Origin of the sequence: Ruminococcus sp. J1101004sp1_RTP21198st1_B9_RTP21198_201120, assembly GCF_040924245.1 — a bacterium.
Classification (GTDB): domain Bacteria; phylum Bacillota; class Clostridia; order Lachnospirales; family Lachnospiraceae; genus Blautia_A; species Blautia_A faecis.
On the sequence record NZ_JBCOMI010000008.1, the window covers coordinates 1 to 57,671 of the forward strand.

Sequence of the window (57,671 nt, forward strand, 5' to 3'; positions counted from 1 at the left end):
CAGTGTCGGAAGCAAAGAAGGAGCAGTAGCTGCAAGAATGGAAATCCGAATGCTTCTGGAGGACTATGAATCCAGAAGCATACGTCTTCAGGAAGTTATGACTCTGATTGAAGGGTTGGTAAAACAGATTCCGATGGCTGAGAAGCTGTTGGAGATCAAAGGTGTGGGAATCAGGACAGTGTCAGGGTTCCTTGCAGAAGTAGGTGATATTAGCCGCTTTAACAATCCGAAGGAACTGCAGAAGCTTGCAGGATTGGCATTGGTTGAAAATAGTTCGGGAAAGCACAAGGGCGAGACAACAATAAGCAGACGAGGTCGAAAGAGACTCAGATATCTGCTCTTTGAGGTTGCAATGTCGCTTGTAGCGAAGAACCCGGAGTTCAGGGAACTCCATAATTATTATACAACCAGGAGGCTGAATCCCTTGAAGAAAATGCAGTCACTTATGGCGATTGCAGCCAAGCTGATACGAGTCTTTTATGTCATGCTGACTAAAGGTGTGAATTATGATCCGAAAAAGATGGTAAATGACATCAAGAGACCAGCAGTTTATCTACAGACTGCGTAAGAAAGACAAGTAACTATAGTGGAGGTTGTCACGTGGGCAGCCACTGAATCAAGCAGAATGTAACAGATAACGTCCACTGCTCACAGTGCTGGTACAGGAAGCAAGTCAGTAATCAACAATACAAAGAATGAGCCAGTAGTCGGCAGGAATTTTTACCATAGGGCATGACCCTGTAATGGAGCATAGCTGACACCCTGGTTATGGGCAGGCAGGACGAAGGAAGTTAGGACCTCTGGAGACAGAGATGATCCTGGTGGATATAGGAGGTTAGCTGCCATAGAGGGAAGGGTATACACAAGGCCAGTAAAGCGAAAATCAATGACGTTTTATTTCGTATACCATTCAACCGCTATTTCAGTACCTGATACATCGAAATGCTCATAGCTGTGGCTTATTCACTGAGATATGAAAGGTTGAAAAACCTTGAATTTTCAATAAAAAACACTTGATTATATGAGGAGGTACTTATGCAGTCAGCAAATCAGTTACAGGACATGCTCCGTTCCATCAACCGGAAGAGCTATCCTGCTTATAAATCCCTGAAAGGGGCATATCAGTTTAAGAAATATGTTTTGTCAATTGATCATGTACAGGGCGATCCATTTGCGTCACCGTCCCATGTCAGTGTGAAAATTCCCCACAGAGAAGCTGGATTTCCAGCGGAATATTATAAAGATAAACTGACCAGAATTACTCTGGCAGACTATCTTACCAGACAGTTTGAACAGCAGGTGAATCGCTATACTTTTCGGGCAAAAGGCTCTGGAAAAAGTGGACTTATTTCTGTGACCAGATGCGGTCAGGAGGTGCTGGAGCGAACGGCCTGTGAGATTACAGATCAGGGGATTACCGTCCGGTTTTTTGTAGGATTTCCGGCAAATGGACGTACCATAAATGCGGGAGAGCTGGAAAAAATTTTCTTTGAATTTCTGCCGGTTTGTGTGGAAAAAGCATTTGTATACAGAAATTTAAGTGGAAAAGATTTGGAAAATACTATTTTCCTGGCAGAAGATCAGGCGTATATCAGGGAAGAATTAAAGAAGCGTTCCCTGGTTGCTTTTGTAAATGACGGCGCGATTCTGCCAAGAGAGAGTGGTATTTCATCTAAGCCGATGAAAGGGAGCGTGACATTTTCTTCGCCGGAAAGTCTTCGGGTGACTATGGCGCTTCCCCATAAGGGAAAAATAACCGGAATGGGAATTCCTAAGGGAATCACGTTGATCGTTGGTGGTGGTTATCACGGCAAATCTACCCTTCTGAATGCATTGGAACTGGGCGTGTATAACCACATTCAGGGAGATGGAAGAGAATATGTGATCACGGATTCCACAGCCCAGAAGCTGCGCTCTGAGGATGGTCGATTTGTGAAAGATGTGGATATTTCCCTATTTATAAATGACCTTCCCAATAAAAAAGATACCACCTGTTTTTCCACGGAAGATGCCAGCGGAAGTACTTCCCAGGCAGCAGGAATCGTGGAGGGAATAGAGGCTGGAAGCAAGGTATTTCTGTTGGATGAAGATACATCTGCTACTAATTTTATGGTGCGCGACGCCTTTATGCAGCATGTGATCAGCCGGGAAAAAGAGCCGATCACCCCATTCCTGGAACGCGCCCGGGATCTGTATGAAAAAGAGGGGATTTCCACAATTCTGGTTGCCGGAAGCTCCGGGGCTTTTTTCCATATTGCAGATACCGTGATCCAGATGGACAATTATATACCGGTAGATATCACAGAAAAAGTCCGGGAACTTTGCAGGAATTATCCTTTAAATGAGAATATGGCAGCTGGATTTAAAGCACCACAAAGCCATCGCATCATGTCAAAAAATATGCCGTTAAACGGTTCCAAGAAGGCTTATTACGGTCATTCTAAGGCGCAGGATAAGCCGGAAAGGCTGAAAGTAAAGGTACATGGCAGAGATGGTTTTTCCATTGGAAAACAGGAAGTGGATCTGCGATATGTGGAACAGCTGATCGACAGTGAGCAGACAGGAGCTTTAGGAGCGTTGCTGAAATATGCAGTGGAAAAACTGATTGATGGGAAAAGAACACTGCCGGAAATTGTGGAGCTGCTTTGCAGTAAATTGGAAAAAGAAGGGCTGTCTTTTCTGTCAGAAGGATATACTTCCTGCGGCTATGCAGTGCCAAGACGACAGGAAGTATATGCTTGTTTTAACCGATACAGGAGACCTTGAACCGGATTTGGCCATATCAAAAAAGGCAGTGCAAAGTGTTGGACTGCGCGACAAAAGATTTGTGCAAGAAAACCTATTTGCCGGTAGCTTTTTACCTGGTTATACGCTATAATGAATTTTGGATGAGGAAAACACAGGGATTATTTTCCCTGTGTAAAATGAAAACAGGAGAAAGGTGGATATAGATTATGGAACGTCCAAACGCATGGCTCACATATTCAGATGCTGATATGAAGGATCTGGAAACTGTGGCAAAGAAATATCGTCATTTCTTAAATGTAGGAAAGACAGAACGTGAATGTATCACACAGATTGTGAAAGAGGCTGAGGAAGCAGGCTATGTTTCCTTTGAAGAAAAGGTGAAAAATGGCGAAGATCTGAAAGCAGGAGATAAAGTTTACCAGGTCGGAATGCAGAAAATCATTGCCCTGTATCATATTGGAGAGGATGATCTGGCACAGGGTATGAATATCCTTTGTGCTCATATTGATTCTCCGAGACTGGATATTAAGCAGAATCCGTTATATGAGGATACGGATCTGGCTTATCTTGATACCCATTACTACGGTGGAGTAAAGAAATATCAGTGGGTTGCTCTTCCAATGGCAATGCATGGTGTAATTGTGAAGAAGGATGGCACTGTTGTAAATGTAACCGTCGGCGAGGATGAGGACGATCCGGTTCTTTACATCACAGACCTTTTAATCCATCTTGCAGGACAGCAGATGGCGAAGAAGGCTTCTGAGGCTGTTGAGGGTGAGAAGCTGGATATCCTGATTGGAAGCCAGCCACTGAAGGATCTTCCGGATGACAAGAAGAAAGAGGCTGTTAAGGAGAATGTACTTCGTATTTTGAACGAGAAATACGGTGTGGAAGAGGAAGATTTCCTTTCCGCAGAGCTTGAAATCGTTCCAGCTGGCAAGGCTCGTGACTGTGGTCTTGACCGCAGCATGATCGCTGGTTATGGACAGGATGACAGAGTGTGCGCATATACTTCCCTTCTGGCCCTTCTTGAGATGGAAGCACCGAAGCGTACAAGCTGCTGTCTCCTTGTAGATAAGGAAGAGATCGGAAGCGTGGGAGCAACTGGTATGCAGTCCCATTTCTTTGAGAACAGTGTAGCAGAGGTCCTGGATGCAATGGGACAGTATTCAGATCTCAGACTGAGAAAGGCTCTGAAGAATTCCAGCATGCTTTCCTCAGATGTAAGTGCCGGCTATGATCCTGCATTTGCAGAAGCTTTTGAGAAAAAGAACTCTGCGTATCTTGGAAGAGGTATCGTTCTCAACAAGTTTACAGGTGCCCGTGGAAAATCCGGCTCCAATGATGCCAATGCAGAGTATGTGGCAAGAGTCCGCAGAATTTTTGACGACCATAAGGTTTGCTTCCAGACAGCTGAGCTTGGTAAGGTTGATGTAGGCGGCGGCGGAACCATCGCTTTTATCGCAGCTCTTTATGGTATGGAAGTAATTGACAGCGGTGTTTCTGTTCTCAGTATGCATGCACCGTGGGAGGTTACCAGCAAGGCGGATGTTTACGAGGCGAAGAAGGCTTATAAGGCGTTCCTTCTGGATGCGTAAGTAAGAGCTAAAGAAAATTGGAAACGAGACAAAACACGCTCTGCGAGTTTTGATTCGTTATCGCAGCAGTCGCTAAGGTTTCATGCAAGCATGGACTTTGGCTTGTTGATTGTGTAAATTATAAAAATTATCGGGCAGACTTTATATGTCTGTCCGTAATTTTTATAGAAAAAATGTTAGATCCTTTTGAAATGTGTTTTTGAAAATTCTATTAAATGAGGAGAGTTGGATTATGTTGAAAAAACAGGCACCGGGAGAGACCATCCTGAAGGTGGGAGGAATGCTCCTGCTTTTTCTTGGCGTTCTGCTGGCATTTGGAAGTGGAAACAATCTTTCCCTGGTTATGAAGGGTAGCAGTGACAGCGCAGTTGTAGAATATCTGAATCAGAACGGTATGACTTACAGCCAGCTGGTGGCAAGCAATGTGATGGTTCTGGCAGCAGGAGTGATCTACCTGGCAGCTGGCGTGGTTGGTGTGAAACAGGCTGGTAAGGTGGAGAATGCAGGCCTTTGTGTGGGAATGGGAGGCCTTCTTATTGCAGAGGTTGTGGCAGAAGTGATCGTCACCCTGAATTTCGGAGATTTTGATCCGGCATCTGTGATCCGTATGCTGATGTTCCCGGCTATTTATATGATTGGCGCTGTGCTGAACTGGCAGGCGAAGAAGACCAGGAGATAGGAAGGCACAGTACAGAATGGATAATTGTGGGAGTGTTGCCAAATTGTGACGCACATCTTGCAGAAAGCCTTTTTCAAACACGCTTTAGAATTGCTTTTTAAATAGTGCCAATCGTGCAAAAAATACCTACAAAAAAATATTTAAAAAAAATTCCAAAAAGGTGTTGACAAAACCACAGGTATCGTGTAGAATATCCATTGTTGTGAGGGACAAATACTTCACAAGTAATAAATGTGTGTTTAGCTCAGCTGGATAGAGCGTTTGGCTACGGACCAAAAGGCCGGGGGTTCGAATCCTCTAACACACGTATTTAAGAAGAACCGGAAACCTAGAGAAATCAAGGGTTTCCGGTTTTTTATATCTTTTTGAAAGAGCCATTTTGTGGTGATAAGTCATTTTTGACAAAATTTGAAGGATGATATAATAGAATTGGGCGCTATATCCAAAGGTGATATAGCGCCCTAAAATGTGACTTAATTTGAATGTATTAATAGGATATCCAAGGTATTGTTAAAATTAAGATTTTGAAATAATTTTTCTTCCTTGGAACTGCAAAAAACAGATGGATTTACAATATTGTTTTCCTTACAGAAATCCATTGCTGCTATGCATAGCATTTGCGCAATTCCTTTTTTACGAAATACCGGCTCCACATAGAGGTCGGACAAGATTCCTGCTTCAGAACAGATGGAAGAAGAGAAATATCTTGTTATACTGCACATCCCAACAGCCCGGTAGCCACGTTTGGCAAGGAAAAATGTGGTTTCACCGTTTTGTATTGCGGCAGTAAGCTTGCTGTACATTTCTTCCGTTAAAGCAGGAACTCCGACTTCAGCTCGAAAACCATTTTCCAGTTTTTGAAGCTGCCAGTCTTCAGAATCAGTGAGGATTTCCACTGAGATTGGGGCTCTCTCCTTTGGGGGAAAGAGCATTAGGGGATCACCCCACTGGTCAGAACCATTTTGGACAAACCCAATGCTTTGCCAGAAATGTTTTCGGCGAACGTTGTCGCTATAGTTCAGCTCTGCATAAAATGCCCCATTTTTTTCAGCCCATTTCAGAAGTGCTCTGGCACATTCTTTTCCCATACCATTTCCACGGAATTCAGGGTAAACGCAAAAGTCCATAATAAAACATTTTCCATCTTCGCTTGTGTAAATCACAGGCATTGCAAAACCTACATTTTGTTCATTCTGATAAAAAAGCAGGTAGTAGCAACGATCTTGTGGCCTTTTGTGAATTATCTCCATATGTTGTCGATATTCGACCCCGAGGAAATGATTTTGCTCTCCGTCTACAGAATCAGGAAAAATATCACGTTTGTAGTAATTGTAAAGTTGCTCCCAGAAAGCAGCGATTTCGATTTCTGTGATTGCTTCACGGACAGTAATTCGATTTTCCATTTTATTTCCTCCAGAATTTATTCGGAGGGTTAGGCTTAGGAAGTGTGAACCCTCCACACACGATTCATTTTCATAAAAAAGTCCCCCTTTCGTAAGCGTATTTTGTATTCATACACTGATTGCAGTGTTGATACCAATTATTTCTTTATAAAAGAAGTATAGGCGATAGCTTGTATTTTGGCAATCAGGAATTTATATTAATGATTCTATAAAAGAACAATCCTAACAAAAATTGCTTTTCCAACCAACTGGGATGATGATATAATAAAACTGACAAAAGGAACTATTTTGGAATTTTAAATAATATTATAACTATGGTACAGTAATTCCATCAAAGGAGTGACGCTGAATGATTGATATATATACAGAAAAAAAAGAGTCAAAAGATTGGATCATTCAAAATGATTTATATTTTAATTTGAATACCGGAAATGAAGAAATGACCCAAAATGAGAAAGAACTTATTCAGCAAGTGGATGATGCCAAACTAACTTCAGATAAGCACATCGAAACAAAGTATGGATTGGGTACCATTCGTAATTTATCTTCTGGATGTAAGACGTTGCTCAATATTGTAAAACATCCAGATAAAGTGGTCTGTGTAGAAGAATGCGGGCCGAATGTCCTTAAAATCATTTTTGCAATGGACAACATAAAAATTTATATGTCCAGACCATCACTGGCTGATATTCCGGATAGTGCAAAGTTCAGATTCAATGATTCGGATGTAGTAACTGGCAGTAAAGGGTATAATGCTTGGTGGAGCAGGGAGTATGAAAGGAGAGAAACTGATGATTTATAAAAATATTACGTTTAAAGCGGCTCCTTTTTCCTATGATTTAGTATTTGATGACAGAATTACTCTTGTTGGTGGAGATAGTGGAACCGGCAAAACAGTTCTCTATGAAATGCTGGAAGATTTAAGGTTTACTGATGAGTATAAAAGAATTAAATTATTTAATTATAAATCGGATAATCTTTTGGAGACGCTTAAACAGTGCCGTGGTAATTTTATTGTAATTGACAATGCAGATATTTTGCTTAATGATGAAATCCGAAGATTTATCAATTTTGAATTTTCAAATCAATATATGCTGTTTTCAAGAAATTGTGATGGTCTTAATGTATCAGATAAGAGTTTCAAGATTTTGAAGGTTGAGGGAAATCGGATAACGCTGGAAGAGGAACTGTGATATGAAATACTTATGGACTGAGGATACCGGCGCAGGACTTCATTTCTGGAAATTGGTTAATCAACTTTTCTTTGAAAATGCTCTTGTAGTTGAAAGCAAGGAAAGTAATCAGGGCATTCTGAATGCAGTATCAGATTTAAGACCAGAAGAGGAAGATAAGTATTATATTGCATTTGATTATGTAGTTGATAATCAGGATATCCGTAATAAATATCGTTTGTTGAAATCCATAGCAGAAAAATCAAATGGAAGAATAATAATTCTGGATATGATCTGTTTTGAATATTTGATTCTCGCATTTGATTATCTGGTTCCATGGACTGGTTCTGGAAAGAAGGATAAAATCAGGATTCGTGAAGCTGTTTTGTCGGCAATTGAGGATCATAGAATCAATTTGAGCAAGATTGATGATGAAAAGACGCTGCAGTATCTGGCTGGCTTTAAGAGATATTCTACAGAGCGGGTAATGAAATCACTGGTAGGTGAGTTTACGCAAAATGAGAAGTGGTCTGTTAAAGGGGCACTCATGGGGGAATGCTGGTATAAAAATTGCTGTATATCAGAACATCCGAATAATCTTCGTTGCGGTAAACCTGAGACTGAGGATGGTAATGAGAAAATGAGAATGTTGATTTGTTCAGAAGAAATTCAAAAATTATTGAACGAATTAATTAGGTGAAATGGAAAGGGGGAGAAGCGAATGTTCACAGCATTTAATTCAGAAAGCCTATGGATTGGTACAGACTTGAAAAGATTTAATGAGATCCGAGATGTTTTGGATAGAGAAAACATTAAGTATAAGTACAAAGTAAAAGACCAGCTGGGAGAATGGACAGGCAGCGGAACGCTCAGGGGACGTGTGGGAAGTGCAGGAAATCCAGCGGAGCAGGCCAAGCAGTATGAAATCCTTGTGGATAAGAAAAATCTGGAGCAGGCACGTTTTGTGCTTCAGAAATAATATTATACTTTTTATAAGACACCAAAACCTTAGAGAATGTTCAAAAAGGATTTGGTGTCTTTTTTATGCAGCAAAAATAGAAATAAATTTTACATAATTTTCAGGGTATGCAACGGACGCAAAAATTTTACGTGATATATAGTGAAAAAGGAATGAAGTAACTACAAAAGAGAAAACTGGAAAATATTGTTTACAGCTTATAGCTGAAAAAATTATGGAGATGAGGTAGGATGAATATGATGAAACGAAAACTGTTATTGATTGGAGTATCAGTAAGCATGCTGATTGGTGCAGTTTCAGTAGCTGCCAGTTCTGGAGTTGAATTGCATGAATTTTTCAATGCAAAGGGAGAACGGGTAATGTATCCATATCCATTAGGTACATTTAAGGAAAATCACGATTTGAGTATTGAGGGACCGCAGGATCAAGTATCAATAGGGCAGATTATTGAAACTGAAGACGGTAAAGAACGAGTAATTGCCGTAGATGGACAAGGCAGCTATGTGACAGAGGTATTGGATCAGGAAGGAAAATAAAAAATTCTCTTTTTGCGACCAATTGTAATAAAATACGTGATATAAAGTGAAAAAGAAAGGAGGGCACAGGATGGATGATTCACAGATCATTAACTTGTATTTTGCCAGAGATGAAAATGCAATTATAGAGACAAAAAACAAATATCAGAATATGTGTTATAGGATTGCACAGAATATTTTGTATAACAGGGAAGACTCCGAGGAGTGTGTAAATGATACATGGCTTTTTACATGGAATAACATTCCGCCCAGGAGACCATCTGTTTTTTCTTCCTTTGTTTCTAAAATAACAAGAAATACAGCGATAGACCGCTATCGCAAAAGAAATGCGCAGAAACGAGTGGATTCCCATATGGAGGATATTGCAGGAGAGGTGGAAAAGATTGGAAATGCAATTTCTTCTGACATTGAGGACTACCTGAAAAAGAAGGAACTTGTAAAGTTGTTTGACTTCTTTTTAGGGAAGCTTTCCGAACGTGACCGGGATATCTTTATAAGGCGTTATTGGTATATGGATCCTATAAAAAAGATAGCGGACCGACATGCCTGTGGGGAAAGCAAGATCAAGTCAATTTTGGCTCGCAGTAGGAAAAAACTTTATGGTTTGTTAAAGGAGGCTGGCTATGAAGGAGAGTAAAGGGTGGGAATTTTTAACTGCGTTTGAGGAGATCGATGAGAAATACATCTATCAGGCGGCTAAACCATGGAAAGAAAATAAAATCGTAATAGTCCAGCATTACATAAGGGGGGTGGCCGCCTGCATCCTATTAGTGGCAGTCATTGGCGTTGGTCTTATTCATCAGAAAAAGGTGGAAGCAGCCTGGTATAAAATGACCTCCCTTATTGGGCGGATTTTAGGAATTGAGAAGGGCACAGATGAATATGTGAAAGCAATCCAAAAGACAATTGAAAAAAATGGGATTGCGGTTTCTTTGGAGGAGGTTGCTGCGGATGAAAAAAGTCTCTGGGTTGCATATTCTCTGACAGACGAAAATGACGAAAATGATATTTCCATGAACAGTGTCCAGGCAGCCGTTGATGGGGAGGCATTAGCGTTAGAAAGGCAATATGCGCTTAATAACAGCACAGGATCAGAAAAAACAGCTTCTAAATACTTTGTAGCGAAGTTTAATCGAAGTAAAGCTGATCGTTCCCAGAAATTTGAAATTGAAATAGGAACGTTTCAAAATGAAAATGGGCAGGTTGAAGAGAAGGATGCGTATGAATTTTCATTTACAGCAGATCCAGAAGTTTTGGAAGCGGATACAAAGGAGATTGACATTCAAACCTCCATACCAATTGAGAAAAATCAGACGTTTTTGCTTTCAGAAATGAAATATAATATCTTCGGGTGTACTATTTCAGGATCATTTTCTGATATGGCAGAAGATGATGAATTCTGGATTCGAGGGAAAGACGACTTAGGAAATGAATATGTTTTTGATCTCACTTCCTATGAAAAACCGAATTTGATCTTTGAATTAGAAAATCTTGAAATTCCAAATCATGCAAAACAATTAACTTTGCAGCTTTATCATTTTTCAGGAACTGCAGGAGAAATCGTTTCCTACGAACAGAAGGAATCGGAAGATGCATATATAGAAGAAATCGGAACCGTATATGGCGAAAACCAGGCACCGGAAGATCTGGCGGTTCCGGTAGGTGAGAGTATTACGGTTGATTTACAAAAGTAAATTGGGCACATTTTTGCGGACGAATCACAAGAAACCTCTGTATTGACCGCCTGCGGAAAAAGCGGAAGCATTGAGAAATCAGTGGTTCCGTTTTTTCCGCAGGGGCGATTTTATACCAAAAATCATTTTGTAATTTACATGCCACTTTGCGGTAGATTTCACTTGAATTCGGGTATTGTAGGCTGGTATGAGAAAATTGTAAATACATGGACAGTTTTGGTTTATGTTATAATATCTCAAACTTTGATTCTAAAGTTCACTTCAAGGTACATTCTGTGCCATTTGCATACTCAAGGGGAAGAGGAAGCGTAAAGGGAAAAGAAAAATATAATGCCGTGGCAGAAGTACGCGGCGGTTAAACACGGAGGAAGATATGTGCGGTATCTGTGGATTTACCGGTCACAGGAATGACCAGAAGGCTGTGATCGAGAGAATGATGAAATCCATTGAACATAGAGGGCCAGACAGTGAAGGCTCTTTTTGTGGTGGCGAGATTACCCTTGGGTTTAGAAGGCTCAGTATTATTGACCTGGAGGATGGACAGCAGCCAATGGAAAGTGCAGATGGGAATCTGCAGATTGTTTTTAACGGAGAGATTTATGATTATAAAGAACTGCGGGCCGAATTAGAGGCAGCTGGCATTTCTTTTCGCACCCATTCAGATACGGAAGTGCTGGTGAATACCATTCAGAAGTACGGGGAAAAGGCCTTGGACAAGCTGCGGGGAATGTTCGGATTTGCTGTGTGGAATGAGAAGGAGCAGACTTTGATGCTGGCAAGGGACTTCTTTGGAATCAAGCCGGTGTATTATGCGCAGATCGACGGGCATTTCGTATTTGCATCTGAGATCAAGAGCATTCTGGCGTTTCCAGGGTATAAGAGAGAAGTGAACAGACTGGCGTTGGAGCAGTATCTGTCCTTTCAATATTCAGCACTGGAAGAGACCTTTTTTAAAGGAATTTATAAGCTGATGCCGGGGCATGTGCTTATTTATAGAGATGGAAAATATGAAATAAAATCGTATTTTAAAGCCAGACTTACACTCGGTCAATGGGAAGAAAGTCAAGAGAATTCAAATGTTGGGACTCGCAGGGATGAAAATGTCAATGAGTTAAAAGAAAACAATCCAGACATGCAGCCGCTTCAGGCCAGGCTTGAAACCATCCTGGACGATTCCGTAAAGCACCACATGTTAAGCGATGTGGAGGTTGGCGCATTTCTGTCCGGCGGTGTGGATTCTGGCTATTTGGCAGCAGCTTCCGGAGCAGACCAGGCCTTTACTGTAGGCTTTGACGAAGGCAATCGCTACAATGAGGTGGAAAAAGCTGCCCAGGTTGCGAAAGCAGCAGGCCTTAGGCACCATGTAAAAATCATTTCCAAAGAAGAATTCTGGAATTCCCTTCCAGACGTCATGTACCATATGGATGAACCTTCAGGAGATGCATCCGCAGTTGCCCTTTATTTTCTGGCACAGGAAGCTGCGAAGCATGTGAAAGTAGTGCTTTCCGGCGAGGGCGCGGATGAGCTTTTCGGTGGATATAACATTTACCGGGAGCCGGAAGCTCTGAAAATGGTTGGCTGGATCCCATTTGGAATCAGAAGGGCTGTGGGCCGGCTGGCAGCGAAACTGCCAGATGTGAAAGACAGGGACTTCCTGATACGCGCAGGAAAGAAAGTAGAAGAACGATTTATCGGAAATGCATATATTTATGGTGAAAAAGAGAAAAATCAGATTTTAAAAGGAGGCGTGACAGGGCAGACAACCCAGGAATTCCTGAAGCCGTTTTATAAAGAAATTGAAAATGACCGTTTCCTTGAAAAGACAGACAGAACTAAGCACACACATAAAGTGTGCCGTATAGAAAAGAAAAGTGGAAGGGATGGATTGGGGAAATCTCACCTTCAGGATATGGAGAAAATGCAGTCCGTAGACCTCAATTACTGGCTTCCCGGCGATATCCTCCAGAAAGCGGACAAGATGAGTATGGCTCATTCCCTGGAAGTGCGGGTGCCGTTTCTGGACAAGGATGTATGGACGCTTGCAGCTGGGCTGCCTAAGGAAGCTAAGATTGCTGATGGTACAACGAAGGATATTTTCCGAAAGGCGGTCTCGAAGTATATCCCTCAGGATACTGACGGAAGGAAGAAGCTGGGATTTCCAATCCCCATCCGTGTGTGGCTGCGCCAGGACGACTGGTATCAGATGGTGAAAGAATTGTTCACATCAAAAGAAGCTGAAGAATTTTTCCATACAGAAAAATTGCTCCAGCTTCTGAGAGAACATAAAGAAGGGAAAAAGGACAACAGCCGCAAGATCTGGACAGTTCTTGCTTTCCTGATCTGGCATCATACATTTTTTTACAAGGAAAGTTCTGAACGTCAGCTGCAAAGTAACTGACTTTCCTATATGGTGATGTCGCCAGAGGTCCCCTGTCCGTTTAGAAATCCTTCCGCTCTGCTTTTCTGGACTTTTTCACAGAATACATTTTCTCATCTGCCAGATTGATATAATCATTCAAGGGCAGATCCGGATCATCGGCAATTACCCATCCGATGCTTGCCTCAATGGGGAAGCCCATACGGCTATTGGCAGAAAACACTTCCAGAGAATCCAGAAGGGTATGAGCCAGCTCCTGTATTTTCTGTTTATTATAATCAGGAATCACGCATACGAATTCATCTCCTCCATAGCGTATGGAAACGGACTCTGCCGGACAGTGCTGCCGCAGGACGGAAGCAATGCTGCTGATAGCAAGATTTCCCATATCATGCCCAAAGGTGTCATTGATATATTTCAGGTGATCTGCATCCACAAACATGATTCCAACTGGCTGATTTTCCTGCATGCACTGATGGAAAAGAGGCATGGCAAGCTTCTCGTAAGCCATCCGGTTGTAGAGCCCGGTGAGAGAATCATGGATGTAAAGCTGAGAAAGCTGTTTATTCATTTTACGCAGGGTAAGTCTTGCATACAGGGCTTCCATGGAAGTCTGGAGTGCATTTAAGGTTTCGAACAGGAACTGATGCTCCAGAAGATAATCACAATTGGTGATGATCAGAAATCCAATCTCCCGTTCACGAAAATGCAGAGGACAGAACTGGTAAATATTTTGTCCTTTGGTAGCTTCTGTCTGTGGAAGTGAAAGAATTTCTTTCAGATTAAGCTGAAGCCGGTTCGTACCATCCAGGGGCGGGTAAACCAGTGCCATCTCCTCCGGGTATCCTTCTGTCTGATAAGTATCCTCCGGAAGCTCAGGCAGTGCATCTATATTTTCGCTCATAAAGATATCCGGGTTCAAAAACAGATAAATATTTCCGCAACCATGCTTTGTCAGCCAGTTCTGCATACGTCCTGCAAGCTCTGTGTATCCTGTACAGTCCAGGAGAACACGGTTCAGATCCATCATCCAGTTTTGCATATCGCTCTGGCGTGCTTCTGCAACGATGCGATTGATTACATACTCTCCACGGTCAGGTGGATTCTGGGAAACACAGCCGCAGCTTTCCTGAAAAACGTAGGTGAAAGGTGCGTATATATAAGTTTCCTCTGCATTTCCATTCCAGATTTTTTCCAGCATTAAAAGGGTATTTTCCATGATATCGGCTTTGGAGAAGCCTACTGTGGTAATTCTGGGCTCATAATAGGAAGCCTTGTCTTCGTTGTCAAAACCGGTTACCAGAAAATCCCCGGGAATAGAATATCCTGCTTCTTTGGCGGCCAGACAGACGCCTACAGCTGTATTGTCGTTGACACATACAAAGGCATCTGGAAGCAGGTTTTTCTTTTTAAATGTAGAAAATGCCTGGATTCCGGTTTCAATTTCATAATTATGATGGATCACGCGCTGCTCATCGAAAGGAATTCCATGGCGAAGAAGGGCATCCCTGTAAGCTTTGAAGCGGAGCTGATTTTCCCTGTTAAATTCTGGTCCGCCGATGAAGTTTAAGGTACGGCATCCGTGCTCTGTGATCAGGTGCTCAACAATCCGGGTAATGGCTTCGTAATTGTCAATTCCGGAATGGTACAGCCCTGGAATCTGCTCAAGAAGGGAAATTGCTGGGATGTCGCTGAGCTTCGTACGTTCAATTATCTCTGCAATCAGGTCTGGCTGGGACACGGTGGCAAGATCCAGAAGGATGCCGTCAAATTCTGAAAAATCCGGAAGCCGTGCAATGTTATATTCTCCTGCATTATGCTTCTCATCCATACTGAAATTCCCAAAGCTCTGAAAAATATATAAATCCATATCTGACTGGTGGGCAGCCATGTAATTTCGATATCCCTGAATCCAGGTATAGGTTACATAACGTCCCCAGCCATCTGTAATAAGTGCTATTTTTTTCATGCAAAAATCTCCCGAATAACAGATTTCACAATGTTGTGAAAAACTATAAACATTGTGAATATTATATCGAATTTTTTATGGAAACGCCACATTTTCTGTGAAAAAATATATGAAAAAATTTAGAAGAAAAATTTGGTAAAGGTGATTTTTTACAAAATAATTTTCGAAAAAGCGAAAACACAGATGCTGAGAATTATTCTCAATTACCCTCCTTTTCATAACCAGATAAAAGAGGTATGATAAACACAAGTTAGCACGAACTAACAAAAACAGAATAATGAACGCTTGTAATTGGTTTTTATGAAAAATGTTCATGAACGATAATGGTTTACAGGGAGGAAAAGAGATGTTTCTTGAAATTAAAGGCTTGAAGAAAGGCTTCGGCTCTGGAGACAGCTGGACGGAGGTACTGCGTGGAATTGATTTTTCTGTGGAAAAAGGGGAGTTCTGCGTGCTTCTTGGACCGTCTGGTTCTGGAAAATCCACACTTTTGAATATTATCGGTGGAATTGATGAGCCAGATGAGGGCTATATTTCCATAGATGGGGAAAAAACAGGAGATATGAAGGAGAAAGCGCTGACTCTTTACCGCCGGAAGCATCTGGGATATGTTTTCCAGATGTATAATCTGATCCCCAATTTAAATGTAAAGGAAAATATCGAGGTGGGCGCATATCTCAGCGATAAGGCCCTAGATATTGACGAGTTGCTTCACACACTGGGACTTTATGAGCACAGACATAAGCTTCCCAACCAGCTCTCCGGTGGACAGCAGCAGAGAACTGCCATTGGTCGTGCTATTGTAAAAAATCCGGACATCCTTCTTTGCGACGAGCCTACAGGTGCACTGGATTACAACACATCTAAGGAAATTCTGCGTCTGATCGAGCAGGTCAACCAGAAGTACGGAAATACCATCATCATGGTTACCCACAACGATGCCATTAAGAATATGGCAGACCGCGTAGTAAAGCTTCGTGATGGCCAGATCCGAAAAAACTATCTCAATGAGTCCAAAGTCGCAGCCGACGATCTGGACTGGTAAGGCGGTGCGCTATGAAGAATCCATTGTGGAAACGTCTTCCAAGAGAATTGAAAAGTGATTTCGGAAAATATATTGTGATCTTTCTGTTTATGACACTGACCATAGGCTTTGTCTCGGGCTTTCTTGTGGCTGATGACAGTATGCTGGCTGCTTATGGCGAAGGTTTCGAAAAATATAACATTGAGCATGGCAACTTTACCCTTTCTTCGAAAGCCAGCGAAAGCGATTTAAAGAAAATTGAAAAAAATGGAAAAGTACGAATCTGCGAAAATTTTTATCGGGATGAGGCCACAGATGCGGATCTGGACGGAAACGAAGAGGAAACCATGCGTATCTATCAGGAGCGTACCGATATGAATCTTGTGTGCCTGATGTCAGGGGGAATGCCAGCTGCAAAGAACGAGATTGCCATTGACCGGATGTATGCAGATAATAACAAGCTGAAGGTTGGTGACAAGCTGAAAATCGCAGGAGAAGAACTGACAGTTACCGGACTGGTGGCATTACCTGACTACAGTTGTTTATTTTCCGATAACAGCGATATGATGTTTGATGCTGTAAAATTTGGCGTGGGTATTATGACCGAGAAAGGTGCGGATGCTTTTGGAACAACCCATCTGGAGTACCGCTATTCCTGGCAGTATGAGACTGCACCAAAGGATGATATTGAAGCGAAAAACATGTCAGAGGATTTTCTGGAGGTTCTGGTCAAATATGGAAATGTGACAGGTTTTATCCCGGCCTATTCCAATCAGGCCATCACTTTTACCGGTGAAGATATGGGCGGTGATAAGGCTATGATGGAGGTGCTGCTGTATATTCTGATCGTCATCATTGCTTTTGTGTTTGCAGTTACAACAAATAATACCATTACAAAAGAAGCTTCTGTGATCGGGACTCTGCGTGCTTCCGGATATTCCAGAAGAGAACTTCTGTTCCACTATATTTCCATGCCGGTGATCGTAACTGTGGTTGCTTCTGTTCTTGGAAACGTGCTGGGCTACACCTCCTTTAAAGATCTCTGCGCAGGTATGTATTATGGTAGCTACAGCCTGCCGACCTATGAAACACGCTGGAATGCAGATGCATTTATATTGACCACAGTGGTTCCGGTAGTGATCATGCTGGGAATCAATTTGATTCTGATTTCAGGGAAACTGCGTCTTTCTCCTTTGAAATTCCTGCGTCATGATCTGTCTGCTTCCAAACGGAAAAAAGCTGTGCGTCTTCCGGACTTTAAGTTTTTCAACCGCTTCCGGCTGCGTATTATCCTGCAGAATAAGTCAAGTTATCTGACTTTGTTTATTGGAATCTTTTTTGCAAATGTACTGTTGCTTTTTGGAATGATGATGAAGCCGCTTCTGGATCATTATCAGGAAGAAATTTTGAAGAACATGATCGCGCCGTACCAGTATGTGCTGAATGTACCGGAGGAACCAGATGAAGATGAGGAATATACGATTATGGGAATGCTGCAGAAATTTCTTACTCCATCTTTGAAAACAAATGAGAAGTCAGCAGAAAAATTCTGCCTGAATTCCATGAAAAATGTATTGCCGGATCAGGAGGGAGAGACCATAACGGTCTATGGAATCGCGGACGACAGTACGTATGTAAGCGCGGAGCTTCCAACTGATGGAGTTCTGATTTCTGACGGTTATGCAGAAAAGTATAAGATAAAGACCGGGGATACCGTTGTGCTGAAGGAAGCTTACGGAAGCGAGACCTATGAATTTTTGGTGCAGGGAATCTACAATTATCCGGCATCTTTGACGGTATTTATGCCGATTTCCTCCTACAGGAAAACCTTTGGGGAAAAGGAAGATTACTTTAACGGTTATTTTTCCCGGGAAAAGATCACAGATCTGGATGAGGATCTGATTGCAACAACAATTACGGAGGACGATCTGACAAAGGTCAGCCGTCAGCTGGATGTGTCTATGGGAGAAATGTTCCAGCTGATCAATGTATTTGCAGTTGTGCTGTTTGCCCTCCTGATCTATCTGCTTACCAAGCTGATCATTGAAAAGAATGCCAATGCCATTTCTATGGTAAAGATTCTGGGGTATGAAAACCGGGAGATCAACAGCCTATATCTTACATCCACTACGTGGGTGGTGATCTTGTCCATTTTACTCAGCCTGCTGCTGTCTACCTGGACGATATATGGAATTTACGGATATCTGATGTCATCCTTCTCAGGCTGGCTGACCTTATATCTGAAACCAGCGGTTTATCCGGAGATGTTTGCGATGGGGATGGGGGCGTATGTGTTGGTGGCACTGCTTCAGTTCAGAAGGATCAAGAAGATTCCCATGGATGTGGCACTGAAAAATGTGGAGTAAGAGAATTATAAGAAAATAGAATATTGGAGGATATTAGGGCAGACTTCTATTTCTTCGGGAGTTTGCCCTGATTTATGCTGAGCATTTTATTTTAGGCAATACGTTTTGAGGGTTCGGGTTAATAGTAGCAGCCAGGTTGGAGTAGTGTTCTGGTTACTGTTTACTGGTAACATTCCGCGAGGTGTTTTTTGTGAACGTAGTTCACAGAAAACCCGAGAAGTGCGGCGCGAAATCATGCGAATGCATGATTTCTGTGCATCGCGAAGCGCGTTGCTGTGAACGGAGTGAGCAGTAACGTGTTCTGTTTATTGAGAGATTTATTCATATTTTCATGTTGTGATTTGGTAAAATTTCGTATATACTTTCCTTTGTAGCCCAAAGTGGATATTTTGTATCCGGGCGGGACGAGCTGGATATAATAGCAGTAGAAAGTGCCCGCATAGAATTTTTTAAGAAGAGGAGATACGAACATGGATTACGCAAAAGAATCCTTAAAGATGCACTATGAGTTAAAAGGTAAAATTGAAGTTGTTTCAAGAGCAAAGGTTGATTCCAAGGATGCTTTAAGCCTTGCTTACACCCCTGGTGTTGCACAGCCTTGCCTTGAGATTCAGAAAGATATTAATAAAAGTTATGAATTGACCAGGCGTTGGAATACGGTTGCTGTAGTAACTGACGGTACCGCTGTTCTTGGACTTGGAGATATCGGTCCGGAGGCTGGTATGCCGGTTATGGAGGGCAAATGCGTTCTGTTCAAAGAGTTTGGTGATGTAGATGCTATTCCGCTTTGTGTTCGAAGCAAGGATGTAGATGAGATTGTGCAGACCGTTCGCCTTCTGGCTGGAAGCTTCGGCGGTGTAAACCTGGAGGATATTTCCGCACCGAGATGCTTTGAGATTGAGAAGAAGCTGAAAGAGTGCTGTGATATTCCGATTTTCCATGACGACCAGCATGGTACTGCAGTTATTACACTTGCAGGTGTGATCAATGCGCTGAAGGTTGTTGGCAAGAAAATCGAAGACATTAAGATCGTTACTTCCGGAGCAGGAGCTGCCGGAATCGCGATTATCAAACTTCTTATTTCTATGGGACTTAAGAACGTTATTATGACAGATCGTAAAGGTGCAATTTACGAAGGTCGTGAGGGTCTGAACCCAATCAAGGAAGAGATGGCGAAGATCACAAACGCCAATCATGAGAAGGGCTCCTTGAGTGAAGTGATCAAAGGCGCTGACGTATTTATCGGTGTTTCCGCACCTGGAACCCTTACTCCGGATATGGTTCGCACTATGGCGAAAGATCCGATCATCTTTGCCTGCGCAAACCCGACTCCTGAGATTTTTCCAGATGAGGCCAAGGCAGCAGGAGCAGCGGTAGTATCCACAGGTCGTTCCGACTACCCGAATCAGGTGAACAATGTTCTCTGCTTCCCGGGAATCTTCCGTGGTGCCCTTGATGTCCGTGCATCTGACATCAACGATGAAATGAAGATTGCCGCAGCTTACGCCATTGCAGGCCTGGTAAGCGACGAAGAACTCTGCGCTGATTATATTCTGCCAGCAGCATTTGATTCAAGAGTGAAAGATGCGGTTGCGAAGGCTACTGCTGAAGCTGCCATTAAGAGCGGAGTGGCTAGGATCTAAAATTCTTTATATATCCGTTTGTTTTCTTCTGCGGAGAATAACTTTAAACGATGCCCGATGCGAATTGCCTTTGAATCCGTTCCATGCCCGATCAAAGGTGTTTTCGCAATGGGCGTCTTTTTTTCTGTGAATTCAAGAAGCAGTTTTGCCATATCTGGCTGACAGTTATCCGCCTCCATTTTCGTAAACGTCCCCAACAAAATCCCATTTACTTTCTTAAATACTCCCATCTGGCTCAACTGGCTTAAATAAGTCACCATCTGCGGCAGTTTTCCTCCAAAGGACTCCAGAAGCAGGATTTTCTCTCGCATATCCGGCCAGTAGGGCGTGCCAGCCAGCTTCAAAAGGCACCGTATATTTCCTCCTACTACAATTCCATCCATATGAGTTCCCTGCACAAATTCATAAGGGAAATCATAAAGAGAAGAGGATCCCGCCAAGGTAGTATTAAGAAAGTCCGTTATCTGGGACTGGCTGTGATCGTAGGTGAGATTTCGTATCTGGTACAGGACAGAAGATTTCCCTGTTCGGGCATAAATGGCATTTATAATTGTTGTCAGATCACTATATCCCCAAAAATGCTTTTTTCCGTAAGCAATGGTCTGAAAATCCAGATAGGATAAAAGCTCGTTGGCCATATCCCCGCCAGATACGTCAAAAATATCTGTGACAGAATCATCCTCATAAAATTTCATAAGAGCCCCGGCACGTTCCCTGGCAGTTCCAGCCTGTCCGTTTTCATCTCCATAAAGGTAAGGGCTAAGATCTACTTCTAGTCCGGATTTTTCCAGAATCTGCACCAACATTTTTATTGTTTCGGCCTGTTCTGGCCTAAGTCCGTTGGAACAACAGACAATCCCGATTTTGCTTCCCTGTTTCATAAAAAGTAATCCTTTCTTTTCAATAAAGTGCATGTGATTTTTTTATACATGTAACTTTTTCACAGATTTTACTATCTAAAACAATGTATGAAGCATAAAAATACGCTCATTCAACACTTTTTATCTTCTTTTACATTATAAACAATAATTCCCCATAAATCCACCATTCATACTGGAGCGTGTTTGAAAAAGCATTCCCGCAGTTAATGTTCACTGGTAACGTTCCGCAATCTGTACGCCCCACTTTGCGGTATATTTTGTAGAAGTTTTTTTTAACACACTCTGGAATCCCGAAACATTTTCAAAAAGCACTGGTCAAAATTTACGAAATTGCAGTGAAAAAAAATGAGAAAAAAGTGCAAATAAATTATTGACAGCTTATATAAATTAGAATATACTAATCAACGTAAGCAAAACATAATAATGAATAGATGTTTCTAAAACACAAAAAAGGAAGGATGATATGATGCCGTTATCAATGGTAAACGAAGGAGAGCCGCAGGTGATTAAAAAAGTCGGCGGTAAAGAAGAAACCCGTAAATTCCTTGAAAATCTTGGGTTTGTACAGGGAGCCACAGTAACCGTTGTAAGCGAGATCAGCGGTAACATGATCGTGAATGTGAAAGATTCCAGAGTTGCCATTGGCAAGGATATGGCGAATCGGATCATGGTCTGAAATCCAGAAAAAAGGAGCAAGTATTATGAAAACATTACGGCAAGTTGGCGTAGGTCAGACTGTCACAGTGAAGAGACTGCACGGTGAAGGACCAGTAAAGAGACGTATTATGGATATGGGAATCACCAAAGGGGTACAGATCTATGTACGTAAAGTTGCACCGCTTGGAGATCCTATTGAGGTAACCGTGAGAGATTATGAACTGTCTCTGAGAAAAGTCGATGCAGAAATGATAGAGGTAGAATAAATACTGTACAGGATATAGTACTTTGCTGTGTGTACATAAGGGAAAAGTTACTGCTCACATATTTTTGAGAAACATTTTATAAATGTTGTCATATGAACAGTGGCAAAATCAGCACAGCATGAAATTGCATGTTCTGGAAGTGAACAGGCAATTTTTTTTACCTGATTGGTTAGCGAAACCTAATAAAAGGTTGAAACACTAACAAATGAAAGCTGATTAAAACAATCGGCAGCACAGGGCAACTAAAATCAGCAGAAGCTGTATATAATAAGCCCGGAAAAAGAAAATCTGGAAAGAAAGAGGAGGCATGAAAATGTCGATTAAGATTGCACTTGCAGGTAACCCTAACTGCGGCAAGACCACATTATTCAATGCACTGACCGGCTCTAACCAGTTCGTTGGTAACTGGCCCGGTGTAACAGTAGAGAAAAAAGAAGGTAAACTGAAAGGTCATAAGGATGTAACCATCATGGACCTTCCTGGTATTTATTCCCTTTCCCCATACACACTTGAGGAAGTGGTTGCCAGAAATTACCTGATCAATGAAATGCCAGATGCGATCATCAACATTGTAGATGGTACAAACCTTGAACGTAACCTGTATCTGTCCACACAGATCATGGAGCTTGGTATTCCGGTAGTTATGGCTATCAACATGATGGACCTGGTTCAGAAATCCGGAAACAAGATCCACATTGACAAATTAAGCAAAAAGCTTGGCTGCGAAGTAGTTGAGATTTCCGCTCTGAAAGGAACCGGAATTATGAAAGCTGCTGAGAAAGCAATCAGCGCAGCACAGAGCAAAAAGAAAACCGTTCCGGTTCACGAATTTGCACAGGATGTTGAGGATGCGATCAAATCTGTTGAGAATAAGCTGACAGGAACTGTTGCAGAGGCTCAGAAACGTTTCTTTGCAATCAAACTCATTGAGAAAGATGACAAGATCGTAGAGCAGATGAAGAGCGTTCCGGATGTGTCTTACGAAGTAAAGGCTCTGGAAGATAAATTCGATGATGATACAGAGAGTATTATCACAAACGAGCGTTATGTATACATCTCTTCCATTATTGGACAGTGCTATACAAAATCCTCTAAAGGAAAGAAGCTTACAACCTCCGATAAGATCGACAGAATCGTAACCAACAGATGGCTGGCGCTTCCGATCTTCGCAGTTGTAATGTGGGTTGTTTATTATGTGTCTGTAACCACTGTTGGAACTATTGTAACAGATTGGACAAATGATGTACTCTTCGGTGAGATTATTCCTCCGGCAGTTGAGTCTGCTCTGGAAGCTGTAAATTGCGCTGCATGGCTGCAGGGACTGATCCTTGACGGTATTGTTGCCGGTGTTGGCGCTGTACTTGGTTTCGTACCGCAGATGCTGGTTCTGTTCCTGTTCCTTGCATTCCTTGAGTCCTGCGGTTACATGGCTCGTGTTGCATTCATCATGGACAGAATCTTCCGTAAATTCGGTCTTTCCGGAAAATCCTTCATCCCAATGTTGATCGGTTCCGGATGTGGTGTTCCTGGAGTTATGGCTTCCCGTACAATCGAGAACGACCGTGACCGTAAAATGACAATTATGACCACAACATTTGTTCCTTGTGGTGCGAAGCTCCCGATCATTGCAATGATTGCAGGTGCATTCTTTAACAACAGCGGATGGGTTGCGACAAGCTGTTACTTTGTTGGTATCGCAGCAATCATCTGCTCCGGTATCATCCTTAAGAAAACAAAAATGTTCGCTGGCGAGCCGGCACCATTCGTTATGGAGCTTCCGGCATATCACTGGCCGACAGTCGGCAATATTCTGAGAAGCATGTGGGAGAGAGGCTGGTCTTTCATCAAGAAAGCTGGTACCATCATTCTTCTTTCCACAATCGTTCTCTGGTTCCTCATGGGATTCGGCTGGGAAGGCGGTTCCTTCGGAATGGTAGAAGAACTGAACAACAGTATTCTTGCCAAGATTGGTTCTGCTATCGCCTGGATTTTTGCTCCTCTTGGATGGACAAAAGCAGGAGAGGGCTGGAAGATGGCAGTTGCAGCCGTAACAGGTCTTATTGCAAAAGAGAACGTTGTTGCTACATTTGGTATGCTCTTCGGATTTGCAGAGGTTGCAGAGGATGGAGCTGAGATCTGGGGAAATCTTGCACAGGTTATGACTCCAATTGCAGCTTACGGATTCCTGGTATTCAATCTTCTTTGCGCTCCGTGCTTCGCGGCTATGGGTGCAATCAAGAGAGAGATGAACAACGCAAAATGGTTCTGGTTTGCAATCGGTTATCAGTGTGGTCTTGCTTATGTAGTTTCCCTTTGCATTTATCAGATTGGTACACTGCTTACAGGCGGCGGATTTGGAATCGGAACTGTTGTAGCATTTGTTCTGGTTGCAGCATTCCTGTACCTGCTGTTCAGACCATATAAAGAGAGCAACAGCTTAAAAGTTAATACAAAGAGTATTGCTTAAGCAAAGTTCTTAAATAATTCAGCCTGTATCCCTTAAAGAGATACAGGCTGGAATTTTTATATAAGGGGAAATCACAATAGTATTTCGTTTTGGAAAAGAGATGTTCTGCAGCAGTGAAGGCGCGAACCGTTATGATTTCTCTTTATATAGAAATTCCAGCTCCTGACATAAAATCACACAGAAATCAAAAAGGATGGCGATGAAAATGATGAAAAATGCAGTTGAAGAAAAAGCATATGAAAATCAGGAAGCATATCAGCGCACACAAATGCAGAAAGATATGATTTTTGAACGATTACGCGAACAGGGCTGCAGGATCACCAGACAGCGCCAGCTGATCCTGGATATTATTCTGGAGGAGGAGTGTTCCTGCTGCAAGGAAATTTATTACAAGGTGCAGGAGAAAGATCGAAATATTGGACCGGCCACAATTTACCGCATGGTAAATATGCTGGAAAAAATCGGCGCCATCAGCCGCAAGAACATGTACCGGATTTTCAGCTGTGAAGCATGCTGCCAGGAAAATGGCTGCACTGTAAGACTCAGCGATGATACTGTCTGTAAGCTGCCTTCTGAAGTCTGGAAACAGGTTGTAAGAGCTGGATTGAAAAATATGGGCTATATCGGAGATCAGGATATTGAAAGTATTGAGATGACCATGTCAAAGTGCAGGGCTTGAAATCTGGCAGTGACAGAATGAAGGCATATAAAAATAGCAGTTATCTGGGGAAGAAAACTAGATTTTTTTTCAAACACGCTCTAAAACAGGGAGATAATGAGAATATTTCTCGATAAGCAAAATAGCACTGGGAATTTCAGAAAAACTGATATATAATACCAAAATATTGAAAAACAACTAACAACAATAACGTTTCACTATAAGGAGGAATTTAATCATGGCAAGTTTTAAATGGGACAAGACAGGACTTTTTGCAGCAGGTGTTTTATTCGGAACTGCAGGTATCAAGTTTCTTTCCAGTAAAGATGCGAAAAAAGTTTACACAGAGTGCACAGCAGCTGTTTTAAGAGCAAAGGACTGTGTAATGAAGACGGTTACAACTGTTCAGGAAAATGCAGGTGATATCTATGCAGATGCACAGCAGATCAATGAGGACAGAAAAGCAGCTGAGGAGCCGTTTGAGGATGAGGTAGCTGAGAGCGAGACTGAGTTTAAAGAAACTGAAGAAGCTGAGACAGAGGAAACTGCTGAGTAAGATGGCAGTGAAATACATTGCAAACATATTGGGGACTGCCGTTTTTGCGACAGTCCTCTTAATTGTTGCTGTTCGTTCGAAAAGTTCTGCCGGATATTTTGGGTGAACAAATTTTACTGAAAACGCGAAGAGTGTAGCGCGAAGTGATTGTGGTGAACGTAATGAACAGCAACTTTTGCTTTGAAGAAAAAGTAGGTGAACAAGTTGAAATTTACAGTTAAACATGAGAAAAAAGGACGTATCAGAGTCCATCTTTTTCAGAAATATATGAATTTTACCCAGGCAGATACCCTTCAGTATTATCTGGAAAATCTGGATGGAGTAAAGAAGGCTCAGGTCTTTAACCGTACCAGTGATGCTCTTATTTACTACACCGGAGAGCGGAATGAACTGTTGAAGGCAATTCAGGCGTTTGGTTACAGCCGTGTCAGCGTACCGGCCCAGGTGCTGGAGAATTCCGGAAGAGAATTAAATGAGACTTATAAGGAGAAGCTGGTAAATAAAGTTATTTTCCATTACGGACGTAAGCTGCTTTTGCCATATCCATTGTCTGCAATCTATACCACTGCAATGTCTGTGAAATACATCTGGCTGGGGGTTAAGACACTCTGGAAGCGTAAGATCGAGGTTCCGGTTCTGGATGCAACTGCAATCGGTGTTTCCATTTTCCGCGGCGACTTCTCCACAGCCGGTTCTGTTATGTTCCTGCTTGGAATTGGAGAATTGCTTGAGGAGTGGACCCACAAGAAATCTGTGGATGATCTGGCACGTACCATGTCTCTGAACACTGGTAAGGTATGGCTTCGCAGTGAAGGTACGGAAGTGCTGGTGGACGCAGACAAGATCCAGGCCGGAGATATGGTTGTAGTACATATGGGAAATGTGGTCCCATTTGACGGTTTGATCGCAGAGGGCGAGGCTATGGTAAACCAGGCTTCCCTGACTGGTGAATCTGTTCCTGTAAGAAAAGTGGAAGGAAATTCCGTATACGCAGGTACAGTTGTGGAAGAGGGCGAGGCTATCATTACTGTAAAAGCAGTTGGTGGTTCCAGCCGTTATGAGAAAATCGCAGCCATGATCGAGGATACTGAGAAACTGAAATCCGGTCTTGAGAGCAAGGCCGAGCACCTGGCGGACAGACTGGTCCCATACACACTTGGCGGTACTGCACTTACTTATCTGCTTACCAGAAATGTAACCAAGGCTGTTTCCGTATTGATGGTTGATTTCTCCTGTGCCCTGAAGCTGGCAATGCCGGTTTCCGTACTTTCCGCTATCCGGGAGGCAGGAGAATACAAAATCACTGTGAAGGGCGGTAAATTCCTGGAGGCAGTTGCGGATGCCGATACGATCGTATTTGACAAGACTGGCACTCTTACCAAGGCAGAACCTACAGTGGCTGAGATTGTTCCATTTAACGGACAGAGTGAAGATGAGCTGCTACGAATTGCAGCTTGCTTGGAAGAGCATTTTCCTCATTCCATGGCGAAAGCTGTTGTAGATGCAGCGAAGAAGAGAAAACTGGATCACGAGGAAATGCATTCTAAGGTAGAATACATTGTTGCTCATGGTATTTCAACAACCATTGAGGGCAAAAAAGCAATCATTGGAAGCTCCCATTTTGTATTTGAGGATGAGAAATGCACCATTCCGGAAGGGATGGAGGAGCGTTTTAAAAATCTTCCAAATGAGTATTCCCATCTGTATCTTGCAATTGAAGGCAGTCTTGCAGCTGTTATCTGTATTGAGGATCCTCTCCGTGAGGAAGCTCCTGCAGTTGTAAAAGCACTGAAGAAAGCCGGATTCAGCAAGGTAGTTATGATGACCGGAGACAGTGAACGTACAGCCAGGGCTGTTGCAGCCAGGGTTGGCGTTGACGAATATTATTCTGAGGTTCTTCCGGAAGATAAAGCAAGCTTTGTGGAAAAAGAGAAAGCAAAAGGACGTAAGGTTGTCATGCTTGGTGATGGAATTAACGATTCTCCGGCCCTTTCTGCAGCTGACGCAGGTATTGCGGTAAGTGAAGGCGCCGAGATTGCAAGAGAGATCGCAGACATCACTATCGGTGCGGATAATCTGGAAGGTATCGTAATTCTGAAGCATATCAGTGACGCGCTGATGAAGCGTATTCACAATAATTACAGAACGATCGTAGGATTTAACACTGGCCTGATCCTGCTTGGTGTTGCCGGAATCCTGCAGCCGACTACATCTGCGCTGCTTCATAATACTTCTACACTATTGATCGGTATGAATAGCATGAAGAATCTGGTGAGTACTGAGGAAATTTAAATGGATGTGGTCTGCATCCCGGGTATTGTAAAAAAATCGGGTGCAGATTGCGGGAATGATTTTTCAAACACGCTCTGCGGTGAACGTGTAACTTTTGAATATATCAGAGAGTTAATGAGACTGTTTTTCATTAGCTCTCTTTTTTTGTTTTGTACTTGACAGAAATAAAGGATTAGTGTAAACTAACATCATAAAAGTTAGCACAAGCTAACTAAAGCGTAGAACTATAAAAATATATAATCAGCACCTTTTACATAAAATAAAATGTAAAGGACTGTAGCAACTAAAACATATTTCAGAAGTGCAGGCGTTACTGTGAAGGTTGTAAACAGTAAACGGAAAGCTTCTAATTTTTTTAACAAAGGGTTAGAAAAGACTAACGAAAAAGAAGAAAACATTGCCTGGAAGTTGGGTGTTTTCTCATTTTCAGAAGCTTCATAAAACCCGGAAAGGACAATTCACATGAGTATTGTAATCATCGGCGGAAATGAGAGAATGGTATATCAGTATACCGATATCTGCAAAGACTATGGATATAAGGCGAAAGTTTTTCCAAAGGAGAACGGTGCAATCCGCAAGAAAATCGGATGTCCGGATCTGATGGTTCTTTTCACCAATACAGTGTCCCATAAAATGGTTATCAGTGCATCACAGGAAGCAAAGAAAAATAACATTCCGGTAGCGCGCATCCATACCAGCAGCGCAAGCGCTTTAAAGTGTGCGCTGGATGAGCATGCGGTGATGGCATAAAAAGGTGAGGAGTTTATCATGATCGAGAAATGTCTCATTGAGCACTGTGCTCCTACCCTTGCTTCACTGAAAGCAGCCAATCTTTTCAATGCCTGCTGTGAAGAGGAAGAAAATATAGACCTTCAGATTTCCATGTGGAATCAGCTGATGAATCCCAAAGGTGTGAAACTGCTGGCACTTCGCAGCCGTGGTAACCGTTCTCTGGTTTATGTATACCGGGAAAAACAGCTGGTACGGAATCTGAATCGTCCCGGAGTTGCCCGGTTTCTGAAAAAATATGGATATGAAAATACAGAACCGGGACAGTGCCTGGCATTATTGAAGAAGCGCTTTGAGGCATCAGAGGATTTTCCACATGAGATTGGAATTTTTCTTGATTATCCACTTGGGGACGTAATTGGTTTTATCCAGAATGGCGGACAGAATTATAAATGTTCCGGATGCTGGAAAGTATATTGTAATGAATGTGAAGCATTGAAAATGTTTCAGAAGTACCATAAATGCCGTGAGGTTTATCGGAATTTATGGGCAAAAGGCAGGAGTGTTCTGCAGCTGACAGTGGCTGCTTAACATACAATGAAAGTCCCCTATGGGTGATAGCTAAAAAGCGATAAGGATCGCGGAAAAGCTGACTTTCGTTATTAAAGCGCCGGATGTGGAGGAAACAAACATAAATAATCTCGCAGGCTGGCAATAAAATTATAAAAGAAAGAGGTTAAGAGAAGTTATGAGTAAAGTAGCAGTTGTATATTGGAGCGGAACTGGCAATACAGAGGAAATGGCAAATAAAGTAGCAGAGGGTGCAAAAGCTGCTGGTGCTGAAGTAGAAGTGATCAGCGCTGACGATTTTGACGGAACAGATATCAGCGGTTTCGACGGTGTAGCTTTCGGATGCCCTGCAATGGGAGATGAGGAGCTTGAGGATTCCGTATTCCAGCCGGTATTCGAAGCATGTGAGCCAAAGCTTGCAGGCAAAAAAGTAGCGCTCTTCGGCTCCTACGGATGGGGAGATGGCGACTGGATGCGCAGCTGGGAAGAAAAATGCCAGAACGACGGCGTTGCACTTGCTGTTGATAGTGTAATCTGCAACGAAGAGCCAGATGATGAGGCTCAGGCAGCCTGCATTGAGCTTGGAAAAGCTATCTGCTGATTGGAACTGTTTTTGAAAAAAACAGAATATAGATTATTATAACAATAATAACATTTACAGCCGCTATTAGTGCAAATAACGTACTAATGGCGGCTGTTTTGATGAAACTTAAATAAATTGACCGAAATCCCATCTGGGAGTATAATTGTGTCAGAAAAGTGAAACAGTAAAAATCCCCATAAAAGCCAAAGTTCACCCCTCTGTTCAAGGCCTTCCAGATAAGGTAAAATGAAGATTGCAAAGTGGGAGATCATCACAAAACGGATTTGTTGCCTATTTGTGACATCACTATATATGAGAGTCAGCTGTAGAGCGGGACTTTCACAGGATATTACAGTATAAAAGGAGAAAACAGAAATGGCAGTTACAGAGAATAAATATCAGCTTGGAACAGCTGAAAACCAGAAATTTCTGCAGGATGTTAGAGATGGCTTATTAAGCTTCGGACATCAGTTTCCGTCACCAGGAGGAAGCTCCTATTATCTTGGAGATGACGGCACTCCCTGGAAAGACCGTAACCGTGAAACCTGGATCACAAGCCGTATGACACATGTGTACAGCATTGGTTCCATGCTTGGACATGAAGGCAGCGAGGCATTGGCTGATGCAGCGTTGAAGGGGCTTAGAGGCGAGCTTCACGATGATCAAAATGGTGGTTGGTATGCAGGTCTTACAAAGGACAATGAAATTGTTCCAACCAAGCAGTGCTATGCCCATGCATTTGTAATTCTGGCAGCTTCTTCCGGCGTGTTGGCCTGCAGAGAAGGGGCAGCAGAGCTTTTGAAAGATGCCTTGGCACTTTATGATCTGAGATTCTGGAATGAGGAAGAAGGACTTTCCTGTGATACCTGGAACACAGAATTTACAGAGCTGGATTCCTATCGAGGCTTGAATGCAAATATGCATACCGTTGAGGCGTTTCTTGCCGCAGCTGATGTGACCGGGGATGAGAAATATCGTGTACGTGCAGGCAGGATCATCGACCATGTTCTGGTATGGGCAAAGGACAATAACTGGCGTATACCGGAGCATTTTTCCAGTGACTGGGTACCGGATCTGGAATGCAACAAAGACCGCCCGGACGACCAGTTTAAGCCATACGGCGCAACTCCGGGACACGGAATTGAGTGGGCAAGACTGATCACACAGTGGGCGCTTTCTACATATAAAGAGGACAAGGCTGGCGCAGCACCTTATATTGAAGCTGCAGAGAATCTGTATAACCGCGCAGTTGCTGACGCATGGAATGCAGACGGTGCACCGGGAATCTGTTACACAACAGACTGGAACGGCAAACCTGTAGTCCATGACAGAATGCACTGGACTCTTGCAGAAGCAATCAACACCTCTTCCGTTCTGTTCCATGTAACAGATAATGAGAAATACGCAGCAGATTATGCAGAGTTTATGAAATATCTGGATGAGAAAGTTCTGGATCACGTAAACGGTTCCTGGTTCCATCAGCTGGACAGAGAGAACAATCTTCTGGAGACCGTATGGCCTGGAAAGTCTGATATTTATCATGCACTGCAGGCTACATTGATTCCATATTATGCTCCCGGTCTGTCCATTGCAGTGGCAGTGAAGAAGCAGGCAAGATAAAACAAAAATATTTTGTAACTGAGAAGGTTCTGACCAGGTACAGTGATAAAATTAATGGGGAGGCTTTGCCTCCCCATTTTGGACTTATTAGGTAAGTCAGTGAAGTCTGGAACGTAAGCGGACATTTCAAACACTCACGGTAAACTTCATTCATCCCACCCATCATACAACCGGATGTTCACCTGGATATTTCTGACCACATCCTCATCTTCTAATTCCATATCATCTGGATCTGTGATCGGAGGCAGCTCTGGAACTTCTTCGGAGAGCTCTACAGAAATCCAGTCGAATGCAGCAGCGTTAGCGCTTTCGATAGCTTCGTCTAAAGTGTCTCCTTCTCCGAAGCAGCCTTCCAGGTCTGGGAAAGTTCCCTTATAACGACCATCTTCGGTTTTCTTAAAAACAGCAGGATATATAAATTTCATGATAAACCTCCCGAAAATAAAAATAACATATTGAAAATTAATTTCAATTATAAGCGTTTGAGCTGGTAAATACAAGATAAGAAAAAACTTGTATTTAAGAAAATACGAAACGAGAAAAGACGTGGCAGCGGAGCCAAAAAGAATCTAAGAAACAGGATTGTCAAATATAGGGGAAAATGATATTCTTACAGCAAGAGACTTTAGAGCGTGTTTGAAAAATCATTCCCGCAATCTGCACGCCCCACTTTGCGGTATATTTCACCCGAATTCGGTTGCCGTAGCCCGCTACGGCGCCCTCATCCGAGCGAAATCTCCCACAAATTGTGACGCACATCTTGCAGAAAGCCTTTTTCAAACACGCTCTAGCCGGTTCGGAACTGAAAGAAAATGGCGCGGCTTTATAGAAATATACCTGCCGGAGGTGAAATCTTGGAATTTCAGCATGAATTGATCATACCAAACGAAGGTCTTCCTTTCAAAATCTTTTTATTTGAAGGCAGACACGGCAATTACGAAAGAGAAAAACACTGGCATACCTCAATTGAGATTTTTGCAGTGCTAAAAGGCAGACTGACTTTTTTTCTTAATGAAGAAGAGTACCCCCTGGAGGCTGGCGGGCTGATCATCATCAATTCCAATGAGATCCACTCCATTCACGCCCCCAGGAAAAATGAGACTGTGGTTTTGCAGATTCCACTAAAGCAGTTCGAAAAATATTTTACTGCCCAGCGGTTTATCCGATTTACAAGTGCAGCCCGTGTAGCAAAGGATCAGAAGTCCAAGGCTCCGGATAACCGGAAGCTGGCATTTTTTATTGAGGAGCTTTATAAGGTGTACCGTGCCCGTGAAGAAGGATGGGAGTACCGGACTATGGCACTGTACTACAATATTTTGTACCTGATGGTAAGGGATTATCGTGAGACCGAGGCTGCACAGGAGGAAATTCAGGACAGCCGACGACTGGATGCTTTGTCAAAAATTACCACTTATATGCGTGAGCATTATACAGAAGAACTGAAACTTTCTGAGATGGCAAATTTATTTGGCTATTCAGACGCTTATTTGTCGCGAATGTTCAAAAAGTATGCAAAAATCAATTTTAAGACTTATCTACAGGAAATTCGCATGTCTTATGCATGTCGGGAACTGATGAATACAGAGAAAACAGTGAGCCAGATTGCCCTGGACAACGGTTTTGCCAGCAGCAGAGCCTTTTCCAGAGAGTTTCAGAAGAAATATAACAGACTTCCAAGCGAAGTAAGACAAAAATTTAATACAACTCCAAAAGAATAAAATGTCAAAAAAGTGCTATAGATAAGACAAGAAAACCGTCGTAAAGCATATCAGAATATGGTATGCTTTTTTCATGCAGAAAGAACCAGGGCAGACTGAGATCAGCAGCTGGTTCGGGAATCTTGAGTATGAGCATGTTGGACTGCTGTGAGAGTGGCAGATAGCAGCCATGTCCGCATTCTGATATGCGCAAAAGGAGGTTAATCGTGAAGATTCAGAAAGTAACAGATCCGGCATTCCGTAAATATGGACAGGTGCTGGAGGGATACGACTTTACAGGTCTTATCAAGGAGATGAAACACACTCCGGTTCCAGAGGACGTAATCTATGTTCCATCTGTTGAGGAGCTGGAGGCACTGGATATTATGAAGGACCTGCAGAATAAGGGATACGGCGGGCTGCCGGTCCAGATCGGATACTGCAACGGCCATAACAAGAAGCTGAATGCAGTGGAGTATCATCGTAATTCCGAGATCAATGTAGCGGTTACAGATCTTGTCCTTCTTATCGGACATCAGCAGGACATTGAGCCGGATCATACCTATGATACATCTAAGATCGAGGCATTCCTTGTACCGGCAGGAACCGGAATCGAGGTATACGCTACCACACTTCACTACGCACCATGTCATGTGAATGAGGGCGGTTTCCAGTGTGTTGTTGTACTTCCGAAAGGAACTAACACAGACCTTACTTTCCAGACTGAGAAGATGGGAGAGGACAGCTTGATGACAGCCAAGAACAAATGGCTGATCGCACATGAGGATGCGAAGATCGCTGGCGCATTTAATGGTCTGAAGGGTGAGAATATCACAATTGACTGATAAAATAATTCATAGTTGCTCATTTTTTTCAGAAGATAAACCGACACGTTGTTGGTGGGTAACTACTAAAGTCTGTTTGAAAAATGAATATTGAGACCTGAGGAGCTTACATAGCTACCACAATTGAAAGTTTCTTAAAAAATTAAAATATGGAGGAATACCTATTATGAACAATATACCAGTAGTAAAACTTGGATTAATCGCAGTAAGCCGTGACTGTTTCCCGATTCAGCTTTCTGAGAAGAGACGCGCAGCTATCATGGACGCTTACAAGGGTGAGCTTTATGAATGTCCAGTAACTGTTGAGAATGAGAAAGACATGGAGAAGGCTCTCGAGGATGTAAACAAAGCTGAGTGTAATGCACTTGTTGTTTTCCTTGGAAACTTCGGACCAGAGACTCCAGAGACCCTGATCGCTGAGAGATTTGACGGACCTTGCATGTATGTAGCTGCTGCTGAGGGCGATGGCGATATGATCAATGGTCGTGGCGATGCTTACTGCGGTATGCTGAACTGCTCCTACAACTTAAAGATGCGTCATCTTGAAGCTTATATTCCGGAATATCCGGTTGGAACTGCAACTGACATTGCTACCATGATCGCTGACTTCGTACCAGTTGCACGTGCCGTTATCGGTGTTCGTAACCTGAAGATCATTACCTTTGGACCGCGTCCACAGGACTTCTTCGCATGTAACGCACCGATCAAAGGACTCTATGAGCTGGGCGTTGAGATTGAAGAGAACTCTGAGCTTGACCTTCTTGTTTCCTTTAAAGAGCATGAGAATGATCCTCGTATCCCGGATGTCTGTGCTGATATGGCAAAAGAGATGGGCGAAGGCAAATATTATGAAGATCTTAATGCTAAGATGGCACAGTTTGAGCTTACTCTTCTTGACTGGGCTGAGGCTCACAAGGGAGCAAGAAAATACGTTGCATTTGCTGATAAATGCTGGCCTGCATTCCCGTCACAGTTTGGATTTGAGCCATGCTATGTAAACAGCCGTCTTGCTGCAAGAGGAATCCCGGTATCCTGTGAGGTTGATATCTACGGAGCTCTTAGCGAGTACATCGGACTTTGCATTTCCAATGACGCTGTTACACTGCTTGACATCAACAACTCCGTTCCTCAGTACATCTATGATGAGGATATCAAGGGCAAATATGATTATAAGCTTACCGATACATTCATGGGCTTCCATTGCGGAAATACTCCGGCCTGCAAGATGTGCGATTCCAGAGCTGTTAAATATCAGCTGATCCAGCACAGACTTCTTGAGCCGGAAGGATCTGAGCCAGATTTCACAAGAGGAACTCTGGAGGGAGATATCGCTGCTTCTGATATTACATTCTATCGTCTGCAGTGCAACTCTGAGGGAGAGCTTGTTTCTTATGTTGCAGAAGGTGAAGTTCTTGACGTACCTACAAGATCCTTTGGTGGTATTGGTATCTTCGCAATCAAAGAGATGGGAAGATTCTACCGTCACGTACTGATCGAGGGCAACTACCCGCATCACGGTGCAGTTATGTTCGGACATTATGGAAAGGCATTCTACGAAGTAGTGAAATTCCTTGGACTTGATGTTAAGAAGATCGGTTACAACCAGCCAGCTGGTGTAAGATATCCTACAGAGAATCCATGGGGCTAATGCTTAAATAAACAGTAAGTAATTGCTGTGTACAAAGTTGAGAGCAATGTAGAATGATTGCTTCTTGCTTAAAAAGCAGGAAGGGACGATTTGAATAGAATTATAGGCGTATATAGAAACGGCCGTACCACTTTATGCGGTACGGCTGTTTTTAGAATAGGCGGGCAGAGCATTCTAAGAGGGTTCTGGCCGGAAAGCCTAGAAGGAACGCCTAAGGCATGAACTTAAGGAGGATAAAAATGTATTTTATCGGTGTTGATCTTGGTACTTCCGCAGTAAAACTTCTTCTTATGGAAGAATCCGGAAAAATCTGTAATATCGTATCAAAAGAATATCCATTATTTTTCCCGCATCCGGGCTGGTCTGAGCAAAATCCGGAAGACTGGTATACCCAGAGTATGGCTGGTATGAAAGAACTGACAGAGGGCATTGACCGCTCCCAGGTTGCCGGAATCAGCTTCGGCGGACAGATGCATGGACTGGTAACTTTAGATGATCAGGATCAGGTAATTCGTCCTGCAATTTTGTGGAATGACGGACGTACTTCTGAAGAGACAGATTATCTGAATAATGTGATCGGAAAGGACAAGCTTTCCCAGTATACTGCAAATATCGCATTTGCCGGCTTTACTGCTCCGAAGATCCTGTGGATGAAGAAAAATGAGCCAGAGAAATTTGCAAAAGTTGTGAAGATCATGCTTCCAAAGGATTACCTGGCTTATCGTTTAAGCGGCTCCTTCTGCACAGATGTATCTGACGCTTCAGGTATGCTTCTTCTGGATGTAAAGAATCGCTGCTGGTCTAAAGAAATGATGGAAATCTGCGGTGTGAAAGAGGAGCAGCTTCCGAAGGTTTATGAGAGCTGGGAGGTTGTTGGAACACTGAAGCCAGAGGTTGCTAAAGAGCTTGGCTTCTCTGAGAATGTAAAGGTTATCGCTGGTGCTGGAGACAATGCGGCAGCAGCTGTTGGTACTGGAACAGTTGGTGATGGACAGTGCAATATTTCCCTTGGTACTTCTGGAACTGTATTTATTTCCAGCAAGAATTTTGGTGTAGATGAGCACAATGCCCTTCATTCTTTCTGCCATGCAGATGGAAGCTATCATCTGATGGGATGTATGCTCAGCGCTGCTTCCTGTAATAAATGGTGGGCCGAGGAGATTCTTGGAACGAAGGACTTCGCAGCAGAGCAGGCGCCTATCCAGAAGCTTGGTGAGAATCACGTATTCTTCCTGCCATACCTGATGGGCGAGCGTTCCCCACACAACGATCCAGATGCAAGAGGCGTATTCTTCGGCATGTCCATGGACACCTCAAGAGCAGATATGACTCAGGCTGTATTGGAGGGAGTTGCTTTCGCACTTCGTGATTCTCTGGAGGTTGCAAAGAGTCTTGGAATTAAAATTGAGCGTACCAAGATCTGTGGCGGTGGTGCAAAGAGCCCGCTGTGGAAGCAGATTATTGCAAATGTTATGAATATTAAGGTTGACGTTCTGGAAGTGGAAGAGGGACCATCCCTTGGCGGTGCTATGCTGGCAGCAGTAGGATGCGGTGTTTATCCGGACGTTGAGACTGCTGGCAAGAAGCTTGCAAAAGTAGTGGATACTGTAGAGCCTACTCCAGAACTGGCTGCGAAATATGAGGAGAGATACCAGAAGTTCAAAGAACTGTATCCGGCTATGAAGCCGTTGTTTAAGAATCTGTAAGAGATATAGCAAGGCGGACATAATTTGGTTTAAAACGGATTAATAGAATGGTGATTGTGTTGAATGTGAAATAATTAACACAATCACCATTTTTGTATAGTCATGATTCTATAAAACAAATTTCTCCAGAACTTCTGCAACACCATCCTCATTGTTAGTGCGTGCAGTGATATAATCCGCAGACTCTTTCACGCCATCTGGTGCATTTTCCATGGCAACGCCAAGGGCAGCATAGCGGATCATGGAGAGGTCATTGAAACCGTCGCCGATAGCGATAGTTTCAGCGGGGGTGAAATTGTAGAGCTTACCAATGCAATCAATAGCTGCAGCCTTTGACACCTTACTGTTGAAGAACTCCAGATAGAAGGGCTTGGAGGTGCAAAAAGTTACGTTATGAAAATGAGCTGTTTTCCGTAGCTCTTTTTCTATTTGCTGAATTTGGGAAACATCGTCATACCAGAGAATTTTCGTAATCCCCTGCGCCAAAAGCTCGTCGATAGATGGCATGAGAAGGGGCGTTACCTTGGTAGCCTGGCTGTATTCCTGAATCCGGTCATTCAGCTTGTTCCCATATAATTTATTGTCCGACCAGATGCACATGGTAGTATCATAGTTCAGTCCTGCTTCCAGAATCAGACGCGCATCGTCAGCTTTCAGCTCCTGTCTATACAGAACGCGTCCGTCAGCAGAATCCAGGATCATAGCCCCATTATAAGTGATCACAGGTCCCTGAATGCCCAGCTGTTTCTGATAGCGCTCCACTCCCTGAATGGGGCGCCCGGTGCAAATGGAGAAAATCAGTCCCTGCGCGGCTGCCTGCCGGATTATTTCGATGGTGTATGGTGTAATTTCGTTTTTGTCATTTAATAAAGTACCGTCCATGTCGGCGGCTGCAAATTTATAGATCATAGTGCCTCCTGGAATATATGGTAAATTAGTTTTGTGAGCTGAAATGTCCCTCGCAGGCAGAGTATCCTGCTGGTTATATTTTCTTATTATAAAACGAAGATAGTGCAGGAATCAATCACTTTGAATGGTTACATGTGAAGATTCACATGGATTTCGGGAAAAGATGCCTTGATTTCGGCATTTAAGAGAATTGTTTTTTTGTTTGCAAAATGGTAAAATAATTGGGTGCTGTAAAAGCGGAGACAGGCAGGCTGAGATTGTGAAACAGTCATGCCTTTGGGACTTTTACAAAAATGAAAAATAGAAAAGTGATGAGGTGTAAAGCTATGCAGGAAATGAAGCCAGTTAAAGAAGGCAAAGTACGCGAGATTTACGACAACGGAGACAGCCTGATCATGGTTGCGACAGACCGTATCAGCTGTTTTGATGTGATCCTGAACAACGAAGTGACGAAGAAAGGCACTGTTCTTACACAGATGTCCAAGTTCTGGTTTGATATGACCCAGGATATCCTGCCGAACCACATGATTTCTGTTGATGTAAAAGATATGCCGGAGTTTTTCCAGCAGGATAAGTTTGACGGAAACAGCATGATGTGCCGCAAGCTGGATATGATCCCGGTTGAGTGCATCGTTCGTGGATATATCACTGGAAGCGGCTGGGCAAGCTACCAGAAGAATGGTACAGTTTGCGGAATTACTCTTCCGGAAGGTCTGAAAGAGTCTGACAAGCTGCCTGAGCCTATTTACACACCTTCTACCAAGGCTGAGATCGGCGACCACGATGAGAATATTTCTTTTGAGCAGAGCGTTACCCATCTTGAGAAATACTATCCGGGACATGGCCAGGAATATGCAGAGAAGATTCGTGATTACACCATCGCATTATATAAAAAATGTGCTGAGTATGCTTTAAGCAAAGGTATTATTATTGCAGATACCAAATTTGAGTTTGGACTGGATGAAAATGGTAATATTGTTATTGGTGATGAGATGCTTACACCGGACAGCTCCAGATTCTGGCCGGCAGATGGATATGAGCCAGGTCATGGCCAGCCATCCTTTGACAAGCAGTTTGCCCGTGACTGGCTGAAAGCAAACCCGGACAACGACTGGACTCTTCCACAGGAAATTGTGGACAAGACAATCGACAAATATCTCCAGGCATATGAGATGCTTACAGGGGAGAAACTGAAATAAGCAATATACATAATACTGCCAGGGCGTCTGTCCCTGGCAGGCTGATAAAGTCTTTTATTTTCTTTTCAAAGGGTACACTTGGTTTATATGTAAAAGCGCCCGGGAGTTTGGGTCTCCCGGGCGTTGATTTTTTCAAACACGTTTTAAGGTCTGGGTTTACACCAGAACCTGGCTGACACTGTAAAAATCAGAACAGTCCTGTGATTTTACCGGTTTCATCTACATCAATTTTCTCAGCAGCCGGAACCTTCGGAAGACCTGGCATGGTCATGATCTCTCCTGTGAGGGCTACGATGAAGCCTGCACCTGCAGAAATCTTCAGGTTACGAACTGTTACTTCGAAGTCTGTAGGAGCACCAAGCTTGGTCTGATCATCTGTTAAGCTGTACTGTGTTTTTGCCACACAGATCGGGCAGTTTCCGAATCCCAGATCCTCCAGCTGTTTTGCCTGTTTCTGGGCATTAGCTGTAAGAACAACTCTCTTACCGCCATAGACTTTCTGAACAATCTGGTTCAGCTTATCTTCGATAGAGCCTTCAAGTTCATAGGAATATGTGAAGTCATTTGGCTCTTCAACAAGACGGATTACTTCCTCAGCTAATTTAATACCGCCTTCGCCGCCTTTTGCCCATACTTCAGAAAGTGCAACATTAACGCCAAGCTCTTTACATTTTGCTTCTACCAGGTCAAGCTCTGCCTTGGTATCTGTTGGGAATGCATTGATTGCAACAACACATGGAAGCTTGTAAACATTTTTGATGTTGCTTACGTGTTTCAAAAGGTTTGGAAGACCTTTTTCAAGAGCCTCAAGGTTCTCATTGTTAAGATCAGCCTTCGGAACGCCGCCATTGTATTTCAGTGCACGGACAGTAGCAACGATAACAACTGCATTTGGTTTCAGACCAGCCATACGGCATTTGATATCAAGGAATTTCTCTGCACCAAGGTCAGCACCGAATCCAGCCTCTGTGATGGTGTAATCAGCAAGCTTCAGAGCCATCTTGGTAGCGGTTACGGAGTTACATCCGTGAGCAATGTTTGCGAATGGTCCGCCGTGAACGATTGCAGGTACATGCTCCAGTGTCTGAACAAGGTTTGGTTTCAGAGCATCTTTCAGAAGGGCAGTCATAGCGCCCTCTGCATGAAGGTCACCAGCTGTTACCGGTTTCTGCTCTGATGGTTTGCCATATGTATAACCGATGATGATTCTGGAAAGTCTTTCTTTCAGGTCTTTGATATCACTTGCAAGACAGAGAACAGCCATAATCTCGGAAGCTACCGTAATGTCATAGCCGTCTTCACGAGGCATACCGTTTGTTCTTCCGCCAAGTCCGTCTACTACATTACGAAGCTGACGGTCGTTCATATCCACACATCTTCTCCATGTGATCTTACGTGGGTCGATGTTCAGAGCATTGCCCTGGAAAATATGGTTATCGATCATTGCTGCAAGAAGGTTGTTTGCTGCGCCGATTGCGTGGAAGTCACCTGTGAAGTGAAGGTTGATATCTTCCATCGGAACTACCTGCGCATATCCGCCGCCTGCTGCACCGCCTTTTACACCGAATACCGGTCCAAGGGATGGCTCACGAAGAGCTACCATAACGTTCTTGCCAAGCTTCTGCATTGCGTCTGCCAGACCTACTGTAGTAGTGGTTTTTCCTTCTCCGGCAGGAGTCGGGTTGATAGCGGTAACCAGAATCAGTTTGCCATCATTCTTATCTGTTTCTTTCAGAAGATTGTAGTCGATTTTTGCTTTGTATTTACCATACTGCTCAAGATATTTGTCCTCAATACCTGCTTTAGCTGCAATCTCAGTGATTGGTTTCATTTCACATTCCTGTGCGATTTCGATGTCACTTTTAAACCCCATAATAAAAGCTCCTTTCGTTGTGTAAGATTAAATGGTTTTTATATGACCGCTTCTTAAAAAGACAACGGTATTTCCCTCATGTCAGAGGTACCTCCCGGTAAAAAAAGGGCAGTATCTGATGATTCAAATACTGCCCAGACGGTCGGCTGGAAATTACGGTCTATGCTGTCTGCAAAATATGGTGCAGCAGCTGTAAACAGTAATCCTCATGATCTGCTCCTGAAGTCCCTGTGGTTAACTCCACGATCCGTCAGTATTCAGAAGCTTTTCAATTGATGTGTTCATTGTATCATTAAAAAAACATTTTGTCAATAAATTAACAGACAGCATTATTGTCAAAAAAGACGATGCATATTTGTGAAAAATAACAAATGCTTTGAATGTGGAGAAAATCTGTCTGAATGGAAAAATGCAATCTCCGCTTCAGACTTCATAAAAATTTTATGACTTGGATAGTTGCGTATGAGGGCAAGTATTGTTAGAATAGAAAATGCACAGAGCCTGTTTAAAACAGGATAATGATTCGTGGTTTTATATAAGAAAGGTTGAATAATTGAATGAATAGAACAGAATTTCTGGATACATTGAGAAGTCAGCTGTCCGGACAGATGCATGAGGGTAAGGTGGCGGCGCATGTGCGTTACTATGAAGATTATATTCAGTCACAGGTACGTAGTGGACGCGATGAGCAGCAGGTTCTTGATGAACTAGGAGATCCAAGGCTGATCGCCAGGACTTTGCTGGATACAGATGTGGATAACGGGCAGCTGGATTATGAGGAGTACAGCACCTATTCGGATGACGCACAGAATACCCAGAGCTCCAGCCGGAATCATGTACATGTATGGCGGTTTGATACCTGGTACAGTAAGCTTCTGGGCGTGGTGATCCTGCTGATAGTCGTCTTTTTGCTGTTTCATATTCTGGTGGCAGTGATTCCGTTTTTTGCGGTACTGGCGTTGATTTTGTTTATTGTGTCACTGATTAAGAATCGGAATTAACATGATACTATAAACGTCCCGGACGGCAGCTACGGGAGTGTCGCAGCTGCACAGCAGCTGATTTTCATATATAGAGATGTCGCCGGTAGACGACACGTCCGTTTTGTAAGAAAAAATGTTGGACATGCTTTAGAAAATCATATTCAGCAAGGGTTCTTCTGTGCAACGCGAAGCGCGTTACTGTGAACGGAGTGAACAGTAACCAGTTTTGTTGAGATTGTGATATAAAGTATGGACATTACAGAATATATTTAGGGAAGGGTTTAAATGAGCAGTATAACAATAGAAGAATTAAAAAGGTTACCAGCGGAGTCTTATCAGATCATTGATATCCGCGACGAGATTGAGATTTCCCATGGCGCTGTTAAGGGTGCTTTGGCCTGTAAGCCAGAGGAAATCATGGAGAATCCGGAAGTGGATAAGACCAGAAAACTGGTTATTTGCTGCAGCCGCGGAATCAATAGTAAAGAAATCGCTAAGAAGCTTGAGGGAGAGGGGCTGGATGCAGTAAGCCTTGAGAAAGGGTACATTGCCTGGCTTATGGATGCCATGAAGAGTTCCCAAGACGAAGATTTTGCAAAAAATGTGGAGATCAGTCTTCGCAAGAAATTTAAGAAAAAAATCTGGTCCAGGTTTACCAAGGCGATCAATACTTACGAGCTTGTGAAGCCGGGAGATAAGATCGCAGTCTGTATTTCCGGCGGCAAGGATTCCATGCTGATGGCAAAGTGCTTCCAGGAGCTGAAGCTTCATAATAAATTTGATTTCGAGGTGAAATTTCTGGTTATGGATCCGGGCTACAGTCCTGCCAACCGTCAGGTGATCGAGGAAAATGCCAGAAGGTTAAATATTCCTATTCGTATTTTTGAGTCTGATATTTTTGAGTCTGTATTTAATGTGGAGAAATCCCCTTGTTATCTTTGCGCAAGAATGCGCCGCGGGCATCTCTATGCTTTTGCAAAAGAAATGGGCTGCAACAAGATTGCACTGGGTCACCACTATGATGATGTGATTGAGACCATTCTTATGGGCATGCTTTACGGTGCCCAGGTACAGACTATGATGCCCAAGCTTCACAGCACCAACTTTGAGGGAATGGAACTGATCCGTCCATTGTATCTGGTGCGGGAGGATGATATTAAGGCATGGCGTGATTACAATGATCTCCATTTTATTCAGTGTGCATGTAAATTTACAGATACCTGTACTACCTGCAATAACGAGAACCGTTCCAAACGTGTGGAAATCAAGGAACTGATTCGTGACCTGAAAAAGGTGAACCCGTTTGTAGAGGGAAACATTTTCAAGAGTGTAGAGAATGTAAATATTGATACAGTTGTGGGATATAAGCAATATGGTGTGAGACATTCTTTCCTGGAAAATTATGATGGAGAGCCCGGTTCTGCCTCTGAGAATGCTGCCGATGCAGCAGAGTAACAGAGAGAAAATGTGGATTTTAGATCTGTACACTCGGATCTACATCCTACGCGATTGGTATAGTTATTTACGAAACGCTCTAGTAAAAATATTGAGCCAAGGTCAATGATGCATGTGACCTTGGCTCGTTTTTTTGTCGGGGATGAAAAGAGAAGCGCTATAGAAATATTGGAGTATTTATTTTCCAATTTTTCCGAGAAGCCATACACAAAGAATGATGATTAGAATAGCAGTAAAGATTCCTGCCATTCCCTTTGCCATGATTTCAAGTGCAATAATGATATTGGATGTATTCATAGATAAGACCCTCCTCATTATAAAAAATTTTTATAAAAATTTTGTTACTAGGTTGATAACCATGCCGCCTGCGATTACAGAAGCAATCTGTCCGGACACGTTGGCACCGGCGGCCTGCATGAGAATTACATTTGTGGGATCTTCTTCCATGGCCATTTTCTGAACTACACGGGAGGACATTGGAAATGCAGAAATTCCGGCGCCTCCGATCATAGGATTAATCTTCTTTTTCAGGAAAAGATTCATAAATTTTGCCAGGAGAACGCCGCCGATGGTGTCCATGACAAAAGCAAAAAGTCCGATCACCAGGATCAGTAAGGTCTCTTTTGTTACAAACTGGTCTGCACGCATGCTGAAGGAAATGGTGATTCCAAGAAGCAGGGTGATCAGATTTGCCAGAATATTCTGGGCTGTGTCGGACAGGGTGCCCAGGACGCCGCATTCCCGGATCAGGTTGCCGAACATGAGAAATCCAACCAGCGCAACGGATTGAGGTGCTACCAGCCCCACGATTACAGTAACTATAATGGGAAAAGCAATCTTCATGGTTTTGGAAACGGATTTCGGATTATATTCCATGTGAATGCAGCGTTCCTTCTTTGTAGTGACAAGTCGGATGGCAAAGGGCTGTACAATTGGGACAAGTGCCATGTAGGAATAGGCGGCAACTGCAATGGCGCCGATATATTTGGAATTCAGGACCTGGGATACCAGAATGGAAGTAGGTCCGTCGGCAGCACCGATGATTCCGATAGAAGCAGCGTCTTTTAGGTCAAATCCAAGGATGGTGGACAGTAAAATTGCAGCAAAAATTCCAAGCTGTGCACCTGCGCCAAACAGGAACAAAGAGGGATTGGAAAGCAGGGGACCGAAGTCGATCATAGCGCCAATTCCGATGAAAAGTAAAATCGGCATGACTTCTGAGGCTTCAATTCCCACATGGAACAGCCATTCAATGACTCCGTTTGCCTGGATCCCGCCAGCCAGAGTCTGGTTTAAAACTCCGGAAAAAGGCAGGTTCACAAGTATGGCACCAAAGCCCATTGGAAGAAGCAGGGCTGGTTCAAATCCCTTTTTGATAGCCAGCCAGATCAGGGTGATTCCGACGGCAAACATCACAATTTGCTGCCAGGTTAATGCAAGGATTCCGTCTGTTAAAAATTCCATTTCTTTTTCCTCCTTTTGGGTGTTTGAATGTAAGTGCTTAAATAGATAAAAATACTTGCATAATGTTAATATTGTTATAAAAAATGAAAGCCTTGTAGGGAAGGCATTTTATAACCTGTTTTTGGGGTATAAAAAAGACTTTTATTACAATACTGCATATCTGAAGATATGCGACTATTGTAATAAAAGTCTTGCCATTTCAATTTTCTGCGGGCGACAGATTCATGGAACTGTCTACCGTTCTGACGCATGAAAATCCATATACAAAAATGCACTAAACCAGAAACAGTGCATTTGATATGCCAGCTACTCCCTTTTATTGAAGCGTGACTGCAAATGTATTTTGTTGTGGTAATTATAATTCGGCAAAGGTGGGAATGTCAACCCTGAATTATATAAAAGAAAGAATTTATTGGCCATTTGGTTACGGAACTGTTATCCGGAAACATTTTTCTTGTAAAAAATTCAGGGCAGGTATATGATTAAAAAACGAAATCAAAGTAAAATATACCTGTATGGTACAAGCAAAAAATATGGAACAAAGGAGTTACATCATGCTGTATTTTGAAAATGATTATTGCGAAGGTGCTCATGAGGCAATCTTAAAAAGATTAATGGAAACCAATATGGAAAAGGTTCCGGGATATGGACAGGATCCTTTCTGCGACCAGGCGAAGGAAAAAATAAAAGAGGCATGTGGCTGTCCGGATGGGGAGGTCTATTTCCTGGTAGGGGGTACCCAGACAAATGCAGTGGTGATCGCGTCCGTGTTGAACCGGTATGAAGGAGTGCTTTCCGCAGTTACCGGTCATGTAAATGCGCACGAAGCCGGAGCAATAGAATTTACCGGACATAAAGTTCTTCCACTTCCCCAGGACAATGGTAAAATTTCTGCCGCAGATCTGAAAGATTATCTCCAGACCTACTACGCAGACGGAAGCTATGATCACATGGTTTTTCCAGGCATGGTTTATATTTCACATCCGACAGAATACGGAACTCTTTACACAAAGCAGGAACTGGCAGATATTTCCAGTGTATGCAGGGAATATGAGATCCCGCTATTCCTGGACGGAGCCAGACTGGGCTATGGACTGGTGGCAGAGACAGATGTGACTTTGAAAGATATTGCAAATTATACAGACGTATTTTATATCGGAGGAACCAAGGTTGGTGCCCTGTGCGGTGAAGCAGTCGTTTTTCCGAAGAAAGCACCGAAACATTTCTTTACTATGATCAAACAGCAGGGAGCGCTTCTTGCGAAAGGCAGACTGCTTGGAATTCAGTTTGATACTCTTTTCACAGGAAATTTGTACCTGGAAATCAGTAAAAATGCTATTGAAACCGCTGCAAAACTGAAAGCTGCATTAAAAGAGAAGGGCTATGAATTTTTCATTAATTCCCCAACCAATCAGATTTTTGTTATCCTGGAAAATAAGAAAATGGAGGAATTGGGCGAAAAAGTGAAGTTCAGCTTCTGGGAAAAATATGATGATAGTCATACAGTAGTCCGCTTTGCAACAAGTTGGGCAACGAAAATGGAAGACATTGACTCGCTGATTGAGACATTGTAATAAAACAAGAAAAAGTTATGTTTCGCGAGTGTTGTTTGTTATCGTGCAGGCGGTAAGGTCCTGTGAAAGCATGAATTTCGGATGCCCATTGTGTAAATGAGATAACACTTGTGTAAAACAGATGGCTATGTAAGCGTTGATTTACATAGCCATTCTGTAAATAAAATCTTATGTTTTCACTTCTTTCATTTTAGAATCCCCAACATTTGTTAAAAGAGCATAAAATGTAGCTGATTATTTTATATACAATATCCAAACACAACAACTTGTCCGTATGTGCGTACAAGTTGTAAGATGGAAACAGGAGGAAGGAAGAATGACTGAAAATGGCAAGCCAAAATATTTTACCCTGATGGAAGAACTAAAAGAGAAAATCATTTCCGGCAGGATTCAGCCAGGAGAGAAGCTGCCATCAGAGAATCAGTTTACAGTACAATATTCCCTCAGCCGGCATACGGTGCGAAAGGCACTTAGTCTTCTGGAACAGGAAGGCTATATAGAAGCCTGCCATGGAAAAGGAACTTTTTGTTCCGAGAAAATGCGCCATATGAAAAAGTCCAGAAACATTGCGGTAGTGACAACTTATATTTCCGACTACATTTTTCCAAGGCTGATTCAGGGAATGGATAATGTACTGTCTGAGCAGGGCTACAGCATCATTTTGAAAAATACAGGTAACAGCCGTCAGAAAGAGGCAAAATGTCTAGAAGAGCTTTTTCAGAAAGATATTGATGGTCTGATCATAGAGCCAAGTAAAAGCCAGCTTAGCTGTCGGCATCCTGGCCTTTACGAAAATCTGGAGAAATATCAGATTCCATACATTTTTATCCAGGGAATTTACACGGAAATGAAGGACAAGCCCCACATTCTTATGGATGATGCCAGGGGCGGCTATCTGGTGACAAAGTACCTTTTGGAGCAGGGACACCGCAGGATTACCGGTTTTTTCAAGGCAGATGACATTCAGGGTATCCAGAGACATAAAGGGTATGTGAGGGCATTGCAGGAGGCTGGTATTCCTTATGATCCAGATCTGGTAGTATGGTTCCACACCGAAGACCGGCGGAGTAAACCATCTATGATGGTAAAAGAAATGGTAAAAACCGGATCGCTTCCTCATGGAATCGTCTGCTACAATGATCAGATTGCTGTGCAGGTGATTGAATCTCTTGAAGATTGTGGTCTTCAAGTACCAAAGGATATTTCCGTTACAGGCTATGACAATTCCCTCTATGCCCAGCGCGGAACCGGAATCACAACCATTGCCCATCCACAGGAGCGGCTTGGAGAGATGGCAGCAGAATTGATATTAGAAAAAATCAATGGAGTGTCAGAAGAGGACAGCAAAGTAGAACGTCTGATTCAGCCGGAGTTAATTGTTCGTGGTTCCTGCAGAAGGCTTAAATGATATTTGCTGCAAAGAATCACTGATAATTGTTCCCTTTCAATTGGAAATATACATTGCAAACTACCGTTTGAAAAATTGAATCAATAACAATATTTACAAAAATATAATAAACAGGAGGATTTTTACAATGAAAACAGGAAGAAATTACAAATTTTGGTTTTGTACAGGTTCACAGGATCTTTATGGAGATGAGTGTCTCCGTAAAGTAGCTGAGCATTCCCGCATTATTGTGGAAGAGCTGAACAAATCCGGTATGTTTCCATACGAGATTATATGGAAACCAACCTTGATTACCAATGAACTTATCCGTAAGACTTTCAATGAGGCAAATGCTGATGAAGACTGTGCTGGTGTGATCACCTGGATGCACACTTTTTCCCCGGCAAAATCCTGGATACTTGGTCTGAAAGAATACAGAAAGCCTCTTTGCCACCTTCACACACAGTTCAACCAGGAAATCCCTTACGACACCATTGACATGGACTTTATGAACGAGAATCAGTCCGCACACGGTGGCCGCGAGTATGGTCACATGGTAACCCGCATGGGAATTGAGCGAAAGGTAATTGTGGGATACTGGGCTGACAAAAAGGTTCAGGAGCGTCTGGCTTCCTGGATGAGAACTGCTGTTGGTATTATGGAGAGCAGCCACATCCGTGTTTGCCGTGTGGCTGACAATATGCGAAATGTTGCCGTTACAGAGGGGGATAAGGTAGAAGCACAGATTAAATTTGGCTGGGAAGTTGATGCCTATCCGGTAAATGAAATCGCAGAATATGTGAACGCTGTTTCCAAGGGAGATATTGACGCTCTTGTGGAAGAATATTATAATAAATATGACATTCTTTCTGAGGGAAGAGACCCGGAAGAATTCAAACGTCATGTAGCAGTACAGGCAGGAATTGAGATAGGCTTTGAGAAATTCCTGGAAGAGAAAAACTATCAGGCAATCGTAACTCATTTCGGTGATCTTGGAGCACTGAAGCAGCTTCCGGGACTGGCAATCCAGAGACTTATGGAGAAGGGCTATGGATTTGGCGCAGAAGGTGACTGGAAAACAGCTGCAATGGTTCGTCTGATGAAGATTATGACAGCAGGCATGAAGGACGCTAAGGGAACCTCCATGATGGAAGATTACACCTACAATCTTGTTCCTGGAAAAGAGGGAATCCTGCAGTCACATATGCTAGAGGTTTGCCCATCCGTAGCGGATGGCAAGCCAGCTATCAAAGTCTGCCCGCTTAGTATGGGAGAGAGAGAGGATCCTGCGAGACTTGTATTTACATCCAAGACAGGCCCTGCAATCGCAACATCCCTTGTTGATCTGGGGGACAGATTCCGTCTGATCATCAATGATGTAGATTGCAAGAAGGTTGAGAAACCTATGCCGAAGCTTCCTGTAGGAAGTGCATTCTGGACACCACAGCCAGATCTGGCTACCGGCGCAGAAGCATGGATCCTTGCAGGTGGAGCACATCATACTGCCTTTACTTATGATCTTACAGCAGAGCAGATGGGTGACTGGGCTGCAGCAATGGGAATTGAAGCTGTATACATTGACAAAGATACTACAATCCGTAACTTCAAGAATGAGCTTCGCTGGAATGAAATTGCGTTTCGAAGGTAAAAACGCATAGAATGGCAAACACGCTCTGGAGCCTGTTTACGGCGTTGGGTTGAACAGTGAAGAATGTTACACATTATAAAAAGACAACGGGAGGATTTTACACATGGGAGCAGCAGAAGCAAAGCAGGCAATCCTGGATAACAGGACAGCACTTGGAATCGAGTTCGGTTCCACAAGAATCAAGGCAGTTCTGGTAGATGGAAATAATGCACCAATCGCATCCGGCGGACACGAGTGGGAGAACCGCTATGAGAATGGTGTATGGACATACAGTCTGGAAGATATCTGGTCCGGTCTGCAGGACTGTTATCAGCAGATGACAAAGGATGTAGAGGAGAAATATGGTGTGGAGCTGACAAGCGTTGGTGCTATTGGAATCAGTGCCATGATGCACGGCTACATGCCATTTGACAAAGAAGGAAATCTTCTGGTTCCGTTCAGAACCTGGAGAAATAATATTACGGGAGAGGCAAGCAGAAAACTGTCCGAACTTTTTCAGTATAATATTCCTCAGAGATGGAGTATCGCACATCTGTATCAGGCAATTTTAAAAGGCGAGCCTCACGTAAAAGATATTGATTACATTGCCACTCTGGAGGCATATGTACATTGGAAACTGACTGGAAAAAGAGTTCTTGGAATTGGCGATGTTGCAGGAATGTTCCCGGTGGACAGCACTACCAGGGATTACAATGAAAAAATGGTTCAGCAGTTCGATGAGCAGGTTGCTTCTTATGGATTCCCATGGAAGCTTCGCGGCATTCTGCCGAAATGTCTTGTTGCGGGACAGGACGCTGGCTGCCTGACAGAAGAGGGAGCAAAGCTTCTTGATGTAACAGGCAGGCTGAAAGCCGGAATTCCTATGTGCCCGCCGGAAGGTGACGCTGGCACTGGAATGGTAGCTACCAACAGCGTTGCAAAGCGTACCGGAAATGTTTCCGCAGGTACTTCTGTATTTGCCTCTATTGTTTTGGAGAAGGAGTTATCTGCACCATATTCTGAAATTGATATGGTTGCGACTCCATCCGGACATCCGGTTGCAATGGCACACTCTAATAACTGTACTTCTGATCTGAATGCATGGGTAAATATTTTCCGTGAGTTTGCAGAAGCAATGGGAATGGAAGCTGATATGAACAAGCTTTTCGGAACCTTATACAACAAGGCTCTGGAAGGGGATGTGGACTGCGGCGGACTTTTATCCTACTGCTATTTCTCCGGTGAGCATATGACTGGATTTACAGAAGGAAGACCACTGTTTGTACGCTCTCCAGAGAGCAAATTCAACCTTGCCAACTTTATGAGAACCAATCTTTATACCTGCCTTGGCGCTATGAGAGTTGGTCTTGACATCCTGTTTAAGAAAGAGGGGGTAAAGGTTGACCGTCTTCTTGGTCATGGCGGACTGTTTAAGACAAAAGGTGTTGGACAGCAGATCCTTGCAGATGCTGTAAATGCCCCGGTTTCTGTTATGGAGACTGCCGGTGAAGGCGGTGCATGGGGAATTGCAGTGCTCGCTTCCTATCTTGTAAATAAAGAGGAGAATGAGACCCTGGAAGACTTCCTGGATACCAAGGTATTTGCAGGAAATCAGGGAAGCACCCTGAATCCAGATCCGGAGGGTGTGGAAGGCTTTAATATGTTCATGGAAAGATATATGAAAGGCCTGCCGATCGAGCGCGCAGCTGTGGACTCCAAAATCTGGTAAGTGGCTTGGAATGAGGAGGGTATGCCTCAGATCATTCCCGTAATCTGCACGCGAAAAAAGTTCTGTGCAGTTATAATACGAAATAAGTGAGAACGGATGGATTTTTCTCTCAGTTAAAAAACGGAGACCTTTCTCATACCAGAATGTGAATTTTTTCAGGATACTGGTATGGGGAGGGTCTTTTATGTTATAATACTGAGCATTGACAGACAAACATGCTCTGGAGCCTGTTTGAAAAATAAAGGAGATACACATGGTTTTCAGCTCGATGCTCTTTCTATGGATCTTTCTGCCCTTAGTACTGGCAGCATATTATATAAGTCCCGGAAAAATCCGAAATGGAATCCTGGTATTTTTCAGTCTGCTTTTTTATGCATGGGGAGAGCCACTTTATGTTTTCCTTATGCTGTTTTCCGTGGCGGTGAATTTTACCGGCGGAATTCTGATTGAAAAATATCAGACCAGGAAAAAAAAGATTCTTGTGGCAACTTTGATTATTAATCTGGGGTTGCTGGGATATTTCAAGTATTTTGGCACTCTGACAGAAGCCATAACCGGACTTTTTTCAGCAGATGGAACAGGAACCACTCTTTTTCAGGTGGCGCTTCCAATTGGAATTTCTTTTTATACTTTCCAGGCGTTGTCCTATGTGATCGATGTGTACAGGGGAGAGGTGCCGGCACAGCACAATTTCTGGCATATGCTTTTGTATATTTCCTTTTTTCCACAGCTGATCGCAGGACCTATTGTAAAATATCGCGACATTGCAGCTCAGATTACAGGAAGAAAAGAGACTATCCGAAAATTTGCAGCCGGGATAATGCGTTTTTGCTGGGGACTTGGGAAAAAGGTTCTCCTTGCCAATTCCTTTGCCCGTGTGGTGGATGAAATTTTTAAATATGGTCCATATGCGGTATCCAGGAAGGCTCTGTGGCTGGGCGCAATTCTTTACATGATGCAGATTTATTACGATTTTTCAGGATATTCCGATATGGCCATTGGTCTTGGAAAAATGTTCGGATTTGAATTCCAGGAGAATTTCAATTATCCCTATACAGCTGGTTCTGTGCAGGAATTCTGGCACAGATGGCATATTTCCCTGTCTTCCTGGTTTCGCGATTATGTCTATATTCCTTTGGGAGGAAATCGCAAAGGCGCGGCATGCACCTATCGAAACCTGCTTATCGTATTTTTCCTTACCGGAATGTGGCATGGGGCTGGAATGGCGTTTATCCTCTGGGGGCTTTATCATGGCTTTTTTCTTATACTGGAACGTGTGTGGCTTGGGAAAAAACTGGAAAAACTGCCTGGAATCGTGGGCTGGGGCTACACAGTGACCGCGGTGTTTTTTGGATGGATTCTGTTCCGTGCAGAAAATATTTCCCTGTTTTTCACTTATGTGAGAAATATGTTTGTGGCACATGGAGGAACCATTCTTCTTTCTGCATATCTTGACAGCAAAATGATCTTTCTGATCGTTATGGGTGTTTTATTTGCAGGAGTTTTGCAGAAGATATATGAGAAGGTCCGGGTACATTCCGCTGGAAAAATCCCTGCCAATGGAATGGTGACAGTTCCGAGAATGATCGCCTGTCTGGTGATTTTCTGGCTGAGTGTGGCGGCACTTGTAAATAACAGCTATAACCCGTTTATTTATTTCAGATTTTAACAGGAAGCATATGAGAAAACAGAAAATTCTGATCGTATTATTTGCAGGAAGTCTGGTTCTGCCAGGAGTGGTGTGGGCTGGATTTTCCGGCAGATTTGATACGGAAAACAATGAAAACAGAAAACTGGCTGAATTTCCAGAGGTGAATCTGAGATCTCTGGGAGACTTCCCGGAGCAGTTTGAGGCGTATTATAAGGATCATGTGCCCTTCAAAAATGACCTGGTGAAGTTCTGCAACTTTATTGATACGGAATTTTTCCGCAATACAAAGATCGGGGATGTGGTGATCGGAGAAGATAACTGGCTGTTTTACCTGCCGGAAAGGGAGGGAGAAAATGCCATGGCAGATTACCAGAAAACCAATGTGTATACACTGGAACAAAGTGCGGAAATTGCATCCGGAATTGCAAAAGTACGGGACTGGTTCCTGAACAGGGGCGTGGAACAGTTCCATTACTACGTGGCTCCCAACAAAGAGACACTTTATTCGAAGTATATGCCGGAGAAGCCAAAGATGATTGGAATCGGGGATTCCAGAATGGAGACTTTTGCAAAATATATGAAAGAAAATTCCGACGTGGAATTTGATTTTCTGGCAGATTATCTGAGGGAGTTTACTGAAAAATACCAGCTGTTCCGAAAATATGATACTCACATGAACAATTTAGGCGGATATATTACCAACGAGAAAATTGTACAGGATATGACAGGTGAAAGTCTGCCAATCGAAGATATTCAGGTTATGATCGGGACTAAGCCTTGCAGGGGGGATCTGTCCAGGATGATCGGGCGATATAAAGAGCTGGATGATGACAGGGAATATGGGTTGAAGTATTTTCATGATGGTATCCGTTACAAGGTGAAAAAAGAGGAGAGCGAAGGCGGCGAGGAGATCCTGAAAGTGTTTAAATCCAATTCGGATAATGAGAAAACTTTAATGGTGATCGGGGATTCTTTTCGACTCCGCCTTGAAAAATACATGCCCTATCGCTATCAGAAAACCATATTTGTGAGAATTGATGATTTTGACCAGGAGCTTTTGGATAAATATGAACCGGATGACGTGATTGTGATTACTGTTGAGCGTGACCAGAGGTATATGGAAAAACTGGATAGTTATATTATACAGGACAGTGGAGAGTAAATGGTACAATATGATATATCAGAGCCTGTCCGGAATTATAGGATTTGTTTGTGGGAAAAATTTTGTTTTAGTGGTCACACTTTTTCGTCACAGGAATCGTCAGAATATTGATGGGTTATTGACAATAAGTTCGGCAAATGCTATTCTGATATTAACTTGTTTTGTCAGATATGTCTGTTATGGATCACTGTATGGTCTGTGGTGGATCGTTGACAGAAACTGGCTGCTTAACTGGTAATGAGAGCAGTTGGAAATGTTACCAGCGAACAGCAACAGAAAGATTGCAGAATCCGTAAGGATTTATACCAAAGGAGGATCTTATGAAGAGAAAGAAAATTACCGCAATTTTGTTAGCATCCCTTATGGGAATCAGTGCAGTACCGGCTACCACATGGGCAGCAGATTCTTACAAGGAAACTGAGAAAGCAGCCTTTGCCAAAATGATCGAGGAATTTGGTGCTGATTACGCAAAGAGCCTTTCTGAAATGGATACAGAAGAAGTTAAGGGAAATGCGGAAATAAAGGTAAGTCTGGAAGATGGTGGAAAAGCAATTCTGGGAATGCTTTCTCCTGTGGATATCTCCTGGCTGGCGGATGCTTCCATCAGTGGAAATGTAAGTATGTCTGATAAGTCCATGACTGAGTTTATGGATGTGAATGTAAATGGAACCAAGATCTGTACAATAGAATATTATTTTGATACAGAGAATTCTGAAATTTATATGAGAATTCCGGAGCTGAGTGATGGCTATATTAAAATGAATATGGAGCAGATGACTCAGGAAACAGTGGAAGAGGCAGATCAGGAACTGGATTCTTCCTTTACCACGAGTCTTGATCTGGCAGATAGCATGAACAGCTATTTTTCCACTCTGGAGAACCTTCCGGAAGCAGACTTAGTGACATCTATTCTTACAAGATACACAGATATTATTTTTGATAATGTTGCAGATGCTGAGAATCCTGGAGCACAGGAAGCTGTTGCAGGAGATGTAAGTCAGGAGCTTAGCGTTCTGGAAGGACATGTTACACAGGCAGAGGCACTTCCAATGTTCCAGCAGATTCTGGATACAGCCAAGTCTGATGAAGAACTGAAGGGGCTTATTGAGACCTGGACAGAAGCCATGAATGATCCAGATTATACTTATGAGACTTTCCTGGAAGCAATCGAGGATATGGAGAAAGATCTGGATACAGAAGCTGATGAGACTGACGAGTCCGGATTTATTTTAAGGGCATGGGTTGACAGTGACGGAGAGGTTGTTGGACGCCAGTTCCTTCTGAATGATGATGAGCAGGAGGAAGAGCTTTTCGGATATCTGTGTACAGCGGATGGAGATAAGAGAGGATTTTCCATGCAGCTGGGTTCCGGAGATGACAAGGTTGCAATTGAAGGAAGCGGTGAGCTGAAAGGTGACCTGTTAAGCGGAACTTACACGATTTCTTCCGGTGAAGCGGATGCAGCTGTGATTGATGTTACAGATTATGATACCAAGGCAGTACAGGACGGAATCTGGAAGGGAACTTACACAATTTCCGGTGCGCCTGTGGAAGATGAAGATGGAAATTCCTATGATCCATTTGGTGGAATGCAGTTGATCTTTACAGCCGATGGTGCAGATGAGGACAGCATTGACTGGAATCTTGCTATTGCAGCAGGTGGTGCAACTCTTGGTTCAGTTTCTCTGACAGGCGGCAATGGCGGTGAGGCACTTGCAGCAGTTGATGTTGCTTCCCTGACAGATGTTTATGATTTCAGTAATGATGATGAAATTGAAGCTTATACAGCTTCCATGAATATGGATGCAATCACAGAGAATCTGACCAGCGCAGGCATGCCTGAGGGATGGCTGGACGATGTGATCGCTGCTACAGGCGACAGCGATATTGAGAGTACGGAGACAGATGGTGTTGCTGAGTCCGAAGAGCAGACAGATATGGCTGGAGATACACTGGATGACAGTGAGACACCGGCAGCTTAATCAGTAATTTATGCGAGCAGGCAGCCGCATAATAATTACCTGCAGCAAGGCAAATACAGCGGGGCAGACGAAGTAATTTGTCTGCCCCGAATTTTTTATAACCAGAAAGCAAATGCTTAGTGAGTTCTGTACATCACGGAGCGTGTAACTGTGAAAGTACTGAACCGTTACGATTTTTTTATTGAAATGAGGGGGGAGAAGGAATTGAAAAAAAGAAGCTTTGGGATTATCTGTTTTCTGTTTTTGATATTTACCATGTGTTCCTCTTCGGTGTGGGCCGCTTCTTATGTGAAGGCTTCCAATACGACTGTGAGTATCACTTCGAAAAAGCATGGCTGGGCGAAGCGGGGAAAAGACTATTATTTTTATAATTCCAAGGGAAAACTGCTTTGGGGAAAAATTACCTACAAAGGTCAGCGTTATTACAGCACAAAGAATGGAAAACGCTATACAGGCTGGCTGAAATCAGGCGGGAAACGGTATTATTACAACCGGAAGAATGGCATTATGTTCCGCAACCGATGGGCTACCGGAACGAAATACTCTTATTATTTCAATAAGTCAGGTGTGGCAATTGCCAACCGCTGGCTGAGCTACGGAGGAAAGCGATATTATTTCCTTCCTAATTCCAGAATGGCAACAGGATGGCAGAAAATTGGTGAATATCGTTATTATTTTGATAAGAAAACAGGTGCTTTGTATACAAATGTGTGGGTGGGAAAATATTATGTAAATGATAGCGGGAGAAGAACCGGACAGACCAGACCGGATGTGAAGGTGAATGATAACCGCTATACATATAAAAGCAGCTCTCTTAATATTGATCTGCGCAGAAAATCCACACATAATGTTCCTTACTGGGTAGCGCTGATAAAAATCAAAAATTCCGGACAGCTGAAATCCGCTTTATCTTATGGAACCTATGGTGGTGCCAGACAGACTACCTCCGGTGCGGTTTCTGGTAATGGGGGTATTATCGGAGTGAATGGAAGTGCGTTTAGTTACCAGACAGGGCGGCCGTCACCTCTTGGAATGTGCATCAAGAATGGTGTGATTTATGGAAATTATGAGACCAGTTACAGTGTAATGGCTGTAAAGTATGATGGCACTATTTATACACCAGAGCAGGGATTGAAAGGCGAAGCTCTTCTGGAAGAGGGGGTAAAAGATACCTATAATTTTGGCCCAATCCTGATCAAAGATGGACAGGCCCAGCCGGCCTGGTCAGAAACAGCCAAATATTATCCGAGAACTGCTGTGGGAATGGTGAAACCTGGCATTTATGTGCTTCTTGTCACCGACACTGGCAGTTA

Annotated in this window: 52 protein-coding genes and 1 tRNA gene (1 of these 53 running past the window's edge); 44 read left to right on the top strand and 9 right to left on the bottom strand. The window is 43.1% G+C overall.

Annotation, left to right across the window (positions count from 1 at the left end; translation table 11 throughout):
- The 6 genes from AB5618_RS06690 to AB5618_RS06715 form a co-directional block, all read left to right on the top strand.
- Positions 1-568: transposase (locus tag AB5618_RS06690; protein ID WP_368366591.1), on the top strand; the 568-nt coding region annotated here is incomplete at its 5' end.
- 467 nt (positions 569-1,035) lie between these two features.
- Positions 1,036-2,766 (top strand): ABC-ATPase domain-containing protein, encoded by a 1,731-nt coding sequence (locus AB5618_RS06695; protein WP_195591117.1) that lies wholly within the window; start codon positions 1,036-1,038, stop codon positions 2,764-2,766.
- 188 nt (positions 2,767-2,954) lie between these two features.
- Positions 2,955-4,346, top strand: coding sequence for an aminopeptidase (locus AB5618_RS06700; protein ID WP_173734947.1), 1,392 nt, complete (start codon positions 2,955-2,957; stop codon positions 4,344-4,346).
- A 232-nt stretch (positions 4,347-4,578) separates the two neighbouring features.
- Positions 4,579-5,025 carry a hypothetical protein gene (locus AB5618_RS06705; RefSeq protein ID WP_368366592.1) on the top strand — a complete coding sequence of 149 codons (447 nt, stop codon included), beginning with the start codon at positions 4,579-4,581 and terminating at the stop codon, positions 5,023-5,025.
- A gap of 32 nt (positions 5,026-5,057) precedes the next feature.
- Complete coding sequence (locus AB5618_RS06710; RefSeq protein ID WP_368366286.1) at positions 5,058-5,126, top strand: DUF6783 domain-containing protein; 69 nt, start codon at positions 5,058-5,060, stop codon at positions 5,124-5,126.
- A gap of 132 nt (positions 5,127-5,258) precedes the next feature.
- Positions 5,259-5,332: transfer RNA gene (locus AB5618_RS06715), tRNA-Arg, on the top strand.
- A 166-nt stretch (positions 5,333-5,498) separates the two neighbouring features.
- Here the strand turns inward: AB5618_RS06715 and AB5618_RS06720 are convergent.
- Complete coding sequence (locus AB5618_RS06720; protein WP_173734945.1) at positions 5,499-6,428, bottom strand: GNAT family N-acetyltransferase; 930 nt, start codon at positions 6,426-6,428, stop codon at positions 5,499-5,501.
- Between the two features lie 349 nt (positions 6,429-6,777).
- Between AB5618_RS06720 and AB5618_RS06725 the strand changes: the two genes are divergently transcribed.
- The 8 genes from AB5618_RS06725 (at position 6,778) to asnB (ending at position 13,207) form a co-directional block, all read left to right on the top strand.
- Positions 6,778-7,230, top strand: a complete 453-nt coding sequence (locus AB5618_RS06725) for a DUF4869 domain-containing protein (protein WP_173716986.1) — start codon at positions 6,778-6,780, stop codon at positions 7,228-7,230.
- The gene (locus AB5618_RS06730; protein ID WP_148461800.1) at positions 7,220-7,621 is read left to right on the top strand and encodes an ATPase; all 402 of its coding nucleotides are present in this window, start codon (positions 7,220-7,222) and stop codon (positions 7,619-7,621) included. Before AB5618_RS06725 ends, AB5618_RS06730 begins: the two co-directional genes overlap by 11 nt.
- A 1-nt stretch (position 7,622) precedes the next feature.
- Positions 7,623-8,300 (top strand): hypothetical protein, encoded by a 678-nt coding sequence (locus tag AB5618_RS06735; protein ID WP_148461799.1) that lies wholly within the window; start codon positions 7,623-7,625, stop codon positions 8,298-8,300.
- A 21-nt stretch (positions 8,301-8,321) separates the two neighbouring features.
- The gene (locus AB5618_RS06740) at positions 8,322-8,579 is read left to right on the top strand and encodes a hypothetical protein (protein ID WP_148461798.1); all 258 of its coding nucleotides are present in this window, start codon (positions 8,322-8,324) and stop codon (positions 8,577-8,579) included.
- A gap of 230 nt (positions 8,580-8,809) precedes the next feature.
- Positions 8,810-9,115, top strand: coding sequence for a hypothetical protein (locus tag AB5618_RS06745; RefSeq protein WP_148461797.1), 306 nt, complete (start codon positions 8,810-8,812; stop codon positions 9,113-9,115).
- A 70-nt stretch (positions 9,116-9,185) separates the two neighbouring features.
- Entirely contained in the window at positions 9,186-9,752 is a 567-nt protein-coding gene (locus AB5618_RS06750; protein ID WP_173734944.1) for an RNA polymerase sigma factor, read from the top strand.
- A complete protein-coding gene (locus AB5618_RS06755; protein WP_173734943.1) occupies positions 9,739-10,809 on the top strand; it encodes a DUF4179 domain-containing protein in 1,071 nt (356 codons plus the stop codon). Before AB5618_RS06750 ends, AB5618_RS06755 begins: the two co-directional genes overlap by 14 nt.
- Positions 10,810-11,182: 373 nt before the next feature.
- Positions 11,183-13,207 carry an asparagine synthase (glutamine-hydrolyzing) gene (asnB, locus tag AB5618_RS06760; protein WP_368366593.1) on the top strand — a complete coding sequence of 675 codons (2,025 nt, stop codon included), beginning with the start codon at positions 11,183-11,185 and terminating at the stop codon, positions 13,205-13,207.
- Positions 13,208-13,247: 40 nt separating this feature from the next.
- Here the strand turns inward: asnB and AB5618_RS06765 are convergent, their stop codons facing one another.
- Positions 13,248-15,155, bottom strand: a complete 1,908-nt coding sequence (locus tag AB5618_RS06765; RefSeq protein ID WP_368366594.1) for a diguanylate cyclase — start codon at positions 15,153-15,155, stop codon at positions 13,248-13,250.
- 346 nt (positions 15,156-15,501) lie between these two features.
- On the opposite strand from AB5618_RS06765, the gene AB5618_RS06770 reads away from it, so the two are divergent.
- From AB5618_RS06770 to AB5618_RS06780, 3 genes are all read left to right on the top strand, one after another.
- On the top strand, positions 15,502-16,200 hold the full coding sequence (locus AB5618_RS06770) for an ABC transporter ATP-binding protein (protein ID WP_368366595.1): 699 nt from the start codon (positions 15,502-15,504) through the stop codon (positions 16,198-16,200).
- Between the two features lie 11 nt (positions 16,201-16,211).
- On the top strand, positions 16,212-18,545 hold the full coding sequence (locus AB5618_RS06775; protein ID WP_368366596.1) for an ABC transporter permease: 2,334 nt from the start codon (positions 16,212-16,214) through the stop codon (positions 18,543-18,545).
- Positions 18,546-19,015: 470 nt separating this feature from the next.
- On the top strand, positions 19,016-20,188 hold the full coding sequence (locus AB5618_RS06780) for an NADP-dependent malic enzyme (RefSeq protein WP_148461790.1): 1,173 nt from the start codon (positions 19,016-19,018) through the stop codon (positions 20,186-20,188).
- On the opposite strand, the gene AB5618_RS06785 is transcribed toward AB5618_RS06780, so the two are convergent.
- On the bottom strand, positions 20,185-21,069 hold the full coding sequence (locus tag AB5618_RS06785; RefSeq protein WP_244095543.1) for an LD-carboxypeptidase: 885 nt from the start codon (positions 21,067-21,069) through the stop codon (positions 20,185-20,187). The two genes, AB5618_RS06780 and AB5618_RS06785, sit on opposite strands and share 4 nt — an antisense overlap.
- A gap of 210 nt (positions 21,070-21,279) precedes the next feature.
- On the bottom strand, positions 21,280-21,381 hold the full coding sequence (locus AB5618_RS06790) for a DUF6783 domain-containing protein (RefSeq protein ID WP_368366598.1): 102 nt from the start codon (positions 21,379-21,381) through the stop codon (positions 21,280-21,282).
- A gap of 151 nt (positions 21,382-21,532) precedes the next feature.
- On the opposite strand from AB5618_RS06790, the gene AB5618_RS06795 reads away from it, so the two are divergent.
- The 11 genes from AB5618_RS06795 to AB5618_RS06845 all read left to right on the top strand — a co-directional run bounded on the left by AB5618_RS06795 (position 21,533) and on the right by AB5618_RS06845 (position 31,467).
- On the top strand, positions 21,533-21,745 hold the full coding sequence (locus AB5618_RS06795; protein ID WP_118581835.1) for a FeoA family protein: 213 nt from the start codon (positions 21,533-21,535) through the stop codon (positions 21,743-21,745).
- 25 nt (positions 21,746-21,770) lie between these two features.
- Positions 21,771-21,992: a FeoA family protein gene (locus AB5618_RS06800; protein ID WP_118581832.1), complete on the top strand. Its 222-nt coding sequence runs from the start codon at positions 21,771-21,773 to the stop codon at positions 21,990-21,992.
- Positions 21,993-22,305: 313 nt separating this feature from the next.
- On the top strand, positions 22,306-24,459 hold the full coding sequence (feoB, locus tag AB5618_RS06805; protein ID WP_148461788.1) for a ferrous iron transport protein B: 2,154 nt from the start codon (positions 22,306-22,308) through the stop codon (positions 24,457-24,459).
- 205 nt (positions 24,460-24,664) lie between these two features.
- Positions 24,665-25,138, top strand: coding sequence for a transcriptional repressor (locus AB5618_RS06810; RefSeq protein ID WP_243271423.1), 474 nt, complete (start codon positions 24,665-24,667; stop codon positions 25,136-25,138).
- A 217-nt stretch (positions 25,139-25,355) separates the two neighbouring features.
- Positions 25,356-25,673, top strand: coding sequence for a DUF6110 family protein (locus AB5618_RS06815; protein WP_148461786.1), 318 nt, complete (start codon positions 25,356-25,358; stop codon positions 25,671-25,673).
- 204 nt (positions 25,674-25,877) lie between these two features.
- Positions 25,878-27,965, top strand: a complete 2,088-nt coding sequence (locus AB5618_RS06820; RefSeq protein WP_148461785.1) for a heavy metal translocating P-type ATPase — start codon at positions 25,878-25,880, stop codon at positions 27,963-27,965.
- Positions 27,966-28,005: 40 nt separating this feature from the next.
- A complete protein-coding gene (locus tag AB5618_RS06825; RefSeq protein ID WP_368366626.1) occupies positions 28,006-28,056 on the top strand; it encodes a hypothetical protein in 51 nt (16 codons plus the stop codon).
- Positions 28,057-28,427: 371 nt separating this feature from the next.
- Positions 28,428-28,715, top strand: a complete 288-nt coding sequence (locus AB5618_RS06830; RefSeq protein WP_148461784.1) for a DUF2325 domain-containing protein — start codon at positions 28,428-28,430, stop codon at positions 28,713-28,715.
- 18 nt (positions 28,716-28,733) lie between these two features.
- Positions 28,734-29,285 (top strand): DUF3793 family protein, encoded by a 552-nt coding sequence (locus AB5618_RS06835; protein WP_148461783.1) that lies wholly within the window; start codon positions 28,734-28,736, stop codon positions 29,283-29,285.
- A gap of 157 nt (positions 29,286-29,442) precedes the next feature.
- Positions 29,443-29,865 (top strand): flavodoxin, encoded by a 423-nt coding sequence (locus AB5618_RS06840; protein WP_148461782.1) that lies wholly within the window; start codon positions 29,443-29,445, stop codon positions 29,863-29,865.
- A 357-nt stretch (positions 29,866-30,222) separates the two neighbouring features.
- Complete coding sequence (locus AB5618_RS06845) at positions 30,223-31,467, top strand: AGE family epimerase/isomerase (protein WP_118581814.1); 1,245 nt, start codon at positions 30,223-30,225, stop codon at positions 31,465-31,467.
- Positions 31,468-31,613: 146 nt separating this feature from the next.
- Here the strand turns inward: AB5618_RS06845 and AB5618_RS06850 are convergent, their stop codons facing one another.
- Positions 31,614-31,892, bottom strand: coding sequence for a type II toxin-antitoxin system HicB family antitoxin (locus AB5618_RS06850; RefSeq protein ID WP_118581811.1), 279 nt, complete (start codon positions 31,890-31,892; stop codon positions 31,614-31,616).
- Between the two features lie 160 nt (positions 31,893-32,052).
- On the bottom strand, positions 32,053-32,226 hold the full coding sequence (locus AB5618_RS06855) for a DUF6783 domain-containing protein (protein ID WP_319017296.1): 174 nt from the start codon (positions 32,224-32,226) through the stop codon (positions 32,053-32,055).
- Between AB5618_RS06855 and AB5618_RS06860 the strand changes: the two genes are divergently transcribed.
- The 5 genes from AB5618_RS06860 (at position 32,146) to xylB (ending at position 37,363) form a co-directional block, all read left to right on the top strand.
- Positions 32,146-32,343: a DUF6783 domain-containing protein gene (locus tag AB5618_RS06860; RefSeq protein ID WP_319017295.1), complete on the top strand. Its 198-nt coding sequence runs from the start codon at positions 32,146-32,148 to the stop codon at positions 32,341-32,343. The two genes, AB5618_RS06855 and AB5618_RS06860, sit on opposite strands and share 81 nt — an antisense overlap.
- Positions 32,322-33,185 carry a helix-turn-helix domain-containing protein gene (locus AB5618_RS06865; RefSeq protein ID WP_368366599.1) on the top strand — a complete coding sequence of 288 codons (864 nt, stop codon included), beginning with the start codon at positions 32,322-32,324 and terminating at the stop codon, positions 33,183-33,185. The genes AB5618_RS06860 and AB5618_RS06865 overlap by 22 nt, the downstream gene beginning before the upstream one ends.
- A 206-nt stretch (positions 33,186-33,391) precedes the next feature.
- Positions 33,392-34,009 (top strand): DUF4867 family protein, encoded by a 618-nt coding sequence (locus tag AB5618_RS06870; RefSeq protein ID WP_195379497.1) that lies wholly within the window; start codon positions 33,392-33,394, stop codon positions 34,007-34,009.
- 166 nt (positions 34,010-34,175) lie between these two features.
- Complete coding sequence (locus tag AB5618_RS06875; protein WP_195379498.1) at positions 34,176-35,657, top strand: L-fucose/L-arabinose isomerase family protein; 1,482 nt, start codon at positions 34,176-34,178, stop codon at positions 35,655-35,657.
- 239 nt (positions 35,658-35,896) lie between these two features.
- Positions 35,897-37,363, top strand: coding sequence for a xylulokinase (gene xylB, locus AB5618_RS06880; protein ID WP_118581799.1), 1,467 nt, complete (start codon positions 35,897-35,899; stop codon positions 37,361-37,363).
- A gap of 108 nt (positions 37,364-37,471) precedes the next feature.
- Here the strand turns inward: xylB and AB5618_RS06885 are convergent, their stop codons facing one another.
- Positions 37,472-38,272 carry a Cof-type HAD-IIB family hydrolase gene (locus AB5618_RS06885; protein ID WP_195379500.1) on the bottom strand — a complete coding sequence of 267 codons (801 nt, stop codon included), beginning with the start codon at positions 38,270-38,272 and terminating at the stop codon, positions 37,472-37,474.
- A 326-nt stretch (positions 38,273-38,598) separates the two neighbouring features.
- Here AB5618_RS06885 and AB5618_RS06890 point away from each other — a divergent pair, with 326 nt between their 5' ends.
- A complete protein-coding gene (locus AB5618_RS06890) occupies positions 38,599-39,471 on the top strand; it encodes a phosphoribosylaminoimidazolesuccinocarboxamide synthase (RefSeq protein WP_173717512.1) in 873 nt (290 codons plus the stop codon).
- Positions 39,472-39,658: 187 nt separating this feature from the next.
- On the opposite strand, the gene AB5618_RS06895 is transcribed toward AB5618_RS06890, so the two are convergent.
- The gene (locus AB5618_RS06895) at positions 39,659-41,344 is read right to left on the bottom strand and encodes a formate--tetrahydrofolate ligase (RefSeq protein WP_148461776.1); all 1,686 of its coding nucleotides are present in this window, start codon (positions 41,342-41,344) and stop codon (positions 39,659-39,661) included.
- A gap of 557 nt (positions 41,345-41,901) precedes the next feature.
- Between AB5618_RS06895 and AB5618_RS06900 the strand changes: the two genes are divergently transcribed.
- Positions 41,902-42,345, top strand: coding sequence for a DUF1700 domain-containing protein (locus AB5618_RS06900; protein ID WP_118581793.1), 444 nt, complete (start codon positions 41,902-41,904; stop codon positions 42,343-42,345).
- A 267-nt stretch (positions 42,346-42,612) separates the two neighbouring features.
- On the top strand, positions 42,613-43,782 hold the full coding sequence (locus AB5618_RS06905) for an ATP-binding protein (protein ID WP_368366601.1): 1,170 nt from the start codon (positions 42,613-42,615) through the stop codon (positions 43,780-43,782).
- A 327-nt stretch (positions 43,783-44,109) separates the two neighbouring features.
- Here AB5618_RS06905 and AB5618_RS06910 read toward each other — a convergent pair whose 3' ends face one another.
- Entirely contained in the window at positions 44,110-45,246 is a 1,137-nt protein-coding gene (locus AB5618_RS06910; RefSeq protein ID WP_148461773.1) for a sodium ion-translocating decarboxylase subunit beta, read from the bottom strand.
- 554 nt (positions 45,247-45,800) lie between these two features.
- Between AB5618_RS06910 and AB5618_RS06915 the strand changes: the two genes are divergently transcribed.
- From AB5618_RS06915 to AB5618_RS06950, 8 genes are all read left to right on the top strand, one after another.
- Positions 45,801-46,820, top strand: coding sequence for a low specificity L-threonine aldolase (locus AB5618_RS06915; RefSeq protein WP_368366602.1), 1,020 nt, complete (start codon positions 45,801-45,803; stop codon positions 46,818-46,820).
- A gap of 316 nt (positions 46,821-47,136) precedes the next feature.
- Positions 47,137-48,228: a GntR family transcriptional regulator gene (locus AB5618_RS06920; protein ID WP_173734935.1), complete on the top strand. Its 1,092-nt coding sequence runs from the start codon at positions 47,137-47,139 to the stop codon at positions 48,226-48,228.
- A gap of 127 nt (positions 48,229-48,355) precedes the next feature.
- Positions 48,356-49,855: an L-arabinose isomerase gene (araA, locus tag AB5618_RS06925; protein ID WP_173734934.1), complete on the top strand. Its 1,500-nt coding sequence runs from the start codon at positions 48,356-48,358 to the stop codon at positions 49,853-49,855.
- A gap of 103 nt (positions 49,856-49,958) precedes the next feature.
- Positions 49,959-51,563 carry a xylulokinase gene (locus AB5618_RS06930; RefSeq protein WP_368366603.1) on the top strand — a complete coding sequence of 535 codons (1,605 nt, stop codon included), beginning with the start codon at positions 49,959-49,961 and terminating at the stop codon, positions 51,561-51,563.
- Positions 51,564-51,816: 253 nt separating this feature from the next.
- A complete protein-coding gene (locus tag AB5618_RS06935; protein ID WP_368366604.1) occupies positions 51,817-53,232 on the top strand; it encodes an MBOAT family protein in 1,416 nt (471 codons plus the stop codon).
- A 10-nt stretch (positions 53,233-53,242) separates the two neighbouring features.
- Positions 53,243-54,376, top strand: coding sequence for a hypothetical protein (locus AB5618_RS06940; protein ID WP_368366605.1), 1,134 nt, complete (start codon positions 53,243-53,245; stop codon positions 54,374-54,376).
- 320 nt (positions 54,377-54,696) lie between these two features.
- The gene (locus AB5618_RS06945) at positions 54,697-56,358 is read left to right on the top strand and encodes a hypothetical protein (protein WP_368366606.1); all 1,662 of its coding nucleotides are present in this window, start codon (positions 54,697-54,699) and stop codon (positions 56,356-56,358) included.
- A gap of 150 nt (positions 56,359-56,508) precedes the next feature.
- Positions 56,509-57,671 carry the 5' portion of a phosphodiester glycosidase family protein gene (locus tag AB5618_RS06950; protein WP_368366607.1) on the top strand. Its footprint extends 175 nt past the window's final position, so 1,163 of the gene's 1,338 nt are visible here — the first part of the coding sequence; the start codon lies at positions 56,509-56,511; the stop codon falls past the right edge of the window.

What these genes read in the sequence shown, in the direction of transcription:
- AB5618_RS06695 (WP_195591117.1), top strand. Translation starts at nt 1,036, where the DNA reads ATGCAGTCAGCAAATCAGTTACAGGACATGCTCCGTTCCATCAACCGG.
- AB5618_RS06700 (WP_173734947.1), top strand. Translation starts at nt 2,955, where the DNA reads ATGGAACGTCCAAACGCATGGCTCACATATTCAGATGCTGATATGAAG.
- AB5618_RS06705 (WP_368366592.1), top strand. Translation starts at nt 4,579, where the DNA reads ATGTTGAAAAAACAGGCACCGGGAGAGACCATCCTGAAGGTGGGAGGA.
- AB5618_RS06720 (WP_173734945.1), bottom strand. Translation starts at nt 6,428, where the DNA reads ATGGAAAATCGAATTACTGTCCGTGAAGCAATCACAGAAATCGAAATC.
- AB5618_RS06725 (WP_173716986.1), top strand. Translation starts at nt 6,778, where the DNA reads ATGATTGATATATATACAGAAAAAAAAGAGTCAAAAGATTGGATCATT.
- AB5618_RS06730 (WP_148461800.1), top strand. Translation starts at nt 7,220, where the DNA reads ATGATTTATAAAAATATTACGTTTAAAGCGGCTCCTTTTTCCTATGAT.
- AB5618_RS06735 (WP_148461799.1), top strand. Translation starts at nt 7,623, where the DNA reads ATGAAATACTTATGGACTGAGGATACCGGCGCAGGACTTCATTTCTGG.
- AB5618_RS06740 (WP_148461798.1), top strand. Translation starts at nt 8,322, where the DNA reads ATGTTCACAGCATTTAATTCAGAAAGCCTATGGATTGGTACAGACTTG.
- AB5618_RS06745 (WP_148461797.1), top strand. Translation starts at nt 8,810, where the DNA reads ATGAATATGATGAAACGAAAACTGTTATTGATTGGAGTATCAGTAAGC.
- AB5618_RS06750 (WP_173734944.1), top strand. Translation starts at nt 9,186, where the DNA reads ATGGATGATTCACAGATCATTAACTTGTATTTTGCCAGAGATGAAAAT.
- AB5618_RS06755 (WP_173734943.1), top strand. Translation starts at nt 9,739, where the DNA reads ATGAAGGAGAGTAAAGGGTGGGAATTTTTAACTGCGTTTGAGGAGATC.
- asnB (WP_368366593.1), top strand. Translation starts at nt 11,183, where the DNA reads ATGTGCGGTATCTGTGGATTTACCGGTCACAGGAATGACCAGAAGGCT.
- AB5618_RS06765 (WP_368366594.1), bottom strand. Translation starts at nt 15,155, where the DNA reads ATGAAAAAAATAGCACTTATTACAGATGGCTGGGGACGTTATGTAACC.
- AB5618_RS06770 (WP_368366595.1), top strand. Translation starts at nt 15,502, where the DNA reads ATGTTTCTTGAAATTAAAGGCTTGAAGAAAGGCTTCGGCTCTGGAGAC.
- AB5618_RS06775 (WP_368366596.1), top strand. Translation starts at nt 16,212, where the DNA reads ATGAAGAATCCATTGTGGAAACGTCTTCCAAGAGAATTGAAAAGTGAT.
- AB5618_RS06780 (WP_148461790.1), top strand. Translation starts at nt 19,016, where the DNA reads ATGGATTACGCAAAAGAATCCTTAAAGATGCACTATGAGTTAAAAGGT.
- AB5618_RS06785 (WP_244095543.1), bottom strand. Translation starts at nt 21,069, where the DNA reads ATGAAACAGGGAAGCAAAATCGGGATTGTCTGTTGTTCCAACGGACTT.
- AB5618_RS06795 (WP_118581835.1), top strand. Translation starts at nt 21,533, where the DNA reads ATGATGCCGTTATCAATGGTAAACGAAGGAGAGCCGCAGGTGATTAAA.
- AB5618_RS06800 (WP_118581832.1), top strand. Translation starts at nt 21,771, where the DNA reads ATGAAAACATTACGGCAAGTTGGCGTAGGTCAGACTGTCACAGTGAAG.
- feoB (WP_148461788.1), top strand. Translation starts at nt 22,306, where the DNA reads ATGTCGATTAAGATTGCACTTGCAGGTAACCCTAACTGCGGCAAGACC.
- AB5618_RS06810 (WP_243271423.1), top strand. Translation starts at nt 24,665, where the DNA reads ATGATGAAAAATGCAGTTGAAGAAAAAGCATATGAAAATCAGGAAGCA.
- AB5618_RS06815 (WP_148461786.1), top strand. Translation starts at nt 25,356, where the DNA reads ATGGCAAGTTTTAAATGGGACAAGACAGGACTTTTTGCAGCAGGTGTT.
- AB5618_RS06830 (WP_148461784.1), top strand. Translation starts at nt 28,428, where the DNA reads ATGAGTATTGTAATCATCGGCGGAAATGAGAGAATGGTATATCAGTAT.
- AB5618_RS06835 (WP_148461783.1), top strand. Translation starts at nt 28,734, where the DNA reads ATGATCGAGAAATGTCTCATTGAGCACTGTGCTCCTACCCTTGCTTCA.
- AB5618_RS06840 (WP_148461782.1), top strand. Translation starts at nt 29,443, where the DNA reads ATGAGTAAAGTAGCAGTTGTATATTGGAGCGGAACTGGCAATACAGAG.
- AB5618_RS06845 (WP_118581814.1), top strand. Translation starts at nt 30,223, where the DNA reads ATGGCAGTTACAGAGAATAAATATCAGCTTGGAACAGCTGAAAACCAG.
- AB5618_RS06850 (WP_118581811.1), bottom strand. Translation starts at nt 31,892, where the DNA reads ATGAAATTTATATATCCTGCTGTTTTTAAGAAAACCGAAGATGGTCGT.
- AB5618_RS06855 (WP_319017296.1), bottom strand. Translation starts at nt 32,226, where the DNA reads ATGTGCGTCACAATTTGTGGGAGATTTCGCTCGGATGAGGGCGCCGTA.
- AB5618_RS06875 (WP_195379498.1), top strand. Translation starts at nt 34,176, where the DNA reads ATGAACAATATACCAGTAGTAAAACTTGGATTAATCGCAGTAAGCCGT.
- xylB (WP_118581799.1), top strand. Translation starts at nt 35,897, where the DNA reads ATGTATTTTATCGGTGTTGATCTTGGTACTTCCGCAGTAAAACTTCTT.
- AB5618_RS06885 (WP_195379500.1), bottom strand. Translation starts at nt 38,272, where the DNA reads ATGATCTATAAATTTGCAGCCGCCGACATGGACGGTACTTTATTAAAT.
- AB5618_RS06890 (WP_173717512.1), top strand. Translation starts at nt 38,599, where the DNA reads ATGCAGGAAATGAAGCCAGTTAAAGAAGGCAAAGTACGCGAGATTTAC.
- AB5618_RS06895 (WP_148461776.1), bottom strand. Translation starts at nt 41,344, where the DNA reads ATGGGGTTTAAAAGTGACATCGAAATCGCACAGGAATGTGAAATGAAA.
- AB5618_RS06900 (WP_118581793.1), top strand. Translation starts at nt 41,902, where the DNA reads ATGAATAGAACAGAATTTCTGGATACATTGAGAAGTCAGCTGTCCGGA.
- AB5618_RS06905 (WP_368366601.1), top strand. Translation starts at nt 42,613, where the DNA reads ATGAGCAGTATAACAATAGAAGAATTAAAAAGGTTACCAGCGGAGTCT.
- AB5618_RS06910 (WP_148461773.1), bottom strand. Translation starts at nt 45,246, where the DNA reads ATGGAATTTTTAACAGACGGAATCCTTGCATTAACCTGGCAGCAAATT.
- AB5618_RS06915 (WP_368366602.1), top strand. Translation starts at nt 45,801, where the DNA reads ATGCTGTATTTTGAAAATGATTATTGCGAAGGTGCTCATGAGGCAATC.
- AB5618_RS06920 (WP_173734935.1), top strand. Translation starts at nt 47,137, where the DNA reads ATGACTGAAAATGGCAAGCCAAAATATTTTACCCTGATGGAAGAACTA.
- araA (WP_173734934.1), top strand. Translation starts at nt 48,356, where the DNA reads ATGAAAACAGGAAGAAATTACAAATTTTGGTTTTGTACAGGTTCACAG.
- AB5618_RS06930 (WP_368366603.1), top strand. Translation starts at nt 49,959, where the DNA reads ATGGGAGCAGCAGAAGCAAAGCAGGCAATCCTGGATAACAGGACAGCA.
- AB5618_RS06935 (WP_368366604.1), top strand. Translation starts at nt 51,817, where the DNA reads ATGGTTTTCAGCTCGATGCTCTTTCTATGGATCTTTCTGCCCTTAGTA.
- AB5618_RS06940 (WP_368366605.1), top strand. Translation starts at nt 53,243, where the DNA reads ATGAGAAAACAGAAAATTCTGATCGTATTATTTGCAGGAAGTCTGGTT.
- AB5618_RS06945 (WP_368366606.1), top strand. Translation starts at nt 54,697, where the DNA reads ATGAAGAGAAAGAAAATTACCGCAATTTTGTTAGCATCCCTTATGGGA.